This is a genomic window from Bacteroidota bacterium (assembly GCA_038746285.1).
Classification (GTDB): domain Bacteria; phylum Bacteroidota; class Rhodothermia; order Rhodothermales; family JANQRZ01; genus JANQRZ01.
Map to the genome: position 1 here is coordinate 1 of JBCDKT010000005.1, position 57671 is coordinate 57671.

45 protein-coding genes, 1 tRNA gene and 1 pseudogene (1 of these 47 running past the window's edge) are annotated in these 57671 nt (G+C 69.2%); 22 read left to right on the forward strand and 25 right to left on the reverse strand.

Annotated elements, in window-relative coordinates; genetic code table 11:
* The first annotated feature begins 432 nt into the window (after nt 1-432).
* On the forward strand, nt 433-3981 hold the full coding sequence (locus AAGI91_02785) for a hypothetical protein (protein ID MEM1041533.1): 3549 nt from the start codon (nt 433-435) through the stop codon (nt 3979-3981).
* A 12-nt stretch (nt 3982-3993) separates the two neighbouring features.
* On the opposite strand, the gene AAGI91_02790 is transcribed toward AAGI91_02785, so the two are convergent.
* The 3 genes from AAGI91_02790 to AAGI91_02800 all read right to left on the reverse strand — a co-directional run bounded on the left by AAGI91_02790 (nt 3994) and on the right by AAGI91_02800 (nt 5648).
* Entirely contained in the window at nt 3994-4407 is a 414-nt protein-coding gene (locus AAGI91_02790) for a putative toxin-antitoxin system toxin component, PIN family (GenBank protein MEM1041534.1), read from the reverse strand.
* Nucleotide 4408: 1 nt separating this feature from the next.
* Nucleotides 4409-4633, reverse strand: coding sequence for a hypothetical protein (locus AAGI91_02795; protein MEM1041535.1), 225 nt, complete (start codon nt 4631-4633; stop codon nt 4409-4411).
* A 73-nt stretch (nt 4634-4706) separates the two neighbouring features.
* On the reverse strand, nt 4707-5648 hold the full coding sequence (locus AAGI91_02800; GenBank protein MEM1041536.1) for a spondin domain-containing protein: 942 nt from the start codon (nt 5646-5648) through the stop codon (nt 4707-4709).
* A 168-nt stretch (nt 5649-5816) separates the two neighbouring features.
* Here AAGI91_02800 and AAGI91_02805 point away from each other — a divergent pair, with 168 nt between their 5' ends.
* A complete protein-coding gene (locus tag AAGI91_02805) occupies nt 5817-7403 on the forward strand; it encodes an FAD-binding domain-containing protein (GenBank protein ID MEM1041537.1) in 1587 nt (528 codons plus the stop codon).
* A 56-nt stretch (nt 7404-7459) separates the two neighbouring features.
* Here AAGI91_02805 and AAGI91_02810 read toward each other — a convergent pair whose 3' ends face one another.
* The 7 genes from AAGI91_02810 to AAGI91_02840 form a co-directional block, all read right to left on the reverse strand.
* Nucleotides 7460-7594 (reverse strand): hypothetical protein, encoded by a 135-nt coding sequence (locus AAGI91_02810; protein MEM1041538.1) that lies wholly within the window; start codon nt 7592-7594, stop codon nt 7460-7462.
* Between the two features lie 63 nt (nt 7595-7657).
* Nucleotides 7658-8113 (reverse strand): DUF2141 domain-containing protein, encoded by a 456-nt coding sequence (locus AAGI91_02815; protein ID MEM1041539.1) that lies wholly within the window; start codon nt 8111-8113, stop codon nt 7658-7660.
* Nucleotides 8114-8158: 45 nt separating this feature from the next.
* Nucleotides 8159-11350: an efflux RND transporter permease subunit gene (locus tag AAGI91_02820; protein MEM1041540.1), complete on the reverse strand. Its 3192-nt coding sequence runs from the start codon at nt 11348-11350 to the stop codon at nt 8159-8161.
* Nucleotides 11351-11508: 158 nt separating this feature from the next.
* Entirely contained in the window at nt 11509-12588 is a 1080-nt protein-coding gene (locus AAGI91_02825; protein MEM1041541.1) for an efflux RND transporter periplasmic adaptor subunit, read from the reverse strand.
* Between the two features lie 38 nt (nt 12589-12626).
* A complete protein-coding gene (locus AAGI91_02830) occupies nt 12627-14120 on the reverse strand; it encodes a TolC family protein (GenBank protein ID MEM1041542.1) in 1494 nt (497 codons plus the stop codon).
* A 54-nt stretch (nt 14121-14174) separates the two neighbouring features.
* The gene (locus tag AAGI91_02835) at nt 14175-14825 is read right to left on the reverse strand and encodes a TetR/AcrR family transcriptional regulator (GenBank protein ID MEM1041543.1); all 651 of its coding nucleotides are present in this window, start codon (nt 14823-14825) and stop codon (nt 14175-14177) included.
* 191 nt (nt 14826-15016) lie between these two features.
* Entirely contained in the window at nt 15017-18469 is a 3453-nt protein-coding gene (locus AAGI91_02840) for a choice-of-anchor D domain-containing protein (GenBank protein MEM1041544.1), read from the reverse strand.
* Nucleotides 18470-18908: 439 nt separating this feature from the next.
* Here AAGI91_02840 and AAGI91_02845 point away from each other — a divergent pair.
* Nucleotides 18909-18981: transfer RNA gene (locus tag AAGI91_02845), tRNA-Phe, on the forward strand.
* 29 nt (nt 18982-19010) lie between these two features.
* A pseudogene (locus AAGI91_02850) lies at nt 19011-19703 on the forward strand (Fic family protein).
* Nucleotides 19704-19743: 40 nt separating this feature from the next.
* Here the strand turns inward: AAGI91_02850 and AAGI91_02855 are convergent.
* The 3 genes from AAGI91_02855 to AAGI91_02865 all read right to left on the reverse strand — a co-directional run bounded on the left by AAGI91_02855 (nt 19744) and on the right by AAGI91_02865 (nt 22776).
* Nucleotides 19744-20040, reverse strand: coding sequence for a GIY-YIG nuclease family protein (locus AAGI91_02855; protein ID MEM1041545.1), 297 nt, complete (start codon nt 20038-20040; stop codon nt 19744-19746).
* Nucleotides 20041-20214: 174 nt separating this feature from the next.
* Complete coding sequence (gene recG, locus AAGI91_02860; protein ID MEM1041546.1) at nt 20215-22305, reverse strand: ATP-dependent DNA helicase RecG; 2091 nt, start codon at nt 22303-22305, stop codon at nt 20215-20217.
* A gap of 96 nt (nt 22306-22401) precedes the next feature.
* The gene (locus tag AAGI91_02865) at nt 22402-22776 is read right to left on the reverse strand and encodes a nuclear transport factor 2 family protein (protein MEM1041547.1); all 375 of its coding nucleotides are present in this window, start codon (nt 22774-22776) and stop codon (nt 22402-22404) included.
* A 224-nt stretch (nt 22777-23000) separates the two neighbouring features.
* On the opposite strand from AAGI91_02865, the gene AAGI91_02870 reads away from it, so the two are divergent.
* Nucleotides 23001-25079 (forward strand): GspE/PulE family protein, encoded by a 2079-nt coding sequence (locus tag AAGI91_02870; GenBank protein ID MEM1041548.1) that lies wholly within the window; start codon nt 23001-23003, stop codon nt 25077-25079.
* Nucleotides 25080-25097: 18 nt separating this feature from the next.
* Here the strand turns inward: AAGI91_02870 and AAGI91_02875 are convergent, their stop codons facing one another.
* From AAGI91_02875 to AAGI91_02885, 3 genes are read right to left on the reverse strand one after another with little or no spacing between them, the layout of a single operon-like run.
* Nucleotides 25098-25685: a transposase gene (locus tag AAGI91_02875; GenBank protein ID MEM1041549.1), complete on the reverse strand. Its 588-nt coding sequence runs from the start codon at nt 25683-25685 to the stop codon at nt 25098-25100.
* Between the two features lie 34 nt (nt 25686-25719).
* Nucleotides 25720-28242: an FtsX-like permease family protein gene (locus AAGI91_02880; protein ID MEM1041550.1), complete on the reverse strand. Its 2523-nt coding sequence runs from the start codon at nt 28240-28242 to the stop codon at nt 25720-25722.
* A gap of 36 nt (nt 28243-28278) precedes the next feature.
* Entirely contained in the window at nt 28279-29031 is a 753-nt protein-coding gene (locus AAGI91_02885) for an ABC transporter ATP-binding protein (GenBank protein ID MEM1041551.1), read from the reverse strand.
* Nucleotides 29032-29154: 123 nt separating this feature from the next.
* On the opposite strand from AAGI91_02885, the gene AAGI91_02890 reads away from it, so the two are divergent.
* Nucleotides 29155-29859 carry an arylesterase gene (locus AAGI91_02890; protein MEM1041552.1) on the forward strand — a complete coding sequence of 235 codons (705 nt, stop codon included), beginning with the start codon at nt 29155-29157 and terminating at the stop codon, nt 29857-29859.
* On the opposite strand, the gene plsY is transcribed toward AAGI91_02890, so the two are convergent.
* Both plsY and AAGI91_02900 read right to left on the reverse strand, forming a co-directional pair.
* A complete protein-coding gene (plsY, locus tag AAGI91_02895; protein ID MEM1041553.1) occupies nt 29856-30503 on the reverse strand; it encodes a glycerol-3-phosphate 1-O-acyltransferase PlsY in 648 nt (215 codons plus the stop codon). The two genes, AAGI91_02890 and plsY, sit on opposite strands and share 4 nt — an antisense overlap.
* A gap of 24 nt (nt 30504-30527) precedes the next feature.
* Nucleotides 30528-32003 carry a choice-of-anchor B family protein gene (locus AAGI91_02900; protein MEM1041554.1) on the reverse strand — a complete coding sequence of 492 codons (1476 nt, stop codon included), beginning with the start codon at nt 32001-32003 and terminating at the stop codon, nt 30528-30530.
* A 237-nt stretch (nt 32004-32240) separates the two neighbouring features.
* Between AAGI91_02900 and AAGI91_02905 the strand changes: the two genes are divergently transcribed.
* Nucleotides 32241-32951, forward strand: a complete 711-nt coding sequence (locus tag AAGI91_02905) for an SPOR domain-containing protein (GenBank protein ID MEM1041555.1) — start codon at nt 32241-32243, stop codon at nt 32949-32951.
* Here AAGI91_02905 and nadC read toward each other — a convergent pair whose 3' ends face one another.
* The 5 genes from nadC to AAGI91_02930 all read right to left on the reverse strand — a co-directional run bounded on the left by nadC (nt 32952) and on the right by AAGI91_02930 (nt 39345).
* The gene (gene nadC / locus AAGI91_02910) at nt 32952-33839 is read right to left on the reverse strand and encodes a carboxylating nicotinate-nucleotide diphosphorylase (protein ID MEM1041556.1); all 888 of its coding nucleotides are present in this window, start codon (nt 33837-33839) and stop codon (nt 32952-32954) included. It lies immediately after the preceding gene.
* Nucleotides 33836-34249, reverse strand: coding sequence for a thioesterase family protein (locus AAGI91_02915; protein MEM1041557.1), 414 nt, complete (start codon nt 34247-34249; stop codon nt 33836-33838). The genes nadC and AAGI91_02915 overlap by 4 nt, the downstream gene beginning before the upstream one ends.
* 65 nt (nt 34250-34314) lie before the next feature.
* Nucleotides 34315-35298, reverse strand: coding sequence for an acetyl-CoA carboxylase carboxyltransferase subunit alpha (locus AAGI91_02920; protein ID MEM1041558.1), 984 nt, complete (start codon nt 35296-35298; stop codon nt 34315-34317).
* Between the two features lie 79 nt (nt 35299-35377).
* The gene (locus AAGI91_02925) at nt 35378-37429 is read right to left on the reverse strand and encodes a glycosyltransferase (protein ID MEM1041559.1); all 2052 of its coding nucleotides are present in this window, start codon (nt 37427-37429) and stop codon (nt 35378-35380) included.
* A gap of 230 nt (nt 37430-37659) precedes the next feature.
* Entirely contained in the window at nt 37660-39345 is a 1686-nt protein-coding gene (locus tag AAGI91_02930) for an ATP-binding protein (protein MEM1041560.1), read from the reverse strand.
* Between the two features lie 146 nt (nt 39346-39491).
* Between AAGI91_02930 and AAGI91_02935 the strand changes: the two genes are divergently transcribed.
* From AAGI91_02935 to AAGI91_03005, 15 genes are all read left to right on the forward strand, one after another.
* Nucleotides 39492-40886 (forward strand): MATE family efflux transporter, encoded by a 1395-nt coding sequence (locus tag AAGI91_02935; protein MEM1041561.1) that lies wholly within the window; start codon nt 39492-39494, stop codon nt 40884-40886.
* 227 nt (nt 40887-41113) lie between these two features.
* Nucleotides 41114-41785: a cytochrome c3 family protein gene (locus AAGI91_02940; protein ID MEM1041562.1), complete on the forward strand. Its 672-nt coding sequence runs from the start codon at nt 41114-41116 to the stop codon at nt 41783-41785.
* A 61-nt stretch (nt 41786-41846) separates the two neighbouring features.
* Nucleotides 41847-45119, forward strand: coding sequence for a TAT-variant-translocated molybdopterin oxidoreductase (locus AAGI91_02945; protein MEM1041563.1), 3273 nt, complete (start codon nt 41847-41849; stop codon nt 45117-45119).
* A 45-nt stretch (nt 45120-45164) separates the two neighbouring features.
* On the forward strand, nt 45165-46682 hold the full coding sequence (nrfD, locus tag AAGI91_02950; GenBank protein ID MEM1041564.1) for an NrfD/PsrC family molybdoenzyme membrane anchor subunit: 1518 nt from the start codon (nt 45165-45167) through the stop codon (nt 46680-46682).
* Nucleotides 46683-46741: 59 nt separating this feature from the next.
* The gene (locus AAGI91_02955; protein ID MEM1041565.1) at nt 46742-47404 is read left to right on the forward strand and encodes a DUF3341 domain-containing protein; all 663 of its coding nucleotides are present in this window, start codon (nt 46742-46744) and stop codon (nt 47402-47404) included.
* A gap of 40 nt (nt 47405-47444) precedes the next feature.
* Nucleotides 47445-48104: a cytochrome c gene (locus AAGI91_02960; protein MEM1041566.1), complete on the forward strand. Its 660-nt coding sequence runs from the start codon at nt 47445-47447 to the stop codon at nt 48102-48104.
* A 57-nt stretch (nt 48105-48161) separates the two neighbouring features.
* Nucleotides 48162-49445 carry a hypothetical protein gene (locus tag AAGI91_02965; protein ID MEM1041567.1) on the forward strand — a complete coding sequence of 428 codons (1284 nt, stop codon included), beginning with the start codon at nt 48162-48164 and terminating at the stop codon, nt 49443-49445.
* A 94-nt stretch (nt 49446-49539) separates the two neighbouring features.
* Nucleotides 49540-50256: a hypothetical protein gene (locus AAGI91_02970; GenBank protein ID MEM1041568.1), complete on the forward strand. Its 717-nt coding sequence runs from the start codon at nt 49540-49542 to the stop codon at nt 50254-50256.
* Between the two features lie 8 nt (nt 50257-50264).
* On the forward strand, nt 50265-51101 hold the full coding sequence (locus tag AAGI91_02975) for an SCO family protein (GenBank protein ID MEM1041569.1): 837 nt from the start codon (nt 50265-50267) through the stop codon (nt 51099-51101).
* A 66-nt stretch (nt 51102-51167) separates the two neighbouring features.
* Entirely contained in the window at nt 51168-52208 is a 1041-nt protein-coding gene (gene coxB / locus AAGI91_02980) for a cytochrome c oxidase subunit II (protein MEM1041570.1), read from the forward strand.
* A gap of 47 nt (nt 52209-52255) precedes the next feature.
* A complete protein-coding gene (ctaD, locus tag AAGI91_02985) occupies nt 52256-54112 on the forward strand; it encodes a cytochrome c oxidase subunit I (GenBank protein ID MEM1041571.1) in 1857 nt (618 codons plus the stop codon).
* A 47-nt stretch (nt 54113-54159) separates the two neighbouring features.
* Nucleotides 54160-55086 (forward strand): cytochrome c oxidase subunit 3 family protein, encoded by a 927-nt coding sequence (locus AAGI91_02990; protein MEM1041572.1) that lies wholly within the window; start codon nt 54160-54162, stop codon nt 55084-55086.
* An 87-nt stretch (nt 55087-55173) separates the two neighbouring features.
* Nucleotides 55174-55671 carry a cytochrome C oxidase subunit IV family protein gene (locus AAGI91_02995; protein ID MEM1041573.1) on the forward strand — a complete coding sequence of 166 codons (498 nt, stop codon included), beginning with the start codon at nt 55174-55176 and terminating at the stop codon, nt 55669-55671.
* A 6-nt stretch (nt 55672-55677) separates the two neighbouring features.
* Nucleotides 55678-55992 (forward strand): hypothetical protein, encoded by a 315-nt coding sequence (locus AAGI91_03000; protein ID MEM1041574.1) that lies wholly within the window; start codon nt 55678-55680, stop codon nt 55990-55992.
* Nucleotides 55993-56074: 82 nt separating this feature from the next.
* Entirely contained in the window at nt 56075-57031 is a 957-nt protein-coding gene (locus tag AAGI91_03005; protein ID MEM1041575.1) for a methylenetetrahydrofolate reductase, read from the forward strand.
* 112 nt (nt 57032-57143) lie between these two features.
* On the opposite strand, the gene AAGI91_03010 is transcribed toward AAGI91_03005, so the two are convergent.
* Both AAGI91_03010 and AAGI91_03015 read right to left on the reverse strand, forming a co-directional pair.
* Nucleotides 57144-57395, reverse strand: coding sequence for a DUF5615 family PIN-like protein (locus AAGI91_03010; protein ID MEM1041576.1), 252 nt, complete (start codon nt 57393-57395; stop codon nt 57144-57146).
* Nucleotides 57396-57542: 147 nt separating this feature from the next.
* A protein-coding gene (locus AAGI91_03015; protein MEM1041577.1) for a DUF433 domain-containing protein crosses the window boundary here: on the reverse strand, nt 57543-57671 show its 3' portion. Its footprint extends 111 nt past the window's final position; the window shows 129 of its 240 coding nt (coding positions 112-240); its start codon lies off the right edge, out of view; its stop codon occupies nt 57543-57545.

Here is a 57671-nt window from a genome sequence, read left to right on the forward strand (position 1 = left end):
GATTGTTGCCTCACTCTCATGTCATGCCCGCGCAGGCGGGCATCCATCAGGCGGCGGCGCTTCACACAGGGGGGTGCATGGGTCCCCGCCTACGCGGGGACGACCTCGTGTAGGTGAGACACTATCCTGAAGAACTGGTATGAGAGCGCCATCGCAGGAGCCAAGGGGCAGTTAGTTGTGTGAACGCCTACTCCTACCAGCTCTGAAACAGGCTGCTGGCGCTGGGAGCGCAGCGAACGCAAGACGGACAGGGGGTCTACGCTGCCTTGCCCGTCCCGCGCAGCGAGGCTAGATTAGCGGCTTTCGCCAACAATCGAGGAGACAACCCGGTCGTTCGTTACTTCGCGGCAGGGCGGCCCCCCACGCTGCCCCTGCGCGTGCCTGCTTCCCCGCCCGCTTCGGCGCTGCCCGCCGCGGCCCTGCGAACGACCGATGCCTCGCCGACTCTTCCTGCTCCTCGCTCTGCTCGCGGGCGCGCCCGCGCTCGCGCAGGTGCCGGACGGCGATCTCCGGGGGGGGGACCTCGGCGCGTTCCGCGACACGCTCGACCTCCGGCAGCCGCTCGCGCTTCGTCCGTTCGTCCTCCCCGGCTCGCTCACACTCCGGCTCGACGGCATCGCGCTCGACACGACGCAGTACGCCCTCGACACCCGTACGGGCAGGCTCCTCCTCAGGCTAGACCCGCGCCCGAAGGTCTCGTCGACGCTCGTCGCGGTCTACCGGACGCTCCCGCTCGCGGCGTTCGACGGGCCCATCGCCCGGCGGCGGATCGGGGAGACTGACACGCTCGGGCGGCGGCGCGTCGTGGAGGCGGAGCGCGCCGAGGCCGACGAGCCGCTCTTCGGCGCGCCGCCCCGGCTGCGGCGGCGGGGGTCGATCTCGCGCGGCATCGTGGCCGGCAACCGGCGCGACGTGTCGATCGAGTCGGGGCTCAGGATGGAACTCTCGGGCGAGGTCGCCGACGGGGTCGAGGTCCAGGCCGTCCTCACGGACGAGAACACGCCGATCCAGCCCGAGGGCACCACACAGCGGCTCTCCGACTTCGACCGGGTCTACGTGCAGCTTGACACGCGGCGCGGCCAGGCCCGCCTCGGCGACATCGACCTCGCCTTCACCGGGACGGAGTTCGCGCCCTACGTCCGCAAGCTCCAGGGAGCAGCCGTCACCGCGAACGCGCCGGCGCTCTTCAGCGGCACGCTTGCCGGGGCGACGGCGACGGTCGCGGGCGCGACGGCGCGCGGCCTCTTCCAGAGCCAGGACATCCTCGCCCTCGAGGGCGTCCAGGGGCCGTACCGGCTCGTCGGGCGCGAAGGCGAGCAATTTATTATCGTTATCGCGGGCTCCGAGCGGGTCTACCTCGACGGGCAACTCCTGACGCGCGGCGAGGCGAGCGACTACGTGATCGACTACGCGACGGGCGAGGTCACCTTCACGCCGCGCCGACTGGTCACCGCCGAGCGCCGGATCACGGTCGACTTCGAGTACACCACGAGCGAGTTCACGCGGACGGTCGTCGGGACCGAGGCCGAGGCCCGGCTGTGGGCACGCGCCGACGGGACCGAGCGCCTCCGCATCCGGGGCACGCTCCTGCGCGAGTCCGACGGGGCCGCCTTCGCCGACGAACTCGGGCTGACCGAGGCCGACCTCGACCTGATCGGAGCCTCCGGGCTCGGCCCCGCCGTCCGCTCCGGGGCCGAGCCGGTGCCGTTCGACCCCGAGAGCCCGTTCGTCCTCTACGCCCGTCAGGACACGGTCTTCGCCGGACAAACCGTCTCGATCTTCGTCCCCGCCACGGCCGAGGCCGACTCGGTCTTCCGCGTCCGCTTCTCGCGCGTCGAGGTCGGGGCGGGCGACTACCGCCGGGCGGGCCGCGCCGTCAACGGCATCCTCTACGAGTGGGTCGGCCCTGGCGCGGGCGACTACGTCCCGCTCCGCCTCCTCCCCAAGCCGACGCTCCAGCAGGTCCTCGACCTCCAGGTGAGCGCCGAGCCCGTCGCCGGCCTCGAACTCTTCGGCGAGATCGCGCGGTCCACGAACGACGCCAACCGCCTCGACGTTGCCGGCGGCGCGGGCGGCAGCGCCGGCTACGGCGGGCTGCGGCTTCGGCCAACGCCGCTCCGGTTCGGGAGCCTCGACGCGGGCACGCTCTCGGCCGAAGTCGTCGGCCGGCTCCGGGGTGAGACCTTCCAGCCGCTGAGCCGGATCCGGCCGGTCGAGTTCAACCGAACGTGGAACGTGGCGCAGGCCGGCGCGGGGTTCACAGGCATCGACACCCTCGCCGAGTCAACCGCCGAGGGGGTTGTCCGCTGGGCGAGCGGCGAGGCGACGCACCTCCAGGTCGAGGCCGGGCAGATCGAGATCGGGGACCTGTTCGACGGGCAGCGCGGCGGCCTCGACGCCGCGTTCCGGCGCGAGCGGTGGCCCGGCCTCAGCTACCGGCTCGACGTCGTCGATTCGGAGAACGGCTTCGCTGGCGAGGAGGGCCGGTGGCTCCGCCAGCTCGGCCGGCTCGACTACCGGCTCCTCGGCGACCGGCTCGTGCCCTTCGTCGAGGTCGAGCAGGAGCGGCGCGACCAGCGGGCGCTCGGGACGGACAGCCTCGTGGTCGAGGCGCTCGCCTTCGCCGAAGTCCGCCCCGGGCTGGGCTGGACGAGCTCGACGCTCACCGCCGCCGCGTCGGTCGAGTGGCGCGACGAGGAGCAGCCGCTCGCCGGAGCCTTCGCGGACGCCGCCACCGTCACGACCGTCCAGACCGACCTCCGCTACCGCCCGTCGGCGACCTACACGACCGAGGCGCAGGTCGCCTACCGCCTCCGCAACGCGACCGAGGCGTTCGAGGAGACTGGCTTCGGCGACAACGAGAGCCTCGTCCTGCGCTGGACCAACCGCTGGACCCCGCTCGCCCGCGCCGTCGAACTGAACACGGTCTACGAAGCCCAGACCGAACGCTCGCCGGTGCTCCAGGAAATCTACCTCCTCGTCGGGCCCGAGCTTGGTGAGTTCGTCTGGGAGGACGCCAACGGCGACGGCGTGCAGCAGCTCGATGAGTTCCGCGAGGAGATCACCCCACTCGAAGGCCAGTACGCCCGCACCTTCGTCCCCGGCGACGACCTCATCCCGACGATCGGCGTGCAGGGCCGCCTCCGCCTCCGCCTCGACCCGGCCCGCCTGTTCGGTGACGACGCCTCGGGGTGGCAGCGCGCGCTCGCCAGGGTCTCGTCGCTCACCACGCTCGACGTGCAGGAGAAGAGCGAGGAGCCCGACCTGGCGCGCGTCTACCTCCTCAACCCCGGCGTGCTCCAGGACGAAGCCACGACGCTGGGCGGGCGCTTCCGCATCGGGCAGGAGTTCGCTTTTTTCCGGGGCGATCCGCGCTGGAGCGGGCGCCTCTTCGGCCAGCACCTCCGCAGCACGAACCGCCTCGCGACGGGCCTGGAGCGGCGGCGCATCCAGCTCGTCGAGGCCGAGGCGCGGGCCGTCCTCTTCGGGCCGCTCAGCGGCGAGCTGCGCGGCGCGGCCGAGCGCAACGCGTCCGGCAGCCCCTTCGCCTCGCGCCGGTTCGACATCCGGGGCGTCGAGGTCGAGCCGGAGGCGACGTGGCGGTTCGGGCAGGCCGTCTCCCTCTCGGCCGGCGTGCGCTACGCCCGCAACCGCGACGCCGAAGCAAGCGCTTCGGGCGACGACCTCACGGCTCGCATCCTCGTCCTTCCCCTGCGCGCCCGCTTCGCCGTCGCGGGCCGGCTCCAACTCCTGCTCCAGGGCGAGCGCGCCGACGTCCGCCTCGATGGGGACGCGACCGCCGGGCAGGCCGCATTCGAACTCACCGAGCGCCGGGGCGACGGCACCTCGTACCTGTGGAGCGCGAGCGGGCAGTACACCCTCAACCGCTTCCTGCGGGCGGGCCTGAACTACGAGGGCCGCGCGCCGAGCGAGGCCCCCGTCGTCCACAACGTCCGCGTCCAACTCAGCGCCGTGTTCTGAGCGCGGCCGGGGCTACGCCTGCGTTTCCATCCAGTCCAAGAAGTCGCGCGGGATCAGAATAGGAATGCCGCGGAAGGGATGCAGCACGAGCAGGTCGTCATCGCCAGTGACGATGCAATCAGCGTTGCCGCTCAGCGCCAGTTCCAGCAGCCGGTCGTCGTCTGAGTCGCGGCAAACCTGGATCGTCTCTGTGACCTGCACGACGGTAGCCCTTCGCACGAAGAGACCCAAAAAGCGCTCGCGCGTAGCGGCGGAAATGTAGCGGTCGAACTTCTCGCGGCGGAGCACGGCGACGACCTCGTTCAGCGACTCCTCGGAAACCAGCAGAACGCCTCCACCGAGCACGCTGCGAAGTGCCTGAAACGGGACCGACTGCTCAAATAAGGCTGCGCTAATGAGAACGTTCGTGTCGAAGACAACCCGCACGCTACTCACTCAGAATCTCAGCTAGAAGCTCCGGCGTGAGGCCATTCTGCTGCGCCTCGCGACTCATCCTGCGCATGATGTCTTCGAGCGACGCCTCCGGGGTCGTCTTCCCGGTAAGCTGCAAACTGATGAGCAGGTCCATCCTGCGGCGGTCCTGCTCGGAGGCAGACTCGTACAAGCGGGCCGCCTCGGGCGAGACGCGAATGATGATCTCTTGCGTTTCCAAGTTGTACCTCACACGGGACCGACTCTAGCCTTCTACCGGCCGAGAGACGTTCTGATTCCGTGGCGGATTCCGGCTAGCGCCCTTGCACGACGAGGCGGCGCGTGGCCTGGGTGTCGGAGCCGCTGGCGCGGATGACGTAGAGGCCGGAGGTCAGGCTGCGCACGTCGAGCGAGAACGGGTGGACACCGGCTGCGAGCGCGCCCCGGTGCACCGTCTCCACGCGGCGGCCGAGGATGTCGAACACGTCTATCTGGACCGCCTGCGCCTGGTCGAGCGAGAGCCGGAAGGCGGAGCGCGAGGTCGCCGGGTTCGGGGCCGGCGCGTCGAGCGCGAACCGGGCTGCCGCAACGGTCTCCTCGTTCGAGACCGTGTTGAGGAGCGTGAAGGTGAACGTCCCGAGCGCCGCCAGTTCGTCGCCCACCACGAACGGCGGCTCCTCGATGCGGAAGATCGGCTCGGCCGGGTTCGTGTCCTGGTTCGGCGAGGTGTAGTTCGCCCCGCTGTCCGTACCTGCGTCGTAGGCGTAGAGTGCCACGCTCACCTCCTCGAACCAAGTGCCGTCGTCCCGGAGATCAAAGCCGCTGACGCCGACGAACCAGTCCGGGCTGGGCGCGACCATCGTGACGAGCGAGACGAGCGCGTGGTCCTCGGTCACGTCGAACGTCGTCGAGACCGAGCCGGGCGAGAGCGCGATGCCGCCGCCGGAGACTACAGAGAGTGCCGTGCCGTCGCCGACGAGCCCGCTCACTTCGCCTCGAAGCTGCGACGTGCCGCCGGTCTCGGCCATCTGCTCGATCCCCGGCGAGGCGAGGCCACCGACCTCCCAGAGCGAAGCGTCCGCGCTGTGGGCCGCGCCGATCAGCGGCGAGTAGTGCGGGTCCGGCGGGAAGCCGTCGGGGTGCGTGTCGGCGCTCCAGACGCTCTCGAAGGTGACGCGGTAGGTCGCCGTGCTTTGGGCCTGGGCGAAGGCCGGAGCGAGCATCAGCAGGGGCAGGGCGTAGCGAAGAAAGCGCATAGTGCAAGCTGGAAACGAGTTACAGGTAGGCGCTTCACGCGCGGCCCTGGCGTGGGTTCCGCCGCACGTCCGATGTGATGGTCTCGTGACAGGTCTGCGCTGCGCGGTTAGCGAACTCCGCGCCTCCACTCACCGTTAGCACTCTCCACGTCTCCCCTCCGCGTACTCATGGCTACTGTCCTCTGGTGGGTCAAAAGCGACTTTCGCCTCGCCGACAACCCGGCGCTCACCGCCGCCCTCAACTCGGGCTCCACCGTCCTCCCCGTCTACCTCTTCGAGCCGGCCGTCCTCCGAGCCGAAGAGACGAGCGGCTTCCACGTCGCCGCCTGGGTCGAGGCCCTCGGCGACCTCCGCGGCCGGCTCCGGCCGCACAGCGCCGACGTGCTTGCGCTCCACGCCGACGCCGTCGAAGCGTTCGGCAGACTGCGCGAGGCCGTACCGTTCGAGGCCATCTACTCCCACGAGGAGATCGGGAGCGCGGTGACGTTCGCGCGCGACCACGCCGTCGGCGACTGGTGCCGCGCCGAGGGCGTGGCCTGGCACGAGCACAGGCAGACCGGCGTCTTCCGCGGCGGGATCGACCGCAACACGCGGGGCCGGCGGTGGCGGCAGTTCACGGCGGCCGGCCCGCTTCCCGCGCCCGACGGTACCGCCCTCGCCCGCGTCCGCGTGCCCGAGGCGGCGCACGCCCTTCAGCCACCGGAGGGCGCACGTCCGACCGTCGAAGCCTTCGGGCACCGGCTGACCGACGCGCAGCGCGACCTCCGCCAGCCGGTCAGCGAGACGGCCGCCGAGGCGACCCTGTCCTCGTTCCTGACCGAGCGTGGGGTCTGCTACTCCGGCGGCATCTCCTCGCCGAACGACGCCTTCGTGTGCGGGTCGCGCCTCTCGGTCCACCTCGCGTGGGGAACGCTGACCGGACGCCAAGCCTACGCCGCGACCGAGGCCCGGCAAGCCGAGTTGAAGGACCAGCCTAGCGAAGAGGCGAAGCAATGGCGCAAGTCGCTCCGCTCGTTCAAGAGCCGGCTCCACTGGCGCGACCACTTCGCGCAGCGCCTCGAGACGGAGCCGCAGATGGAGCACGCTCCGCTCAACGCCGCCTACGCTGCCCTCCCCACGCCCGGCGACGAGCACCTGGAGGCGTGGCTTGCCGGAGCGACGGGCTGGCCGCTCGTCGACGCCTGTATGCGCTGCGTGGCCGAGACCGGCTTCCTCAACTTCCGCATGCGGGCTTTCGTGACGAGCGCCGCCGTCCACTCGCTCCGCATCGACTGGCGGAAGACGCTCTACCCGATGGCCCGGCGCTGGGCCGACTACGCCCCCGGCATCCACATCTCGCAGACCCAGATGCAGGCGGGCGTCGTCGGGATCAACCAGCTCCGCGTCTACTCCCCCGACAAGCAGCTCGCCGACCACGACGCCGACGCGGTCTTCGTCAAGCGGTGGGTACCGGAACTGCGCGACGCGCCGGCTGAGGCGATCCTGAACCACCACCTGGACCCCGTCGCGGGCTACCCGGCACCGCTCGCCGACTGGCGCGAAAGCTCGAAGGCGATGCGGGCGGACTACTACGCCATCAAGCGGCTGCCCGAGACGCGGGCGCTCGCCGAGCAGGTTTACGAGCGGCACGGCTCGCGGCGTGCGCCCGGGTCACGGACGTGGAAGTCGAACACGCCGAAGAAGGCCCGCAAGACGGGCACCCGGAAACCGGAGAAAGCCCCGAAGCCGGCTCCGCTCTTCGACGGACAGGAGTGAGGCCGTGCTCGGCCTCCGCACGCGGCGGCTGACTGACTACCGCGCCGCCTCGGGCGCTACGTGCTGTGCTGGCTGCCGTGGCGAGCGGCGAGGTCGTCAGCGAGGTCGTCGGCGAGCGTCTGGAGGCGGTCTTCGCGCTGCGCCACCAGGACGAGCGACAGCCCGCGCTGGGCGAGCGGCGGCGCACGCACGTCCGGTACCTGCCGACGCGGCGGTAGCGACGGCCCAGGGACCGTATTTGAGCTGGTAACTGGTCATCCGTCTACCCTGACATCCAGCGTGAGCGTCTGGCCTGCGGCGAGGTCGAACCTCGCTTCCTCAAAACGAGGGGCGCGCATCCTCGGGCGCACGCCGTTCGAGACGCCCCAGTCCTCCTTTGGAACACCCAGGAAATTGGTGTCCACCTTGTCGTTGACATTGCGGTCGTGGAAGACCGACACGGCGTAGCTGCCAGGGGTGAGCGCGTCGAACTGGCACGTCACGCCGTCTGGGCTGGCCGCGTGTTCCTGAGCATGCAGAGCTGAGGCTCGGTCCATCGGAAAGCCGTCGTCCTGGTTGAAGAGCGCGCATCCGATCTCTCCTTCGTCAGAGGCGACGCCGGACACGGAGACGACGATGGTGCCGGTGGATGCGGCATCCTGGGCGGCGGCGGGGGCGCTCACCGCCACGAGGGCAGTGCTGAGCGCAGCCGTGCGGACGAGTCGATTCATGGTTCGGTGTGGGTTGGTGAACGAGAAAGGCAACAGCGAATGGGCTCAGGCAGGCTGCGGCTCTGCCTCGGGCGTGAGCAACCGGTAGAGCGCGGGCACCACCACGAGCGTGAGCAGCGTCGAGACGGCGAGGCCGCCGATGATGACCCAGCCGAGCGGGCTCCAGAGGTCCGAGTTGGTGAGCGTGAGCGGGAGCAGCCCGCCGATGGTCGTGAACGTCGTGAGCAGGATCGGCGTGAAGCGCGTCTGCCCAGCCTCAGAGACGGCCTCCGCGACGGTGCGCCCTCGTGCCCGTAGCTGGTTGGCATAGTCGACGAGGATGATCGAGTTGTTGACCACGATCCCGATCAGACTCGTAAACCCGATGAAGGCCATGAAGCTGAACGCGTAGCCGGTCAGGAGCAGCGCCGGGAACGCGCCGATGATAGCCAGCGGGATCGCCACGATGATGATGAGCGGCTGGCGGAACGAGCGGAACTGAAGCACCAACACGGCGAGGATGCCGAGCAGCGCCACCAGGAGCGCACCGCCGAGGCTCGCGAAGCTCTCCTGCTGCGCCTCCAGCTTGCCGCCGTAGGTGACCCGGTAGCCTGGGGGCAAGGCCAGCGCTTCGACCTGCTCCACGACCTCCTGCGTGACCGCGATCTCGTTGTAGCCGCCCGCCACGTCCACGTCGGACGTCACGCTGACGGCGCGCACGAGGTCAACGTGGTCGATGCGCGTCGGGACCGGCTCGAAGCCGAGCGTGGCGACCTGCCGCAGCGGAACCGCCCCGCCGTGCATCGAGGCCACGGCGATGCGGTCGAAGTCGTCGAGCGACGGGCGGCGCGGCTGGCCGTCGTGGCCCGTGAGGGGGAGGCGGACGACGATGTCGTAGTCCTCGCCCTCGGGATCACGGTAGGTACCTAGTGGCAACCCGTTCATCGCGGCGAGGACGGTCCGGTCGACCTCAGCGATGGGCACGCCGAAGAGCCCCGCCTTGCTGCGGTCGATGCGCACAGCGAGGTCCGTCTTGGGCTGGGCGAGCGGGTTGTTCACGTTCTGTGTTCCCTCCGTCCTGTCGAGGATCGTCGCCACCTCGCGGGCTAGCCGGTCGAGGGTGACGAGGTCGGGGCCGAGCACCTTCACCGCGATGGGGGCCTCGACGGGCGGCCCGTTCTCGAACACCTCGTAGGCGACGTCCACGCCGGGCATCGCGTCGAACGTGGGCCGCAGGGCCTCCACGAGCGGCTCGACCTGGCGGGGGTCGTACGTCTCGACGAGCACCTGGGCCACGTTGGCCCGCTCGCGGCGCGGGATCTCGTTGTAGTAGACGAGCGGGTTGTCGCGCCCGACGTTCGCCGCGACGGTCTTGACCTCCGGGCGGTCGCGCAGCACCGCCTCGATGGCGCGCGTGGCCTGGTCGGTGTACTCGAAGTTGGCCCCCTCGGGCGTCTCGATGCTGACGAGGAACTGCGGCTTGCCCGCCTTGGGGAAGAACGAGACCCCGATGAGCGGGAAGAGCGCCCCCGCCCCGACGAGCGCGAGGAAGGCCATCGCCACGACTATCCGAGGCCGCCGCAGCGCCCAACTCAGCGTCCCGACGTAGGCCCGGTCGGAGACGGTGTCCAGCAGCCGCTGGAGGGGTGGCCGCTTCGCCTCTGCTTTCTTGTCATCCTGGGCGGGCAGTGGCGAGTCGAAGGATCTCGGTTCTGCCTCGGCGCTCTGCTCAGAGCTTGGAAGCTGGCCCGCAGGTCCTTCGGCTCCGTCCGCTTGACGGTCTTCATTCCCACCCCGCAGCAGCCGGCTCGCCATCATTGGCGTGAGGGTGAGCGAGAGCGCCAGCGACGCCGTGAGCGCGAAGACGACGGTCAGCGGCATCGAACGGATGAAGTCGCCGGTCCCCGACTGGATCGCGATCATCGGGACGAAGGCCAGCACGCTCGTCGTCGTGGCCGCGATGATGGGCAGCGCCACCTCGCGCGTCCCGGCCACCGCCGCCTCGAAGCGCCCATAGCCCTGGCGGAGGTATCGCGCTACGTTCTCGACGACCACGATGGCGTTGTCCACCAGCAACCCAAGCGCGATCACGAGGCCCACGATGGAGATCTGCTGGAGGCCGTAGTCGGCGAGGTCGAGCCAGTTGACCGCGATCAGAATCGAGGCGGGGATGGCCAACATCACGATGGCCGAGGCGCGCAGCCCCAGTGCCAAGAGGACGACGATCCCGACCAGGAGCACGCCCTGGAGGAGGCTGCCAAAGAATCCGCCCACGCGCGCGTCGACGCTCTCGGACTGGTCGAAGGCCACGTTCAAGGCCATGTCATCCGGCAGCGTCGGGACTACCGAGGCGAGCGCGGCGTCGAGGCCGGTCCGCACGTCGAAGATGTTGGTCCCCTCGCGCTGCGCGATGGTGACGAAGGCGGTGCGGCTGCCGTTGAAGCGCGCCCGGTGGGTCTCGTCGGCGTAGGCGACGGCCACCTCGGCAAGGTCGCGGAGGTAGAGCACCTGTTCGCCCGACACCCGGATGACGGTCTGCTCGATCTCGCCGAGGCTCTCGTAGTCGCCCGAAGTCTGGATCGTGAACCGCTTCGCGCCCGCATCGACGGTGCCGCCGGGGAGGTTCTGCGCCTCCGTCTGGACCGCCTGCATGACTTCACCGAGGGTGACGCTGCGCGCCCGCATCGCCTCGAGGTCTACGCTGATGCGCACCTCGGGATCGGGGATCGCCCACACGTCGGCTGCCTGGACGCCTGCGACCTGCTCGAAGGCGTCTTCGAGGCGCTCTGCCTCGCGTTTGAGGCTGCGGTAGCTGGCCGTCTCACTGGTGAGCGCAACTTGGAACGTGACCGCGTCGGTCGGAGAGAGCTGCACGAGGTCTACCGCCGCGACGCCTGCCGGGAGCGTCGGGCGCACCTGCGCGACCGCCTGGACGACCTCGTCGTGCGTCTCGTCGGAGTCGGCGTAGGCTTCGAACTCGGCTACGATGACAGCCAGACCGTCCTGGATGGTCGTCTCGAGGTCTTTGAGGTCGTCGAGTTCGTAGATCGCCGTCTCGATAGGGTCGACGACGAGGCTCTCGATGTCTTCGGGGTTCGCACCCGGGAAGACTGCGATCACGCGCGACGTCGCGATGTCGAACTGCGGGTCCTCGGAGCGGGGCATCGTGAGGAAGCTCTGCACGCCGAGCAGCGTGAGCAGGAGCACCACGACGAGCGTGAACTGGTAGTTCTGGATCGCCAGCTTGGGGAGGTTCATGGGATGACTCTGGACAGAAGAGGTAAAGACAAACGTGGAGCGCGGCAGGGACCGCTGACCACAGACCGCGGAGGGTGGGGATTAGCTCGGGCCGGCGGTCTGCGGTCTGTCATCCGCCATCGGCGGCCAGGCCGTGGGTGTGGGTTCGAGCAACGAGTTCACTGCGGCTCCGACGGCTCGACCACGCGCACAGCCGCGCCGTCGGTGAGGTAGGCCGCGCCGGTCGTGACGAGGTGGGCGACGCCGCCCAGCCCCGAGCGCACCGCGAGGTGGTCACCGCTGACAGCGGCGATCTCGACCGTCAGCTGGCGCGCCGTCGCCGCGCCGCCCGCCCCCGGCTCGATCCCGAAGACGGTCCCCGTGTCGCCGTCGCCCGCCACGAGCGCGTCGACCGGGACGAGAGCGTAGCGCTCGCCCGCGCTCGGCCGGAGGTCGACCTGCGCCACGAAGCCCGACCGCAGCCGCCGCTCGGCGTCGGGCACGGCGACCTCGACCTCGAACGTCCCCGTCGCCGGGTCGGCCGCGCTTGCGAGTTCGGTCACCCGGCCCTCGAAGACGACGCCGGGGTAGGCGTCGAAGCGGACCGTCGCCGGGTCGCCGAGGGCGAGGCGGACGATGTCCCGGTCAGCGACGCCGAGGCGGACCACCCAGCCGTCGGCGGCCGTGCCAAGCGTGAGAACGGGCTGGCCGGGCTGGACGAGTTCGTTCGGCTCGGCGTGGCGACGGAGCACGCGGCCGGCGGCCGGGGCCGTGATCGTCGCGTAGCGCCGGTTGAAGGCCGCGATGTCGAGCTGCGCCTGGGCGACCTCGACCCCCGTGCGAGCGTCCTGGACGGCTTCGAGCGTGGCGACGGAGTCGGCGAGGAGGCGCTCGGCGCGGGCGAGGTCGCGCTCGGCCTTGGCGAGCGCGCTCTCGGCCTGGAGCACCTGGGCGTCAATCTCGCGCGGGTCGAGCCGGGCCAGCACCTGGCCGGCGCGGACGGCGCCGCCTTCGTCCACGTTGACCCGGGCCACCAAGCCGCTGATCTTGAACGAGAGCGCGCGCTCGGACTTCGAGGCGAGCCGCCCGCTCGACCGGACCGGGAGCGTCTGCTCGGCCGCCACGACGGCGACGACCTCGACGGGAACAGGCTCGGCGGTACTCGGGGCCTCGTCCGCCGAGGCGTCGGTGCCGCAGCCGGCGAGGAGGGGGAGCGCCGCGAGGACGCAGGCTATCAGAAGGTGTCGAGCTGATGTCATGACAGTAGGGGTCGGAAGAGCAGGTGTCGTTCGGAGAATCAGTCGGGGAGCACGCCGCCGACGGCGAATTCGAGGTCGGCGAGGCGGGCGAGCAGGGCGTAGCGCGTCACGTTCAGGTTGAGCTGGGCGCTCGTGAGCGTTGTCCGGGCGTCCACGAACACGACCTGGTTGGCGCGCCCCTCGGCGGCGAGGCGCTGGGTGAGGCGGAACCCCTCGGCGGCGGCGGTGAGGCGCTCGGTGGCGGTTGCGAGCGAAGTCTGGGCGACGCGGACGGCGTCGAAGGCCTGCTGCACCTGGAGTCGGATCTGCTGGGCAGCCTCGGCCCGCTGCGCCCGCGTTCGGTCGGCGACGGCCTGGGCCTCGCGCACGCGCGCTCGGTCGGCCCCGCCGTCGAAGAGGCTCCACGAGAGGACCACTGAGGCGAGGTAGAACGGCTGCTCGCCCTCGAAGCCGTAGCCCCGGCCCTGGATGCCGCCGTCGAGCGCGGCCGAGACGCCGGGGAGGTAGGCCGCCCGGTTCAGCCGCACCTCGGCCTCGCGGGCGTCGATCGCCGCGTCGAGCTGGGCCAGTTCGAACCGCTGCGCGACCGCCGCGTCCTGCATCGCCGCGAGCACATCGCCGAACGCCGGGTCGCCGAAGACTGGCGCTGTCTGGCTCGACCCAGTGCGCTGGAGCCAGGTCCCAGGCTCGGCGCTCGGGAGGTCCCAGGTCGCGTCTTCGTCGGCTTCCAGCGGTGTGTCGAGCGGTCGGTTGAGGAGCGCGTTGAGGTACGACCGGGCGAGGTCCCGGTCACGCTCGGCCTCGGCCACCTGCTGCGCCACGGCGAACGTCTCGGCTCGGGCGCGGAGGACGGCGTCGGCGAGAACGCGGTCGCTGCGCCGGAGCCGCTCGGCCGTCCGCAGGTTCTCCCCGACGAGCCCCGAGGCGGCCTCGAAGATGGCGACAGCGCGCCCGGCCTGGAGGTACTCGAAGTAGGCCACGCGTACGTCGCGCGCGAGCGCCCGCCGGAACGCCTCGACCTCGGCCTCCCTCGACGCGACGAGGTGGCGGTTGAGCCGGACGGCGGCGCTCAGGCGCGGCTGGTAGAGCGGCTGCACGACCCGAAGCCGCGTGTCCTGCTCCTGGTCGCGCAGAAACTCGATCTCTTCGTTGGCGAGCGTCGGGAACGCGGGGTCCTGGCCCTCGGCGGCGAGGAGGTCGTTCAGCGTACCGTAGACCGGGTTAAGCAGGTCGCCGAGCGGGAGGTTGACCGTGCGGCCCCCGCCCGCGCGGGAGAACCGGGCCTCGACCGAGAGCGCGGGGAAGAACTGTCGCCGCGCCGCCGCAAGCGCGTGGCGGCTCGCGGCGAGGTCGAACGCCCGCTGCTGGAGCGCGAGGTTGGCCCCGAGGGCTTCCTCGACGTAGGCGTCGAGGCGCTGCTGGGCGTCGGAAGCCGAGCCGGGCTGGGCTGCGAGTGGGGCTGCTGCCAGGAGCGCGGTCAGGCTGAGCGCGGCGAGCCGGAGCGTGAGGAGGGGCAGGGAGCGTCGGTGCATGTTGGCTTTGTGTCGCTGAGTGACAGAGTGTCAACAAATGAGGCAAAAAAAGGGCTAGCTCGGGCGCAGCATGAGGTCCGCCATCTCGAAGGCGTGGCCCATCAGCGCCTCGCTGTCGAAGCCGAACTGCTGCTCCAGCATCGCGTTTTTCATCGAGCCGACCTGGATCATGCCGTGGATGAACCCCCACAGCGTGACGGCCGTCTTGGCGGGGTCGAGGTCGGGGCGGATAGAGCCGTCGGCCTGCCCGTGGGCAATCGCGCCGATCATCGTCTCCATCGTACTGTGGCTCGCGCCGAGCATCGCCGCCTCGTGGTGCTCGGCCTCGTCGGGGTCGAGTTCCCGGGTCTCGAACCGGGCGAGGGCCTCGAAGAGCACCGGCCGCTCGTAGGCGAAGGTGATGTACGCGTGCCCGACCGCGCGAATCTGGCTGATCCCCTCCTCGTGCGCGGCGACGGCTGCCTGGAACCGGCTGGTGAGCTCCGTCATCGCCTGGTGAGCGAGCGCGTTGAAGAGGTCGATTTTGTCCTGAAAGTAGACGTAGACGAGGCCTCGGCTGAGGCGGGCGGCCTCGGCGATGTCACCCATCGTGAGCGCGTCGAGGCCCTTGCGGCCGATACTGTGCTCGGCGGCGTCGAGGATCGACTGGCGGCGCTGCTCCTTTTCTTCGGCGCGGCGCTGGGCGGTGAGCGAGGGCTGGGTCATCGGAGGTTGTCTGTCTGCAATGAAGTATAGTCATTCTTTGACATAATGTCAACAAGGGGGCAGATATTTCTGGCGCGCCACGGGCACCGCCACCTCCGCGCGCCCGACGCAAGAGGCCCTGCCGACGTGTGCCGACAGGGCCCCGCTGCTCAGGTGCACTGTCTGGCGGCGAGGTCATCGCCCGGCAGCACCTAGCGGATCAGCACGAGTTTCCGGGTCGCCTCGTCGCGCGCAGTGGCCACGCGGAGGAGGTAGACTCCGCTGGGGAGACTACCGGCGCGGAAGGGCACCGTGTGGAGGCCGCTTGCGAGTACCCCGTCCACCAGCACAGCGACGCGCTCGCCGAGGAGGGTGTAGACGGCGACGTGGGTGTGCACCGAGGCGGGCAAGCGGAAGCGCACCGTCGCTCGGTCCCGCAGCGGGTTCGGCGCTGCCTGGAGCAGCACCACCCGGTCGCTCACGTCCTCGGGCTCCACGTCGGTGGCAGCGGCGACGGTGAACGTGATGGCGAGCGCCGTCCCGGCACCGCCCGACGCGTTCGCGCCCTCGAACGGCGTTGCCGTCAACTCGTACGCCCCCGGTGCTGGCGTCCACGGGTTGTAGTCGCCCTCGGCGTCGCCGGCAAGGGCGTAGGGCGCGCTGTTCTCCGTTTGGTAGTTTGCGTCGTCGTTCAGCCGGAACCGGACGCTCCCGACCACCGCAGGAACCGTGTTCGCGCGCACGTTGATGTGGGCCGGCATCTCTCCAACCACGAGCCGGTCTCCGTCCGCAAGCGGCCCCACGTCCTCGTCCGTGTCGGCGTCGACGAGGGTGAAGCTGGCGACGGCGACCGACGCGCTGCCGCCCGCTCCGGTGAGCGCTACGGTCGTCGTCGGCGTGTCCGGGTCGTCGCTGGCGATGCGGAGCGTGGCGCTCTTTCCGCCTTCGGAACTTGGGCTGAACGCGACCTCGGCCGCGGCCTCCCCGCCGGGGCCGAGCACGACCGGCGACGGGTCGGTCGCCAGCTCGAAGTCGGCTGCGTCGGGGCCGCCGAGCGCGAGCGACTGGACCGTCAGCGGAGCCGTGCCGGTGTTGCGGAGGCCGAGCGTGCGCGTGACCGTCTCGCCCACCTCGACGGCGCCGAAGTTGAGCGTGCCTGGTGCGATGCTGAGGTTCGGCGCGTCGGGGGCGTCGGTGCGGGTGAGGAGCGCGACCCAGTCCTCGGACGGGCTGCCCGGCGGCGTACCGAGCGACTGGTCCGCCCCTTCGCTCACGGTCGGGACGCTACCGCTCTGGAGCGCGCCCCCGTTCCGGGGGTCGAACCACGCGACGGTGTATGTCCCGGCGGGGATGTCGAAGGCGTCGGTCCCGTCGGGGAGGTAGACGGCCGCGACGAACCAGCCGTCGTCGGGCGCGTCCTGGGCGAAGAGGTAGGTGTCGCCGTCGGCCCCAACGGACGAGGCACGGACCGTCGCCATCTCGGTGAACGGGAGGTGGTCATGCATGAACGAGACCGCGTAGCGGGTGTAGTCCCAGAGCCGGTCGCGGCTGCGGAAGTCTTCGAGGTCGAGGTCGTTGTGGGGCCGGCTGTAGCCGAAGTACCACTCGACGCCCGCGCCGCCGGCGAAGAGGTTGGCCCAGAGCGCCTCGCCGCGGCAGGCGCGGTGGTTGTTGCCCGCCCCGTCGGGCGAGCACCCGACCGTCGCGTTGCCCGGCTCGTCGAGCGTGACGACCCACGGCCGCCCGGCGTCGGCGGAGCGGCGGACCCACTCCTCGCTCGGCCCGTAGCCGTTGTTCATCCCGCCGAGCTGGAGGCTCGGGCCGTCCAGGTTCGGGAACCCGAGGAGCGGGCCGAACACGGCCTCGTGGTCGCCGGGGTAGGTGTGGACCACGATCGGGTGGGCGTAGGGGTCGAGCGCGCGGACGTAGTCGGCGAAGGCGCGGCGCTGAGCGTCGGTGTTGGTGTTCTCCTCGCCGAGGTTCCACACGAGGGCCGGGTGGTAGCCGAAGCGGGCGACGAGTTCGCGGTAGTAGAGCTTGCGCTCGGTCCCGAGGTCGCCGCCGTTGAGGAGCTGGTCGTTCTCGGTCTCCTGGGTAAGCACATGGAGCTTCACGCCCCGGGCCGTCATGTGGCGGAGGACGACGTCCCACTGCGCGAGCTTCGAGACGTCGAAGCGGCGGCGCTCGCCGTAGGCCGTCCACGGGTAGACCTCGCGGCCGTCGCCCTGCACGTTCATCGTGATGAAGTACTGCGAGTTGACGCCCTCCGAGGCGAGGTAGTTGACCGCGCCGACGATCCGCTTGCCCTTGCCGCCCTGCCACGTCGGGTCGCCGCTCTGCCAGTCGCCGAGGTGGGGGTCGTAGCGGTGGAGGCCGTCGGTGAGGTCGTTGCCGCTGCCGCCGTTGTCCTGGGTGTTGTCGAACTCGTAGTAGCCGAGGAAATTCTCGGGGCTGTCGGCACCGCCCTTGATGAAGTACGAGCCGTCGTCGAAGCGGAGGTAGTGCTCGCCGACGTAGCGGAGCACGCCGCGTCCTCGGAAGTCGGGCGCGCTCTTGTCGGTCTCACCGACGGCGAACGACCCGGCGAGGCCATCGAACGCGGTCGGCGTCCCGGCCCCCGGGCTCAGGCTGACAGCGACGTCGGTGCCCTCGCGGAACGAGGCGGCGAACGTGTGGGTCCCCGTCTCGGCCGGGGTGTAGATCGCGCGCCATTGGTCGCCGGCGGCCGCGCTCGTCTCGGCCGCGTCGCCGTCGGCGGCGAAGAAGCCCGGGACGACGTGGACGGCCCCGCTTGGCGCCGTCACCGCGACGTTCAGGCGGTAGCGGAGGAAGGGGTTCGCACTGTCGCTCTCGCTGACGTCCGGCCCGGTGAAGGTGAGCGAGACCGGGTGCCACCGCTTCAACTCACCTTCGACGACCACGTCTCCCCCGCCGGAGTCCCCGTCGCGCGGCGACTCCGGGTTGTCGAGGTCGAGGGCGTCGCCGCTGCCGACGGAGCTGTGGTAGAGGACGAGCCGGTCGAGGAGGTGACCGTCGGAGCGGCCGGAGACACGGACGGTGTAGGTCCCCGGCGCGTCGAAGCGGGCGAAGAGGTCGTGGGCGTCGTTGTCGCTCGTGCGCGTGCTCCAGGTCCAGTCCGTGGTGCCGCTGGAGTAGGCCTTGAACCACCCGCCCGAGCCGGACCCGTTGGGCACGTCGCCCGTGCAGTCGTTCTGGGCCGGGTCGTAGCCCTTCGGGCAGACGATGCTGCCGTTGCCCTTCTCGCCGTAGAAGGCGTCGGCGTCGATCTTGAGCCACGAGTCGTTGTGCTCGGTCGCGTTCGAGCCGAAGCCGACCTTGCTCCGCCACTGGAAGCGGTAGGTGCCGGCCTGGCTGATCCGGACGGGGAAAGCCATCGTGCCCTGGCCGGGGTTGCCGTAGTTGTTGCCGTCGTCCCACTGGAGGTAGCGGCCGCCGGTAGCGCCGGGGAACGCCGGGTGGTCGCTGTCGGCCTCGTCCGGCATCAGCCGCCAGCCGTCGGGGTGGCCGCCGCCCGGGACGAGTTCCGTCTCGGCCTCGATGACGACAAGGCCGCCGGTTTCGAGGAAGGGCGCCTGCGCGGTGCTGGAGGGCGCGAGCAGAAGCAGGGCGGACCCTGCGAGGAGGACGAGGACGCTTCGGCTCAAACGTCGATCAGGACAAGTCATCGTTACCGTGGTAGGCTTGTGGTGGAAGTCGTAGCCCGCTCAGATACAGCGTCTTGGGCGTGAGCGAGGCATGCGGACAAGCCATCGCCTCTCCCAGCGGCCCGCTTAATCAGCTAGGCCGTGCGGGTCGAAACGGCAACCGAGCAGCCGACTCAAGCCGCCGGGAGCCAGGGCGCGCGGTTTTCGAGCCCGCTCAGCATTCCCTGACCCATCAGACTTCGCCCCCCACCGGATGCGGTCTTTTGGAAAGAGCCAAGCTGCGAAGCCTCGAACACCGAGCGGCGTGCGCTACCGTTCGAAGCCGGGTTGCTGCGTCCCGGCAGGCTGTGCCGGCCCGGCGGTGTCTTCACCAAGTTTCCCCCTCAGGCGCGCGGCGCGGGCTGCGTATATTCTCGCCCTGCGTTCGCGCAGCCCTCCAGGCCGGGTAGCTCAGGTGGTAGAGCAACGGACTGAAAATCCGTGTGTCGGCGGTTCGAGTCCGTCCCCGGCCACCTCCCCAGATGCTAAGTCGCCCGGCGAGTTCCGCCGCTCGCAGGTGTGGCTCGGCGGGCGGTGCCCGAGCCAGGCGACGTTCGTACCACCTCCGCCCGGTGAGGTGATGGGACGTCTCAATCCGTTCGGGCACTTCTTCCACGACCCGGACTACCCCGTACTGCTGAAAGCGGGCCTCGCGCATGTTCAGTTCGAGACGATCTACCCCTTCCTCGACGGCAACGGGCGCGTCGGGCCGCTGCTTATCACCTTGCTGCTACGCGAGCAAGACGTGCTGACAGAGCCGGTACTCTACCTCAGCCTCTACTTCAAGACGAGCCGGCAGGCGTACTACGATCACCTCCAGCGCGTCCGCACTGAAGGCGACTGGGAAGGCTGGCTCTGGTACTTTCTCAGGGGCATCCGGGACACGGCCCGCGAAGCCCTCCAGACGGCGCAGGAGGCGCTCGCTCTCTTCGACGCAGACCGAGGCAAAATCGAGGTTCTTGGGCGCGGTGCGGCGTCAGCACGCGCCGTCTTCGAGATGCTTCAGCGGCATCCCCTCACGACGATTCCCGCTGCGACCGAGCGGCTCGATTTGAGCTACCCGACGGTGCGGGACGCGCTCGGGCGCCTCGAAGGGGTCGGCATCGTGAAGGAGGTGACGGGCGAGGACCGGGGCCGACTCTACGTGTATGATCATTACCTGCGTCTCCTGGGCAAAGACACCGAGCCGCTCTAGCCCACGCGGGCGAAGCCGAGGCTTTCGGAAGCGGTGCGGATCACGCAGTCATGGCGTCTGCAAGATCGACGAGGTTGGGGTTCTGCTGGCGGACGAGGTTCCATTTCCAGTCGCGGTGCCAATTCTTGAGCTGCTTCTCGCGCGCAACCGCGTCGTTCGCGTCTCGGAACGTCCCGACCCAGAGCAAATCCCGGACGCGGTAGCGTTTCGTGAAGCCCTCAACGCGCCCCGCCTTGTGCTCTGCTACCCGCCGCGTCAAGTCGTTCGTCATCCCGACGTAGAGGACCGTCCGCCGTCGGTTCGACAAGATGTAGACATAATAGCGATGCACTTTCATCAGTCCGTTTCTCTCTCCTTCATGTCATCCCGAACTTGTTTCGGGATCTGAGGCTCATGCCATCCCTCACGAGACCCTGAAACGAGTTCAGGATGACAAGAGAGTGTTCAGGATGACAGGAGGGGGTAGAGTACTGTAATAGACGCCTTGGTCCACTCGGCGTAATCCGGCTACTCACCCTACGCGGGCGAAGCCGAGGCTTTTGGGGGCGGTGCGGGCGAAGGCGCGGCGGGTCTCGACGTGCTCGGCCTGCCGGAGGTCGGGGTCGCGCTCGACGAGGGCGAAGGCGGCTTCGCGGGCAAGACTTAGTAGTTCGGCGTCGCGGACGACGTCGGCGAGTTTGAAGGCCGGGAGGCCGGACTGGCGGGTGCCGAAGAAGTCGCCCGCGCCGCGGAGCTTGAGGTCGGTCTCGGAGATCACGAAGCCGTCGTCGGTGGCGAGCATGGCTTCGAGGCGCTCCTCAGCCTCGGCGGAGCGCTTGTAGTCGGCCATGAGGAGGCAGTAGCTCTGCTCCGCGCCCCGCCCGACGCGGCCCCGAAGTTGGTGGAGCTGCGAGAGCCCGAAGCGCTCGGCGTGCTCGATCACCATCACGGTCGCGTTCGAGACGTCGACGCCAACCTCGATCACGGTCGTGGCGACGAGGATGTCGGTCTCGCCCGACTTGAAGCGGTCCATCGCCTCCTCCTTCTCGTAGGCGAACATCCGCCCGTGGACGAGGTCGACCCGGTAGGGCCGGAACCGCTCCTGAAGATTCTCGAAGCCGGTCTCTGCGTCTTTGAGGTCGAGCTTTTCCGACTCCTCGACGAGGGGGTAGACGACGTAGGCCTGCCGCCCGGACCGGAGCTGGTCCTTGATGAACGCGTAGGCTTCCTCGCGGCGCTTCTCGGTGTAGAGCTTGGTCTGGATCGGCTTGCGCCCGGCCGGCCGCTCGTCGATGACGGTCACGTCGAGGTCGCCGTAGACGGTCATCGCGAGCGAGCGGGGGATGGGCGTCGCGGTCATGAGGAGCATGTGCGGGCGGGAGCCTTTGCGGAACATCCGCGCGCGCTGCATCACCCCGAACCGGTGCTGCTCGTCGACGACAGCGAGGCCGAGGTTCTGGAACTCGACCGTCTCCTCGATGAGCGCGTGGGTCCCGACCGCGACCGCCGCGCGGCCTTTTTTCAGGTCGCCCAGGATCTCCTCGCGGAGCTTCTTCCGCTGCCCGCCGATGAGCAGCCGGACCTCGACCCCGAGCGGTTCGAGGTAGTCTTTGAGGTTGGCGTAGTGCTGCTCGGTGAGGATCTCGGTCGGGGCCATGAAGGCGCTCTGGAAGCCCGAGTCGAGCGCCTGCATCATCGCCGCGACGGCGACGACCGTCTTCCCGCTCCCGACGTCGCCCTGGACGAGGCGGTTCATCTGGGTCCCGCTCATCGTGTCGGCCGCGATGGCCTCGACGGCCCGCTGCTGCGCGCCCGTCAGCGTGAACGGCAGCACCTCGGTCACGAACTGCCGCGCGAACTCGCCGGGTGCACGGAAGGCTGGACCGGCGACCTCGGCGCGCTGTTCGCGCGTGAGGGCGAGGAGGAGCTGGAGGAAGAACAACTCCTCGAACTTCAACCGCCGCATCGCCCGGCCGAGCTCGCCCCGGTCCTTCGGAAAGTGGATCGCCCGGAGCGCGACGTTGCCGGGGATGAGATCGTACTCCTCGCACACCCAGTCCGGCAAGACTTCGGGAATCTCGAGGCCGTGCTCCTTGATAAGGCCGTAGACGAGCCGCCGGAACGCCCGGCTGTTGAGGCCGACTTTTTCGAGCGCCGCGCCGCCGGGGTAGAGCGGGATGATGCGGCCCGTGTCGAGCGCCGCGCCCTCGTCGTCGAGCCGGTCGAAGTCAGGGTGGGCAAGGGAGAAGGTGCGGCCGTACTGCTCGGGCTTGCCGTGGAAGGCGAAGCGCCCGCCGGTCTCGAAGAGGCGCTGGATGTAGGTAGCGCCCCGGAACCAGACGCACTTGAGGGTGCCGCCGGAGGCGTCCTGGACGCGGAGTTCGAGCCGCCGCTTGCCGCCGCGCCCGGGGATCATCCCCTTCGCCTGGACGACCCCGACGACGGTCACCGGCTCGCCGGCCACGAGCTGGCGGATCGGGGTGACGGTCGAGCGGTCGAGGTAGCGCCGGGGGTAGGTGCGGAGGAGGTCGCGGAAGGTCTGGACGCCGGCCTTGCGCAACGGCTCGGCCCGCCGCTTCCCGACGCCCTGTAGTTCTTCGATGTCGGTGTCGAGGACGCTCACGTGCGGGGAGAGGGGAGAAAAGAGACGGCGGCAGGCGTGCGTGCCTGCCGCCGTATGGTACGCCTCGCGCGCGTGGTCTTCAACCCGCCGCCTGCGCTACGCCGACGGCTCGGAGGTGGCGTAGTAGAACCGGGCGTCGGTCACCTTGCCGTCCTTCCACACATAGCGCTCGACCTCTTCCAGGTTGGTCCGCTTGCCGTCGGCGAACGTCGCGTCGAACCAGGACTCGATCATGGACACGCCCGCGTCCTCGTTGGCGGTGACGACGTGGATGCCGCCGCCGTGCACCTCGCGGATCGACCCGAAGAACTCGGCCATGCGGCCGAGCTGGGTCTCGCGGCCCTGGGCGGTCTCACCGGTCGCCTCGGTGATCGTCACGTCGTCGGCGTAGTAGGTGTCGATGGCCTCTTTCCACTGGCCGGAGTCGGCGAGCTGGGCGAGGTCGTGGGTCATCTCAAGGATAGAAGGCATGGTAAACGAGAGGTAGGAGAATGGGAACGGTTGGTGCCGGGCAGGAAGCAGGAGACCCTCGCGGCAACCGCAATAAACACTGGAGCGGTGACACATGCGTGTCATACAAGCTGAGCTGCAACTCGAATCCGTTCGGGGGCTTCGCCCGGCCCGCTCTTAACTCGATTCTGCGCACGGCCGACACTCAGGCGACGCTCCTCCACTCCAAGCCGCTACTCTACCCAATGACGAACGAGCCCGCCCGGGACGAGACCTCCTCAACGGAGCCGCAGCCCAACGGTTCGGCAGCACCGGACGGGAGGGGTAGCTCCAGCCCGCCGCTACCGGACGCGATCAGCGAACTGCCGGATGCCATCAGCGAACTGCCCGCTTCCATCGGCGACCAGTTCGACGTGGCTCCGTCGGACACCGAGCTAGCGGCGGAGGCGTTCTCGCCGCTCAACGTCGAGGACCGGGTGGTGATCTCGCTGCTGTTCAACGAGGCGATCCGCGTGGAGCACGTCGAGCGGGCGTGGCACCGGCGGCACGAGCTAGCGCAGGAGGGGACGCCGGTCAAGCTCTGGCGCGCCCTGGCCATGGACCCGAGCCTCGACGCGTCGATGGTCTACGCCGAGGCGGCCAACGTCTTCGCGTTCAAGACCACGCAGTTCGCTAAAGACGCTGTCCTGGCCTGCATCCGCAAGGTGGAGGACCTGTTCTCGTCGGAGCAGTGGAGCCAGATGCAGGCGCTGAAGGTGTTGCCGGCGGCGGCCAGCGAAGAGCAGCAGGACGCGCCGACGCGCCGGGCAGCCGACAGAAAAAGGCCGGGCCGGGGGGCCACAGAGGCGCGGCCCGTCGGGCGCTGGATCTTCATCACCCACGACCCGACGAACCCGGAGATCCACCGCTTCCTCAACAAGCTCCACCTCCAGTCCTACGACCTCCAGTACGCCCCGGAAGACCTCCTCGCCGAACTCACCGAGGAGTCCGGCGTCAGCGAGAACGTGGTCCGCAACGAGTACCTGGAGAAGGTGCAGGAGAGTTCGGAGTACGCCTTCGACTTCGGGCTCGAGGCCGACGACGCGCCGCTCGTGGAGGACGAGGAGCTCGAAGCCGAGATCAACCGGAGCGCGCTCATCAACCTGTTCGAGGCTGCGCTTTTCGAGGGCGTGCGGCGCGGGGCCTCCGACGTCCACATCTGCCCCAACGAGGACGGCTACATCAGCATCAACTTTCGCGTTGACGGCGACCTCGCCCAGTGGTACGTCGAGGACAAGGCCCCGCCCGAGGCGTTCCTGGCTGTCGCCAAAGACCGGAGCCGCAACGTGGACCGGTTCGAGCGCGAGAAGGGCCAGGACGGCTTCATCCAGCGCACCGTCGACGGCACCCTCATCCGCTACCGCGTCTCGGTCCTCCCGATCGCGCACTCCGACCAGGAGACGCGCCACGAGAGCATCGTCATCCGCATCCTCGACGACAGCAAGGTCGTCGACAACCTCGACAAGCTCGGGCTCGGCGAGCGGGGGCTCCAGCTCTTCAAGGAGGCCATCCGGCAGCCGCACGGGATGGTCATCCTGACCGGCCCCACCGGCTCGGGCAAGTCGACGACGCTCTACGCTGCCCTCCACGAGGTCCGCTCCCCGAAGCGCAACGTCCTCACCGTCGAGGACCCCGTCGAGTACGTCCTTCCCGGCATCCGGCAGATCAAGGTCAGCCACAAGCTCTCGGTCAAGGAGGCCCTCCGCTTCATCCTCCGCCACGACCCCGACGTGGTGATGGTCGGCGAGATGCGCGACCAGGACACGGCCGAGCTCGGCATCAAGCTCGCCAACACGGGCCACCTGACGTTCTCGACGCTCCACACGAACGATGCCCCGAGTGCCGTCAGCCGCCTCTACAAGATGGGCGTCGAGCCCTTCCTAATCGCCCACTCCGTCACGCTCGTCGCGGCGCAGCGCCTCCTCCGGGTGCTCTGCCCGGCCTGCAAGCAGCCCGACCCCGACCCGGACCTGGAGACGCTCCGGCGCATGGGCTTCCAGCCCGGCGAGGGCGAGACCTTCCTCCGCGCCGCCCCCGCCTCGGGCTGCAAGAACTGCAACGGCAACGGCTACCGGGGCCGCCGCGCCGTAGCCGAGGTGATGGCGATGACGAAGCCCATCCGCGAGCGCATCATCCAGGCCGAAGGCAACCTCGACGAAGACGCCCTCCGCGACGCGGCCGTGGCCGACGGGATGACCACGCTCAAGGACGCCGCGTGGGCCGTCGTCCGCGAGGGCGAGACGAGCATCGAGGAGATGGTCCGCGTCGTCGGCGTGCTACACTGACTACGAGCCCTGCCGCTTTCAGACTGTGTCATCTGGTCCGTACCGGTCAAAGGTCCACCGGAGCGGATTGTCGGCGATATACCGGCGAGCGACGCCCAGTTCGCGCTCGTCCCGCAGGACGCGCTCGTGGTAATTGCGCTGCCAGACCACCACCCCCGGCGTCCCGCGCGCCGCGTTGACCCGTTTCGTGACGGCGGATTTGAACCCGGCGACAAGCGCCCCCAACGATTTTGGCGGAGGTCCCGGTCGTGCGTTTGGTCCCGACCGTAGGGGCGACCGGCCGGTCGCCCCTACGCCACCGGTGGGCGTTGCGTCATCGCCGATGATGCCGAAGATCCCGTGAACGTGGTTCGGCATGACAACAAAGGCGTCCAATACGACCTCGGCCCGGATATCCCCTGTCCGTTCCCATTCCTCCCACACCATCGCCCCGAGGCCCGACAGGCACATTCCCCCGTCCACGACCTCGCCGAACAGGGGCACCTGGCCGTGCGTGCAGATCGTCACAAAGTACACCCCGTCGGCGTAGCCGTGAAACGGCAGGCGGACCGAGCGGCGGCGCTGCCGAGTCGGGTCGTAGCGGCGGGCGGGTTCGGCGAGGAGCATACCTGGTAGACACAGGTCGCCACCCGACATAACCTCACCCTGCCGAGCGCAGCACCTCCAGCGGCGGGCGTTGGAGGATCCCCCGGCTCCCGACGAGGCCAATGGCGACCGTCAGCGCGGGCACGGCGAGGAGCGCGACGAGCACGCCGCCCCACGCCGGCACGAACGGCACCTCGAACACGAGCGCCGAGAGCGCCCACCCGCCGACGAGCGCGAGGCCGACGCCTACGGCCGCCGCGAGCAGCCCGAGCAGCAGGTACTCGGCGAAGAGGATCCGGCCGACCTGCCCGCGCGCTGCACCGAGCGTTCGCAGGAGCACGCTCTCCTCGATCCGCTGGAAGCGCGAGATGAGGACGGCCCCGGCGAGGACCACGAGGCCCGTCAGGATCGAGAAGAGAGCCATGAACTGGAGCACGAACGCCACCTGGCCGAGCACGCCTTGCACCAAGCCTAGGACGAGGCGGACGTCGACGATCGACACGTTCGGGTAGGCGCGGACGACCTCGCGCTGGAGCCGCGCCGAGGTCTCGGCGTCGCCGCCAGGCGTCAGGATGATGTCGAACTGCGGGGCCCCGTCGAGCGGGCCTTCGGGGAAGACGACGAAGAAGTTGGGCTGGACCCGCGCCCAGTCCACCTCGCGCAGGCTCGCGATCTCGGTCTCCATGCGGACGCCCTGCACGTTCCACGTCAGCCGGTCGCCGAGCCCGACGCCGAGGTCGCCTGCGATGCCGGCCTCCAGCGAGACCGGGACGACGGCGGTGTCGGCCGGGACGCGGGCGGCGACGCGGCCCTCGACGAGCGTCTCGGAGCCGATGAGCCCGGCGCGGTAGGTCGAGCGGTACTCGCGGCGGAGCACCCAGCCCGGCACCGTGCTGGCCGAGTCCTGCCGGATGGCGTCGGTGCTGCGCCCGTTGACGGCGGTGAGGCTCGTCGTCACGACGGGGATGCGGTCGAGGACCTCGCCGCCCTCCGACTCGATCAGGGACGCGATGCCGCCGCGCTGGTCGGGCTGGACGTCGAACAGGATCAGGCCGGGGGGCGACCCGCTGCTCGTGACGGCGATCTGGTCGAGGAGCGAGGTCTGGACGAGCCAGAGCGTGGCGATGAGGAACGTCCCGAGCCCAAGCGTGAGCATGAGCACGAGCGTCTGGTTGCCCGGGCGGTAGAGGTTCGCCAGGCCCTGCCGCGCGGTGTAGGGCCAGCCCGACGGGGCGACCCGGCGCACGGCGGCCATCACCCCGCGTGCCGCGAGCGCGAGGAGGCCGAGGACGGCCGCGATCCCGAGCGGGAAGCCGACCGCCGCCCGGGCGTCGCCCGTCTGCGCCCACGCGAACGCTGCCACGCCGAGCACCATAGCCCCGACGAGCGCGAGGCGCAGCGGGTCGAAGCCGCCCTCGCCCTCGGCCCCCGAACGGATCGCCCGGAGCGGTGGGATGCGCCGGACGCGGACGAGCGGGAGGAGCGCGAACACGAGCGCCACCGCCAGGCCGATCCCGATCCCTTCGGCGACGGCCCGCCACGAGACCGCGAAGGCGACCTCGACCGGGAGGAACGGTCCGAGGACGGCGGGCAGCACAGTCTGCACCGCCACGCCGAGGGCCGCGCCGAGGACGGCCCCGGCGAGGCCGAGCGCGGCGGCCTGGAGGACGTAGGCGCGGAGCGTCTGCCCCGCCGTCGCGCCGAGGCAGCGGAGCGTGGCGACCGTCTCGGCCTTCTGGCGGACGTAGACCGTGATCGCGCTCGCCACCCCGATCCCGCCGAGGAGGAGGGCCACGAACCCGACGAGCGAGAGGAACCGCCCGAGGTCGCCGAGCGCGTTGTTCCAGTCCTCCTGCGCCTCCATCGGCGTGTCCGCCCCCAGCCCGAGGGCACGCAGTGCCGGCCTAATCTCGGCGAGGACGGCCTCCTCGTCGGCCGCGTCGAAGCGGAAGTGGCGGCGGTAGTCGACCCGGCTGCCGAAGCCGAGAAGCGTCGTGTCGAGCGCGGCGAGGGGTACGTACACCCGAGGCCCGACGAACGAGCCGACGCCGGTCTGCCCCGCGATCTCGTCGATCCCGCCGGCGATCCGGTACGTCCGCTGCCCGACGCGGACGGAGTCACCGGGGGCCACGTCGTACTGCAGCAGAAGCGAGGCGTCGACGAGCGCTTCGCCCTCCGCCTGGTACGCGTCCGCCGCGCCCTCCGGGGTCGTCACGATCTCACCGTAGAACGGGTAGCCGCCTGCGACGGCGCGGACCTCGGTCAGCCGCGCCCCGCCGGTCGCGGGGAAGTAGGCCATCGAAGCGAAGGCGACCTCCTCGGCCTGGTCGCCGGGGTAGGCCCGCGCCACCGAGTCCACGAGCGCATCGCCCGGAGGCCCGAAGCCGCGCCGCGTGGACACCGTGAGGTCGGATCCGGTGAGCGACCGGGCCTGCTCGGCGACGGCCGTCTGGAGTCCGTCCGAGAACGAGCGAATCGCCACGAGCGCTGCCACGCCGAGGGCCGCCGAGGCGACGAAGAGAAGCAGGCGGCGGCGCGAGGTCCGGCTGTCGCGCCAGGCGAAGGTGAGGGAGAACATAGACGGAATGGGAAGAATGGGAAGACCGGGAGGATGTTAGCCGGAGGCGGAGCGAGGTGCCTCCTCCTTCATTCCTCCCACTCTCTCCACTCCTCCCACGCCACTATATCTTTCCGTCACCTCATCCCCCACGAGCCGACCCCCTCTCAGCCGCAAGACCCGCTCGGTGCGCGCGGCGAGGTCGAGGTCGTGGGTGACGACGACGAGCGCGGTGCCGGCCTCGGCGTTGAGGTCGAAGAGGAGGGCCTCGACGGTCTCGCTGGTCTCGGTGTCGAGGTTGCCGGTCGGCTCGTCGGCGAAGAGGATGCGGGGGCGATTGATGAAGGCCCGGGCGAGGGCGACGCGCTGCTGCTCGCCGCCGGAGAGCTGCGTCGGGTAGTGGTGCGTCCGGTCGCCGAGACCGACGCGCGCCAGCAGCCGCTCCGCCTCGGCGTCGCCGCGCACGCCGCGCAGCTCGAGCGGGACCGTCACGTTCTCCAGCGCGGTCAGCGTCGGGATCAGCCGGAACTGCTGGAAGATGAACCCGACGGACTCCCCGCGCACGCGCGAGCGCTCGTCTTCGTCGAGGGCATCGAGCCGCTCGCCGCACAGCTCGACCGTGCCCGAGGTCGGCCGGTCGAGGCCGGCCGCGAGGCCGAGGAGCGTCGTCTTACCGCTCCCGCTGGGGCCCACGACCGCGCACGTCGCCCCGTCGGCGAGGTCGAACGATACATCGTCGAGGACGGTCAGGCGACGGCTCCCGCTGTCGAAGGTCTTGGTGAGGTTGCGAACGGAAAGAGCGAACGACACAGAGGTGCGGGTTGGTGAGCGGCCGAACTGGTACGACCGGTCCCGTCGCCTGTTGCACCAGACGCCGAGGAACAGCCGGTGGTAGCTACGGTTTGCTTGCCCCCGTCACATCGGCTGCCTTCCATGCGCTTCGCTCTATCTGCCTGCCTGCTCTTCGCCCTCGCCGCCTGCTCGTCGCCGGACCCGGCAGAGGCTCCGCCCGTCGCCGAGCCAGCCGCCGTGACGACGACCGCCGAAGCCGACAGCGGCGCGGTGACGGTCGTCTACCTCGGCGACTCGCTCACGGCGGGCTATGGGTTGCCGCAGGGCGCGGACCAGGCCTACCCGGCGCTCATCGACGCCAAGGCGGACTCGCTCGGGATCGCGGTCCGCACCGTCAACGCCGGCATCAGCGGCGACACATCGGCCGGCGGCCTGCGGCGGATCGACTGGCTCGCGGGGCGGCAGCAGATCGACGTGCTCGTCCTCGCGCTCGGGGCCAACGACGGCCTGCGCGGGCTCCCCACCGACGCCCTGCAGGCCAACCTGGAAGCGATGATCGAGCGCGCCCGCACGTCGAACCCCGACGTACGCGTCGTCCTCGCCGGCATGATGGTGCCGACCAACATGGGCACCGGCTACGCAGAGCGCTTCGCCGAGGTCTTCCCGGCTGTCGCCCGCGAGCAGGGCGTGGAGCTCGTCCCGTTCCTCCTCGACCGGGTAGGCGGTGTCCCGGCCCTCAACCAGCCCGACGGCGTCCACCCGACCACGGCCGGCCAGCGCATCATGGCCGAGACCGTCTGGCGGGTCCTCGGCCCGGTCCTGAACGACGCGCGCGTCGAGGCCTAGCCTTTCTTTGCCCCGACGCGGCTCTCGGTCCCGTGCAGCAGCCGCCCGATGTTGGCGCGGTGCGTGAAGAAGATCAGGAACGGCACCACGATGCAGAACCACATCGTCGGGGCCGACACGTCTACCCCGAATACAGCCTCGCGCACGACCTGCGTCAGCGGGAGCGAGGCCGCCGCCGCCATCGATGCGAGCGAGACGTAGCGCGTCGTCGCCACAATGATCGTGAACAGGCCCAGGCCAACGAGGACCGGGACTGGCGCGAGGGCGACAACTACACCCGCGCCCGTCGCGACACCCTTCCCTCCCTTGAACCCAGCGTAGACCGTGTAGATGTGGCCGAGCACGGCCGCCGCGCCGGCAATGACCATCAGCCAGCCGGTCTCGTTAGGGTGGAAGAACGCAGGCTCCGCGCCTACCCGCAGGTACTTCCCGAGCGCGACTGCCAGAACGCCTTTCAGCAGGTCGATCGCCATCACGGCCATGCCCGGGCCTTTGCCGAGCGTGCGGAAGACGTTCGTCGCCCCCGCGTTGCCGCTGCCGTGCTGCCGGATGTCGATCCCGCGCAGCCAGCGCGCGGCGAGGATGCTCGTCGGGATCGACCCGATGAGGTAGCTGAGGGTGAGGATAACGAGAAGGGTAAGCATGGCCTGGGCGGGAAGTGGATAGACCTAGCGCAGAAGCGTGAAGGGGCGCGTCTGCACGGAGCCTGCCACGTCGAGGCGCGCGACGTAGGCACCGTTCGGGAGGGCGTCCCCGTCGAAGAGTATCGCGTGATCGCCCGCCGCCATAAGCCCGTCGGCGAGGACGGCGACCTCGCGGCCGAGGACATCGTAGACCGCGAGGCGGACGTGGGCGGCCTCGCCGAGAGCGAACGGCACCGTCATCGCCCCCGTCGTCGGGTTGGGATAGCTCGCGCCGAGTGCGAAGACGTCGGCTGGCTGGGCATCGTCCTCGGCATCGACGGGGGGTTCGCCGAGGCGAAGCACGTAGAGGCCGGTGTCTTTGTCCGAGACGATCAGCTTGCCCGAGGGGAGGTAAGGGTAGATCGTCCAGGCACCCCGGAAGCCGGTCTCGGTGCCGAGGTAGGTGTCGTAGGCACCGACCGCCTCGGGGTCGCCGGGGTCGCTCACGTCGTAGACGCGGACGCCGTCGGCGTAGGCGGCGATGTAGAGGAGGTCGTCCCGGACGTAGCAGTTGTGGACGGGCTGGCTCGGGTTCGGGTTGATGATGATCGTCGAGACCTGCTCCACGTCGAACGGGTCGCGCACGTCGAAGCCGCGCGTGTGCCGTTCGCTCCCGATCTCGTCGCCGACGAAGAGGTGGCTCCCGTCCTCGGTCGCGCAGATGTTGTGCGCGCCCTGGTTGACGGCGGCGTACTGGAAGTTCGCCGTGACCGTCGGGTTGGCCTTGTCCGAGATGTCGAGGATGTCGATGCCCTGGTCGTAGATCGCCGCGGCGTAGAGCACCTCCCCGACGATGTCTATGTCGTGGTAGTACGTCTGCCCGTCGGTGCCGGCGATGCCGCCGGCGAAGGCCGGGGCCGCGGGGTCGGCGAGGCTGTAGATGCGGAGGCCGCCCGGCGAGCGCCCGCCGATGACGTAGAGGTAGTCGCCCTTGACGAGGATGTTGTGCGACCCTCCGCTGGAGACGCCCGGCTGCACGTCGAGCGTCCCCACCTGCACCGGGTCGGTCGGGTCGGCGAGGTCGATGATCTGCAGCGGCGCACGCTCGTTGACGAGGTAGGCGTAGGAGCCGTAGGTCTTCACGTCCTTCGCGTCCAGGCTACCGCCCGACGACGCGAGGCCCGGCACGAAGCCCGTCTGCACTGGGGCGTCGTCCGTCACGTCGATCACGAACAGCCCGTTGTCGCGGCCGGTGAGCAGGGCGTACTCCCGGTTCGTCGCCGGGTCCACCCAGCCCCAGATGTCGCCGTACCGGTCGGTGGCCGGGCCGAGGGTGCCGAGCAGCGTCATGTTGAAGTCTTCGGTCGTCCGTCCGGCGGCGCTGGGGCCGGGAGCCTCGGCGTGGCCCATCGCTGCGCGCCACGCGGCGGCCTGCGGCGCTTCGGTGAGGGCGGGGTCGGGCTGGGCGAGTACGGCGGTGCTGCCCAGGAGCACGAAAAGGAGAAAGATGGTGCGCGGCATAGGGGGAGAAACGGTGTCAGCGGAGGGAATGCAGAGTCAAGAAGATAGGCGTTTAACTGGTAGATCGCCTATGCGGGTTCCTAACCCGCCGCACGAGCCTGCGCGACCGGCCGGACAGCGCAATGTCTCGATCCGGTTCCTGAGACAGCGCACTCTTCACTGGACAGGTGAACTCATCCTGCCGGCGTGCGTGCTACGCCTTGTGTTTTGCACGCCCCGCCCTCCGCCCCGCCGCCCATGCTCCGCCTCCTCGCCTTCGGCCTGCTCTTGACGGCGCTGCCCGTCGCCGCGCAAGACGATGTCTCGATCAATGCCTCGGAGCAAGCGCGGGCCGTCCGCTACGATCCCGGTGCCACCGGCCACGCGACGGCCAGCGGCGAGCCCTACAACCCGGAGCGCACCACGCTCGCTCACCCGACCCTCCCGTTCGGCACCCTCGTCGACCTGACGAACCCGGCCAACGGCGAGACGGTCACCGTCCGGGTCAACGACCGCGTCCCCGCCCCGGACCGGCCGAGCGTGCGGGTCTCCGCTCGCGCCGCCGACCGCCTAGGTCTGGGCGCGCGCGGCGGCGACGTGGTGCTGCGGCTCGGCGAGGACGAACTCGCCCTGCTGCGCGTCCGCGCCCTGCGCGAGAAGGAGCGGGCTCAGGCGGAGGGCGCCTCGCCCCCGGTTGCCCAGGCCGCGTCTCGCGGATTTACCGTGCAACTGGCCTCGTTCTCCGACGAGGGGCGCGCCGCCGCGCGGGCCGACGACCTGCGCGGTGCGTGGGTGCTGCCGGTGACCGTGGACGGCGCGCGCGTCTACCGGGTCTGCTACGGCGTCTTCCCCACCGCCGAGAGCGCCGCGGCCGGCCAGGCCCGCCTCGCCGCACGCGGCATCGACGGCTTCGTCAAGTCGCTCGACGCGCCGCCGTCTCGGACAACGAGCGAGAGCGGCCGGCTGTAGCTACTGTGCCAGCTCGACCTTCAGCGAGATGTCGAGGGCGCGGACGGAGTGGGTGAGCGCGCCCGACGAGACGAAGTCCACGCCCGCCGCGGCAATCGCGGGCACGGTGGCGAGCGTCACGTTGCCCGAGGCCTCGGTCTCGAACCGGCCCGCGAGGCGCGCGACGGCCTCGCGCAGCATCGCCGCATCTACAGTCCCGTCGTCGGCAAGGCGGACCATGTTGTCGAGCAGTACCCGGTCCACGCCGCCCGCGGCGAGCACCTCGTCTACCTCGTCCAGCGTCCGCGTCTCGATCTCGATGGCGAGGCCGGGGGCGTGCGCGGTGCGGTAGGCGCGGGCGGCTTCGATGGCCGGGCGGATCCCCCCGGCAGCGGCGATGTGGTTGTCCTTGATGAGGAACATGTCGAAGAGGCCCGTGCGGTGGTTCGTCCCGCCGCCGAGGCGGACGGCCCACTTGTCGAGCGCCCGCAAGCCGGGGGCCGTCTTGCGCGTGTCGAGAACGCGGGTGCCCGGCCCAGCGGCCTCCACCATCTGCCGCGTCGCGGTCGCGATGCCGCTCATGCGCTGCATCAGGTTCAGCGCCAGCCGCTCCCCGACGAGGATGTCCCGCGCCTCGCCTCGGAGCGTCCCGAACCGCGTGCCCGCCTCCACAACCTCGCCATCGTGCTGTGTCCACGCGAGGGCAAAATTGGCACCGGACACCTTGTCGAACACCCGCTCGGCGACGGCAAGCCCGGCGAGGACCCCGTCCTCTTTGGCGAGGAACGTGGCCTCGGCCAACTGACCGGCGGGAATCGTGGCGAGCGTCGTCACGTCGCCGGGGCCGACGTCTTCTGCGAGAGCCCGCTCGATGAGCGCGTCGAGTTCGGCGAGGTCGGGAGCGCTCATGCCGGCGCGGTGGCGCGCGCGAAGGCGTCGAGGACGACCTGCGGTGCGCGGACCGTCCGGCCCTGCGCCGTGTCGAGGAAGCAGAGCGTGACCGCCCCGGAGACAAGCACCCGCTCCTCGCCCGCCCGCCGGACCTCGTAGGTGGTCTCCGCACGCGTGTCCGGCTCGGCGATGGAGACGGTGATCTCCAGCAGGTCGTCGTAGCGCGCCGGGCGGTGGTAGCGGACCGAGAGTTCCACGACGGGCATGATGATGCCGGTCTCTTCGAGGGTCTTGTAGGCCAGGCCGTGCGCGCGCAGCGCCTCGGTCCGCGCCGCCTCGAAGTAGTCCACGTAGTGCGCGTGGTAGACGACGCCCATCGGGTCGCACTCGCGGTACCGCACCCGGTGCTGGTAGACGTAGTCGATCATCGGGAGATGTGAAGGTGACGGGCGAAGGATGCGCGAGGCGCTGGGGTTGCCCGATGCCCCGACGGCTACGACACCGCGATAGCGCCGGTACCCATGCCGTCGAACTTGGCGAGGCGTTCGGCGAGGAGGGTGTCCGTGTCGAGACCGTCGAGGTGGTCGAGCGCTTCGGTGATGGCTGCGCCGGTGGCGTCGAAGGCGGCTTGTGGGTTGCGGTGCGCGCCGCCGGCCGGCTCGGGCACGATCGTGTCGACAATGCCCTGCTCGACGAGGTCTGGGGCGGTCAGCTTGAGGGCGCGGGCGGCCTCCTCCTTGTAGTCCCAACTCCGCCACAGAATCTGCGAGCAGCTCTCGGGCGAGATCACCGAGTACCACGCGTTCTCGAGCATCAGAATCCGGTCGCCGACGCCGATGCCGAGCGCGCCGCCGCTGGCACCTTCGCCGATCACCACGATGACGATCGGCACCGGGAGGCGGGCCATCACCATCAGGTTGCGGGCGATGGCTTCGGCCTGGCCGCGCTCCTCGGCTTCGAGGCCGGGGAACGCGCCCGGCGTGTCGAGAAGGGTGATGATCGGCTTGCCGAACTTGGCCGCCATGCGCATCAGGCGGAGGGCCTTGCGGTAGCCCTCGGGGTTAGGCATCCCGAAGTTGCGGAACTTGCGGCTCTTGGTGTCGCGCCCCTTCTGCTGGCCGATCACCATCACCGTCCGGTCGCGCGAGCCCCAGCGGCTCCCCTCGAACCGGCCGAGGCCGCCGACGAGGGCGCGGTCGTCGCCGAAGAGGCGGTCGCCGTGGAGCTCGCGGAAGCCGCGCACGAAGCCGCTGATGTAGTCGAGCGTGTAGGGCCGCTCGGGGTGGCGGGCGAGCTGGACGCGCTGCCACCGCGTGAGGCCCTGGTAGATCGAGACGCGGAGGGTCTCGGCCCGGGCTTCGAGCGCCTCGATCTGCGGCGAGAGGTCGACGCTCCCGTCCTCGGCGTTGAAGGACCGGAGCTCGCGGAGCTTTTCCTCTAGCTCGTAGAGCGGCTTCTCGAAGTCGAGGAGGTGCATGGGGCGTCGGGCGTGAGGCGTGACGCGCGAGGGCACCCTGAGCAAAGCAGGGGCTGTGGCTTCCCTCGCACGTCACGCCTCACATTTTGCGGAAGAGGGCGCGCAGGAGGATTTCGAAGTCGAGTGCGGCGGACTGGTTGCGGGCGTAGAACCAGTACGCCCGGTGCGCCTCGACGATGTCCTCCGGCGGGGCCACGAGCGTGTCGAGGATCGAGACGACGCCGGGGCGGAGGCCCCACGCCTTCGGGGGATGGGCCTGGGCGGCATCGTAGCCGATCAGCGCGCGCCGCCCGGCGAGCACCGACGGCATCCGGGCCGTCGCCGCGGCGAGGCGCCGCAGCCGCCCGTGCGGACGGAACCGGACGCCGAGCCGAATGAGCGGGTGGAGGAGGGCACCGAGAAGGGCCACCGGCATCTCGACCGCGCGGCGCGCCAGCGGCGAGCGCAGCGGGGCCACGAAGCGCTCGGCCTCGCGCAGCGGCGTCGAGAAGTCGTCGATCGAGGCCTTGCCGATGATGCGGTCCTGGCCCTGGGTGAGAATCTTGAACTGCACCGGCAGGTCGCGCAGCCGCCGCATGTGCTGGAGGATGGCCGTGTTGGTCAGGCTGTCGGCGGCGAAGATCACGTCGTCGATCTCGCGCAGCCGGACGAGGTCGCGGAGGTGGCGCACGGCCCCGAGGCGCTCGACGCCCGCTGCCTGCTCGGCCGCGCCGACGAAGCCGACGAGCCGGACCGGCGGGTCGATGCGCCGCGCCAGCAGGCCGCGCAGCCGGCCCGCCTCGCCCGCGCTGCCGACGAGGAGCGCGCGCCGGTTGCCGTGCTGCCGCCGGTTGGCGACGAGCCGCCAGGCCGTGAGCAGGACCGCGACGAGGAAGAACCCGAGCAGGATCGTCGCCCGCGAGAAGGCTACGCTCTTGACGAAGAACGAGAACGTCGTCACCGCGAGGAAGGCCACGCCGATGCCCGAGAGCACAGGCCGGAGCGGGTAGCGCCGGCCGCGCCGGTAGCCGCCGCCGGCCGCGATCCCGAGCACGGCGGCGAGCGCGTAGGCCGGGACGAGCGCCGTGTAGTAGAGCCCGTCGAACGCGATGCCCTGCTGCGCCGACCACCCCAGCGCCACCACCATGCCGACGAGGAGCGCGAGGCCGAAGTCGAGGACGGGCACCGCGAGCGCGGCGAGGGCCTTCGCGGCCATGCTCATCCCGGCCCGCGCCAGGATCCCGCCGCGGATCACGCTGGCCAGCGCGCGGGAGTGGCTGCCGGCGAAGTGCTTCTCGGTGAACTTGAGCATCGCCCCGTAGAAGAGGCGGACGTAGCGGAGTTCGCCCTTGCGCGTACACTCCCCCTTGTAGTGGATGATCTGGGTGTCGGGCGTGTAGTAGATCTTCCAGCCGGCCTGCTGGATGCGGAAGCACCAGTCGAGGTCCTCACCGTACATGAAGAACTCCTCGTCGAACAGCCCGGCACCGCTGCCGGGGGCACCATCGCCGGACAGGGCGGCGTGCTCGTAGAGCGCCGCGCGGCGCACCATCATGCAGGAGCCGGAGAGCGCGTCGACCTCGCACACCTCGTCGATCGGGAGGTAGGTCATGTTGTAGCGCCCGAACGTGCGGCTCTTCGGGAAGAGGCGCGAGAGCCCGAGCATCCGGTAGAGCGCCACCGAGGGGGTCGGGAAGGCGCGACGGCTCTCGGGCGCAGACGTGCCGTCGGGGTTGAGGATCCGGCAGCCGGCCGCGCCGGCCTCGGGGTGCGCGTCCATGAACGCGACGAGCGAGCGGAGGGTGTCCTCCTGCACGAGCGTGTCCGGGTTGAGGATGAGCAGGTAGCGCCCCTTCGCCTCGCGGATAGCCTGGTTGTTGGCCCGCGCGAACCCGACGTTCTCCTCGTTGGCCACGACCCGGACGCCTGGGAAGCGCTCGCGGACCATCGCCACGGACCCGTCTACCGAGTTGTTGTCCACGACAAACGTCTCTACCGACAGGCTCGCCGAGGCGCGCTCGACCGATCCGAGCGCCTGCTCCAGAAACTCGCGTACGTTGTAGTTCACGATCACGACCGACACGTCCACCACGTCGGTGGCGCGCGCGGCGTGCAGCGCGGGGCGAGGCGGGGAGGCGGGGGGTCCGTGCATAGCGCCGCCAAGATACGACGCGGTCAAAAACTTTCGCACGAGGCGTACGAGGCACACGAGGCGTGCGGGGTCGCAGCCCCGACGAGGGGAGTGACGTGCTGCGCTCACGCAGACACTGGTGTTGCGACAAGCTCACCCTGACAGGGTGAGCTTCCTGAACTCGGTTCAGGATCTCGGAGCCACGCTTCAGATCCCGGGTCCGGGATGACAACACAGGAGGGCTGACAGCCTCAGCTTGCCGGAGGACTGGGGGCACCTGGGGAAGGGGCGAGGCGGGCTGCCGGGCGCGGGCGTTCCGGCGCGTCCTCCACGCTGGCCCACGTCCGGTCGAAGCTGACCGTAAAGGTGGTCCCCGCGCCGGGCACGCTCTGGACCTCCACCCGTCCGCCCAGCAGGTCGATGAGCTGCTTCGTGATCGGGAGGCCGAGGCCGGTCCCCTCATGGGTGCGGCTGAGGCCCGTGGACGCCTGCTCGAAGGCGTCGAACAGGGCCGGTACGTCGGCTGCGTCCATCCCGATGCCGGTGTCGATGACGCGGAGGACGACGCGCTGCTCGTCGGCCCCGACCGTGAGGCGGACGGCCCCCTCGTCGGTGAACTTCACCGCGTTCGACAGCAGGTGACTCAGCAGCCGGTGCAGGGCCTCGCGGTCGAGCTGGGCGCGGGCCGGGGACGCAATCTCTGCGCGGAAGTCAAGTCCCTTCGACTCGGTGCGGTGGCGGAACAGGTCGGCGACCTCGCCGGCCACCTCGGCCACGTCCACAACCTCGATGTGCATCTTGGCCTCGCCGCTCCGAAGCTGGGCCAGGTCGAGGAGGGCGCTGAGGGTATCGCTCAGGCGGTGCGCGTTCTGCTGGACGGCCTGCGCGAGGTCGCGCTGCTCGTCCGTGACTTCCTCCGCGAGAATCTCGGTGAAGCCGAGGATGCCTGCCAGCGGGGTCCGCAGCTCGTGACCCATCGTGTCGAGGATGGTCGACTTCATGCGGAGCATCGTCTCGGCCTGGGCCTGGGCCCGCGCCTTCTCGGCATCGACCCGCTTCTGCTCCGTGAGGTCGTGGGCCGTCGTGCAGAAGACGGCCTGCCCGTCGCGCTCGATGAGGCGCACCCCGACCTTCAGGTCTACCAGGGTGCCGTCCTTGCGGCGGTGCTGCTGCTCGCCGACGGCAAGCTGCCGGTCGTTCAGGGCCGTGTCGAGTTCGTGCTTGGTGAACCGCTCCGGCGCGACGACTACGTCCGGGATCGTGAGGGCGCGCAGCTCGGCGAGCGTGTAGCCCGTCAGCGTGAGGTAGGCGCTGTTGGCCTCCAAGAAGCGGCCGGTCTCGGCGTCGGTCAGAGAGAGCCCGTCGGTGGTGCTCTCGAAGACTGTGCGGTACAGAGTCTCGCTGGCCTGAGCCCGCTGCCGCACCCCGTGCCGGAGCCAGAGGCCGATGCAGATGGTCACCGCCGTGCAGACCACGCAGACCATGAAGAACCAGGGGTTCGTGGCCGGAGCGCCTGCGGCCAGCACAGCGGCGGCGGCCACGCCGACCGTGTAGAGCGCGAGCCCGAACGCCATCGGCAGCGTGCTCGTCTCCGGCGTGGCGATGCTGATCATCACAACGACGAACAGGTAGCCGAGCACGTACTCCGGCGCGAGGTCGTTGAGCGCCGTGACCACCCCGAACCACGAGACCATCACGCAGACGATGGCCGCGGCGAGCACCTCGAGGTGCGCCCGCACCCACGCGCTGACGTAGCTGCCGGCTGCAAGGGCGAGCGGCAGAACCCCCACCAGCCAGCGCATCCAGAGCGGGTCCACGGCCGCCGGGTCGTTCCAGTGGTAGAGGTACCCGAAGACCGGGGCCAGCGCCGCAGCCAGGAGGCTCACCACGCGGTACGTGCGAAGCCCTGGGGTAGCCTCGGAGGAAGGGAGCGGCATCAGGCGGGAAGAGAAAACGAGTCGACGGCGACGGGGGTATGGGGGCGAGTTGAACTATCGGCGGGGGGGAGACTGCCTTTACCGCAACCCGGACCGCTCGGCGTCGTTGTGTGCACCTCCGCGTCACCGTTTCTCCTCCGCTTCTCGTGCCCTCGCGTTCCCTCTTTCGCCGCGAAGCGCGCGCCACGCTCGCTCTCGCCACCCCGCTCGCGCTCACGCAGCTCGTCCAGATGGCGATGGGCTTCGTGGACGTGGTGATGATCGGGCGTCTCGGGCCGGAGGCGATGGCGGCCGGCGTGATCGCCACCTCGGTCTACTTTTCGCTCCTGCTCGTCTGCATGGGCGTCGTGATGGCCGTCAACCCGATGGTCTCGCAGGCCGTCGGGGCGGGCGACGAGGCGACGGTCGGCCGCTCGCTCCGGCAGGGCCTCTGGCTGGCGACGCTCCTTGGCGTACCCCTGATGCTGCCGCTGTGGTACATCGAGCCGGCCCTCGGCAGGACCGGGCAGGACCCAGCAACGGCAGCGCTCGCGGGCGCGTACGTCCGCGCCGTTCTCTGGGGCACGGTCCCGCACCTGTGGTACACCGCGCTGCGCGGCTTCGCCGAGGGGCTGGGACGCCCCCGCCCGATCCTCGTCGTCACCGTCGTCGCGGCCTTCGCCAACGCCGGGCTCAACGGGGTGCTGATGTACGGCTGGCTCGGGTTCCCCGCGCTCGGCGTGGTCGGGGCCGGGTGGAGTTCGGCGATCGTGACGGGCGTGCTCTTCCTCGGCCTGCTGCTCTACGTCCGCCTCGACCGCGACTTCTGGCAGCGGGCCGGCCTCGCCCGCCTCCGCAAGCCCGACGTGGGGGCGCTCCGCGACCTCTTCCGGCTCGGCTGGCCCATCGGGATCAGCTTCGGCCTGGAAGCCGGGCTCTTCGCCGTGACGACGCTCCTCGTGGGCAACCTGGGGACGGTGGCGCTGGCGGCGCACCAGATCGCCATCAACGCCGCGAGCGTGACGTTCATGGTGCCGCTCGGCGTCGCCTTCGCCGCGACCGTCCGCGTGGGCCACGCCGCTGGCGCGGGCGACCCGGCGGGGGCCGAGCGGGCGGGCTGGACCGCAGTAGCGATGGGGGCGGCGTTCATGACATTGGCCGCGCTCCTGTTCTGGCTGCGCCCCGACTGGGTGGTGTGGGTCTACCTCGGCCGCGTCAGCGGCGACGAGCTGGAGGTCGCCCGCTTCGCGGCGGCGCTGCTCGGCATCGCGGCCGTCTTCCAGATTCTCGACGGCGTGCAGGCGACGGCGGCCGGTGCGCTGCGCGGGCTGAAGGACACGCGCGCCCCGATGATCGTCGGGGCGGTGGCGTACTGGGGGATCGGCTTCGGGGCGGCGCTGTGGCTGGGGTTCGGGCTAGACCTCGGGGCGGAAGGCATCTGGTGGGGGCTGACGCTCGGCCTCGGCGCGGCGGCCGTCGGACTGACGCTCTGGTTCCGGTGGCGCGTCCGGCAACGTGGCCCGCTCAGGCCGTCGGATCACGCTGAGCCTGCGGCAGCTTAACGTCCCCCTGCCGGGCACCGATTCCTACGGTACGGAGGACGGCGCGCGCCCTGCCGCCCGGGCCGATGCAGCTGTTGGATAGGCTCTTTACACCGTTCAGGCGGTCTTTTCTATGTATCTTCAATGCCAACCCTGGGGGGTCCGTCTACCTTCGTTGCGGCAGGGTTGCACCCGGTTTCGCGCCTCGGTGCCCCCGCCTTGAACGCTCACCAGAAGCACTGCGCCTGATGGCTCAACTCTTTCCTCGCAAGGCCAACGCGCTTCCGGTCGTCTCGCTCTTCGGGGCGCTCGGCGGCGGCGTCTTCGTGATCGCCTTTGTGTGGTACTACTTCTCGCCCGAGTTCTACGAGGTCGGGTATGAGCCGGCGCAGCCCGTCCCCTACAGCCACTCGCTCCACGCCGGCCAGCTCGGCATGGACTGCCGGTACTGCCACAACCACGCCGAGAACGCGGCGCACGCCAACATCCCGCCGACGCAGACCTGCATGAACTGCCACGCGCAGATCAAGACGCAGTCGCTGGCGCTGTTGCCGGTCCGCGAGTCCTGGGCCACGGGCGAGCCCATCGAGTGGGTGCAGGTGACCCACCTCGCCGACTACGCCCGCTTCCCGCACAACGCCCACGTCGCCGTCGGCGTCGGCTGCGAGAGCTGCCACGGGCGCGTGGACCAGATGCCCGTCGTCTGGGTCGCCGAGCCGATGTCGATGGGGTGGTGCCTGGAGTGCCACCGCAACCCGGAGGAGTACCTCCGCGACCCCGAACTCGTGACGGTCATGGGCTACGCCGAGGAGGTCCGCGCCTCCGAGGAGACCTACGAGGCGTACATCGAGGCCAACCTCGCCCGCATCGCCGCCGAGGGCATCAACCCGCCCGAGAACTGCTCCGCCTGCCACTACTGAGTCCAGGGTCGAGGGTCGGGAGGCTGACGCTCGGCCTCCGACGCCCGACTGACCAACCTGCATGATCGATCTCGACGTTCTCTCCTCGGCTGAAGTCGCCGCCGACCGCGCGGCGGAGGGGCAGCCCCGGTTCTGGCGCAGCGCGTCGGACTTCCAGGGCACGCAGGCCCACCGAGCACTCCAGAAGGACGAGTTCCACCCCGCCGCCACCGACGCCTCGGACATCGAGGGCGACCCCGGCCCGAGCCGCCGCTCGTTCATGAAGATCATGGGGGCCTCGCTCGCGATGGCCGGGCTGACCGGCTGCCGCCGCCCCGTCGAGCACGTCCTCCCGTACTCGCGCAAGCCCGAGGACATCGTCCCCGGCATCCCCAACTACTACGCCACCGCGATGCCGTCCTCGGGCGGCTTCGTGCAGCCGCTCGTCGTCGAGAGCAACGAGGGCCGGCCGACCGGCATCGGCGGCAACCCCGAGCATCCGTACTCGCTCGGCGGGACCGACGTCTTCGCCCAGGCCTCGATCCTCAACCTCTACGACCCCGACCGCTCGCGCCGGGCGCGCCTCCGCGAAGGCGGCGACGTGGCGTGGTCCGACTTTGTCCGCCTCGCCCGCCGCCTCGGCAGCCAGCGCGTCGCCGTCCTCGCGGAGCCGACCTCGTCGCCGACGGTGCGCCGCCTCCGCGACCAGCTCGCCGGCACCGCCGAGTGGATCACCTACCGCAACACCGGCGACGACCCCGCCGCGCTCGGCCTCCAGGGCGTCGCCGGCCGCCCGCTCCGCCCGCTCTACCGCTTCTCCGAGGCCCAGACGATCGTCTCGTTCGACGCGGACTTCCTCTCGGGCGACAACTCGGTCTACAACTCGCGCGAGTACGCCTTCAGCCGCCGCGTGATGGAGCCGACCGACGACATGAGCCGGCTCTACGTCGCCGAGAGCGCCTACACCCAGACCGGCGGCATGGCCGACCACCGCCGCCGCATGAAGGCGGGGATGGTCCCGTTCTTCGCCGCCGCCGTCGCCGCCCGCCTCGGCCTGGGCGGGGTCGCCGCCGCCGACGAGGACCGCTACGCCGACGACCCGTTCCTCGACGCGGTCGTCGAGGACGCGCAGGCCGGGACGACCATATTCGTCGCAGGCGCGACGCAGCCCGCCGCCGTGCACGCCCTCTGCGCCCGCCTCAACGACCGCTTCGCCGCCGGGGCCGTGCAGTACCTCGACACCGGCGAGGAGACCGCCGCCCGGCAAGGTCCGGCCCTCCGGCGCCTCGTCCGCGACATGCGCCGCGGAGCCATCGACGTGCTGGTCATGATCGGCGTCAACCCGGTCTACGACGCGCCGCCCGAACTCGGCTTCGCCGACGCGCTCGCGCGCGTGCCGACCTCGATCCACCTCGGCACGCACCTCGACGAGACCGCCGCCGCCGCGAGCTGGCACATCCCGCGCGCGCACTACCTCGAGCAGTGGGGCGACGGCCGCGCCTACGACGGGACCTACTCCGTCATCCAGCCGCTGATCGCGCCGCTCTACGAAGACGCCCGCTCCGAGGTCGAGCTGCTCCACACGCTCGCCACCGGCGAGGAGGTCTCGGCCTACGACCTCGTCCGCGCCACGATCCGCCAGCAGGGCCTGTTCGACGGCGCGCAGGGCACCTTCGAGGACGCGTGGCGGACCCTCCTCCACGACGGCTTCCTCCCGGAGACGCAGTACGCCGCCCAGTCCGGGGCCGCGGCGGGCGCGGCGGGCACGCTGGAGCGCCTGACCGTGCCGGCGGACGACGCCATCGAGGTCGTGATCCGGCCCGACCCGAAGATGCTCGACGGGACCTTCTCGAACAACGCCTGGATGCAGGAGGTGCCGGACCCGGTCACGAAGGTCACCTGGGACGCCGTCGCGCAGATGAGCGCGGCCACGGCGCAGGCCCTCGGCATCCCCGTCGTCGAAGGCTCGTTCGAGGGCGGCCCCGTCGAGGCCGGGCGCGTCATGGCGAGCGTCATCTCGATCCGCGTCGGCGACCGGGAGATCGAAGTCCCGGCCTGGGTCCAGCCCGGCCACCCGGACAACTCGATCACCGTCACGACCGGCTACGGGCGCACCCTCGGCACCGACCGCGTCATCTCCGACCGCAGCCTCCTGGCCCGCCTCTTCGACAAGGACGTCGACATCTACCGGCCCGGCCCGCTCGCCAACGGCATCGGGGCGAAGGCCAACGCGGCGCGCCTGCGCGGCACCGACGGCAGCGCCGTCATCCCGGCGGCTGAGGTCGAGATCGCCAGCGAGGAGCGCTACATGATCGCCACGACGCAGGACCACGGCTCGATGGAGGGCCGCCCGCTCGTGCGCATGGGCACGCTCGACGAGTACCGCGCCGACCCCACGTTCGCCAAGGACGCCGTCAAGCCCGTCGAGGGCGTGCCGTGGGAGGACTTCCCCGCCGCCTGGAACCTCGGCGAGGACGACCCCAAGGCCAACACCCCGACCTCGGACCCGCGCATCGGCGAGGCGATGTACTCCGAGAACCAGTGGGCGATGGTGATCGACCTCAACGCGTGCTCGGGCTGCAACGCCTGCGTCGTTGCCTGCCAGAGCGAGAACAACATCATCGTCGTCGGCAAGGACCAGGTGGCGCGCGGGCGCGAGATGCACTGGGTGCGCATGGACCGCTACTACGTCAGCGAGCGCGCCGACGACCCGTTCGACACCCAGGGCCTCGGCGAACTCGACTCGCCGATGATGGTGATGCAGCCGATGATGTGCCAGCACTGCGAGTACGCCCCGTGCGAGTCCGTCTGCCCGGTCGCCGCCACGGTCCACTCGCCGGACGGCCTCAACGTGATGGTCTACAACCGCTGCATCGGGACGCGCTACTGCTCGAACAACTGCCCCTACAAGGTGCGCCGGTTCAACTTCTACAACTGGACCAAGACGCTCCCGGTCGAGATCCAGATGGCGATGAACCCGAACGTCACGATGCGCTTCCGGGGCGTGATGGAGAAGTGCACCTGGTGCGTGCAGCGCATCCGCGCCGCGCAGACGGTGGCCCACATCGAGGACCGCCCGCTCCGCGACGGCGAGGTCCGCTCGGCCTGCGAGTCGGTCTGCGCCCCGGGCGCGATCGTCTTCGGCGACCTCAACGACCCGGACTCCCGCGTCAACCAGATCCGGCGGAACGCCCGCCGCTACGAACTGCTCGAAGAGCTGAACGTCAAGCCGCGCCTGAGCTACCTCGCCCGGCTCCGCAACCCGAACCCGACGCTCGAGGCGCGGCTCCATCCCGATCCGGAGACGGTCCAGCCCGAACCCTCGCGCGAGCCCGCTCCCGAACCCAGCGCCTGACCGCGAGGGCGGCCGGCCGGTCGCCCCTCCCTTGCCCTCACCGCCGTGGCAACGACTACCTCACACGCCGACCCGAACGAGCATTTCCTCGAAGACGAGCGCCTCGTCCGCGGGAACCTCTCGTTCCACGACATCACCGAGCTGGTCGCGTACCACTCGGAGAAGAAGACGCCGCTCGGGTGGTACCTCGCCTTCGGCGCGGCGCTGACGGGCCTCGGCATCCTCGGGATCTCCGTCGCCTACCTGCTCTGGAACGGGACCGGCGTCTGGGGCAACAACGTCCCCGTCGGCTGGGGCTGGCCGATCGTCAACTTCGTGTTCTGGGTCGGCATCGGGCACGCCGGGACGCTGATCTCGGCGATCCTCTTCCTGTTCCGGCAGGGCTGGCGGACCTCGATCAACCGCGCGGCCGAGGCGATGACGCTCTTCGCCGTGGCCTCGGCGCTGCTCTTCCCGACGCTCCACGTTGGGCGCGTGTGGGCGGTCTACTGGATGCTGCCGCTCCCGAACCAGATGGCGATGTGGCCGCAGTTCAAGAGCCCGCTCCTGTGGGACGTCTTCGCCGTCTCGATCTACGGCACCGTCTCGCTCGTCTTCTGGTACGTCGGCCTGATCCCGGACCTCGCCACGATGCGCGACCGGGCGGTCAAGCAGGGCCGGCTGCTGCGGGCGCGGATCTTCGCCTTCTTCTCGCTCGGCTGGACGGGCTCCAACCGCCACTGGCGGCACTACGAGAAGGCGTACCTCCTCCTCGCCGGCCTCGCCACGCCGCTCGTGCTCTCGGTGCACTCGGTGGTCTCGTTCGACTTTGCGATCTCGATTGTCCCGGGGTGGCACACGACGATCTTCCCGCCCTACTTCGTCGCGGGGGCCGTCTTCTCGGGCTTCGCGATGGTGGTCACGCTGATGGTGGTCGCCCGGAAGGTCTACGGGCTGCAGAACCTCATCACGCTCGACCACCTCGAGAAGATGAACGTGATCATCCTGGTGACCGGCACGATCGTCGGCTTCGCCTACATCACGGAGTTCTTCATCGCGTGGTACTCCGGCGTGGTCTACGAGCAGTACATGTTCTTCAACGTCCGCGCCACCGGCCCCTACGCCTGGGCCTACTGGACGATGATGAGCTGCAACCTGCTCTTCCCCCAGCTCTTCTGGGTCAAGCGCTTCCGCCGCTCCATCCCGATCATGTTCGCGATCTCGATCACGACCAACATCGGGATGTGGTTCGAGCGCTTCGTGATCACCGTCACCTCCCTCCACCGCGACTACCTGCCGTCGAGCTGGGACTACTTCAGCCCGACGATCTGGGACGTGCTGCTCTACATCGGCTCCTTCGGGCTGTTCTTCACGCTCTTCCTGCTCTTCCTCCGCTTCATCCCGATGGTGGCGATCTCGGAGGTCAAGAACGTCACCCCGCAGGCCGATCCCCACTTCTACCACAGCCACGGCGACGGGCACGGCCAGGGCGACGGCGACGGCCGCGTCGAAGAGGTCCCGGCCGCCGTCCCGAACGTCGCCTACCGCACCGCCTCCTCCGAAAAAGACGACGACAAGGCCTGACCGGGTAGGGGCGTACCGCCCTACGCCCCTGCGGTTGCCGCCGCGCATCCTAAGAGACCATGGCGCTGATTCCCGCTCCGATCCAGAACCTGCTCACCTCCCGGGCCGACAAAAACGTCGGCCTGCTGGCGGAGTTTTCGAACCCTGGCGAGCTCGTCGAGGCCGTTGAGGCCGTCCGGCGCGAGGGCTACACGCGCATCGACACGTTCAGCCCGTTCCCGATCCACGGCATGGACGACGCGATGGGGCTGAAGCCGTCGCTGCTCGGCTACCTCGCCATCGGCGGCGGGATCACGGGCTGCTCGCTCGCTCTCCTGATGCAGTGGTGGATGAGCGAGGTCGACTACCCGCTCAACATCAGCGGCAAGCCGTTCTTCTCGATCGAGGCGAGCGTGCCGGTCGCGTTCGAGCTGACGATCCTGCTCTCGGCGCTCGGCGCGGTCGGCGGGATGTTCGCGCTCAACGGCCTGCCGAAGCCGTACAACCCGCTGTTCTACTCCCGGCGCTTCGCGCGCGCCTCCGACGACGGCTTCTTTCTGCACGTCGCCGAGGCCGACCAGAGCTACGACCAGACCGCCACCGCTGCGATGCTGCGCGCGAACGGAGCCCTCGCCATCGATTACATCAGCCACGACGGAGCCTACGACGTGGACGACGACGGCTCGCTCGTGCAGACCGCCGCCGCGCCCGTGCCCCCGCCCCGCCCCGCGCCCGCTCACTGACTGTACGGGCGCAGCATGCTGCGCCCCTACGCCCGCTGACATGATGCGATCTCCGACCCTGCTTGCCGCCGTGCTCGTCCTGGCCGTCGCCCTCGCGGGCTGCCGGGGCATGCACTCGGACAAGCCGCCGATCCACCCGAACCTCAACATGGACTTCCAGGAGTACTTCGAGCCCCAGGAAGCCAACCCGTTCTTCGCCGACAACTCGGCGATGCGGCAGCCGGTCCCGGGCACCGTCAAGCGCACCGGCCTGCGGACGACCGAGAACGCACCCTACTACGCCGGGCGCACCGCCGACGGCGCGCTCGTCGAGACGATCCCGATGGAGGTGTCGGAGGAGGTGCTGCTGCGCGGGCAGGAGCGCTACAACATCTACTGCTCCGTCTGCCACGGCGAGGCGGGCGACGGGCAGGGCATCATCATGACCGGCAACGGCGGCCAGGGCTACGGCTACACGCCCGCCCCGAGCTACCACACCGACGCCAGCCGCGCCTACCCCGACGGCTACTTCTACGACGCCATCGCCAACGGCATCCGCTCGATGCCGAGCTACGCGCACCAGGTCTCGGTCCCGGACCGTTGGGCCATTGTCGCCTACATCCGCGCCCTCCAGCGCTCGCAGAACGCCGCCGCCGAGGACGTCCCGGAGCCGATCCGCGCCCAGCTCGAGACCTACAACCCGAACGTCAACCTGGACTGACGTCAGACTTGGTACGGGCACAGCATGCTGCGCCCCTACGGTTGCCCTCTTACCGACATGGCAAACCCGCTCACCCGCCTCCTCGACCCGGTGGACGCCGACCGCGACCGCGTCGTGCGGCGCTACCAGTTCACGGCCGACAACCGGGCGTGGATGATACCGCTCGCCGTCGGCGTCGTCGGCCTGACGGTCGGGGCGATCGGGTTCTTCGGCGACCACTACTCGTTCTGGTACTCGTACCTCACCGCCTGGGTCTTCTGCCTCTCGATCTCGATCGGTGCCCTCTTCTTCGTGATGATCCAGCACGTTCCGCGCTCCAAGTGGGTGACGGCCGTGCGGCGCTTCCCGGAGATGCTGATGACCAACTTCTGGCTCCTTGCACTCCTCGGCATCCCGATGTTCCTCTTCGGGATGTACGACCTCTACCACTGGACGCACAAGGAACTGTACGAGATACTGCCGGACGGGACGCCGGGCCCGGACTACGACGCCATCGTCGCGGGCAAGCGGGCCTACCTCAACACGCCGTTTTTCTACGTGCGGATGGTGGCCTACTTCGCCGTCTGGATCACGATCTCGACCAAGCTCTACCGCATCTCGGTCCATCAGGACACGGTGCCGCGCCGCGACGTGGGCAAGGACCTCCGCCGCGTGAGCGCCTGGGGTATCCCCCTCGCCGCCGTCGCCACGGCCTTCGCCGGGTTCGACCTCATCATGAGCCTCGACCCGCACTGGTTCTCGACGATGTTCGGCATCTACTTCTTCGCCGGCGGTTTCCTCGCCTCGATTGCGACGGTGACGTTCCTCGCGCTTGCCTACCGCAGCGCCGGCATGCTCCGCCACGAGGTCAACGAGGAGCACTACCACGACCTCGGCAAGTACCTCTTCGCCTTCACTGTGTTCTGGACGTACATCGCCTTCAGCCAGTACATGCTGATCTGGTACGGCAACCTCCCCGAAGAGACTGTCTGGTTCCAGCACCGGATCACCCACGGCTGGGAGCACGTCACGACAGCGCTGATCTGGGGCCACTTCATCCTGCCGTTCTTCATCCTCATCCCGCGCTTCGCCAAGCGCGTCGCGCCGATCCTTGCCATCATGTGCGTCTGGACGCTCGTGATGCACTACATCGACCTCTGGTGGCAGATCCGGCCGAGCCTCTACGTGGCGACGCACAAGGAGATCTACCAGGACGCGGCGTTCGTGTGGACGGATTTTGCCCTGTGGTTTGGGATGGTGGGGCTGTTCTTCGGGGCGACGCTCTGGCGGGCCTCGCGGCACAGCATCACGCCCTACAACGACCCGTACTACGCGAAGTCGCTCCGCTTCCAAAACATCTAGAACGGCGCGGAAACGCACCCCTGGGGGCTTTCATTCCGGTTTCACTCTTTCCTGAAAACTAGACCGCCTCTGTAGCGTCCAACCCTCCGTTATTATGGCTGACCGCAGAGACGATATTCCAGAAAGTGAGCGCCCCGCTGTGGTGCCGGACCCGCACCGCAACGAGCCGGACCCCACGCGCGATGAACACACGCGCGACGCCCCGGATGCCGGCATCGTGCGCCCGGACCAGCAGGAAGAACTAGGCCCACTTGAGGGGCTCGTCCACGCGGGCGCTGTGCAGGCCGCCGAGGTGCTCGGCAGTGAGGAAGCAGAGGCCGAGGCCGAGCGTCTTGGGATCGAGGCCGAGGGCTTCGAGTCGGCGCAGATCTTTTCGATCATGCTGGCCACAGCCGTCACGCTCGGACTCGCAGTCGTCGGCGTGGTCGGCCTCGTCTGGTTCGTGGCCGACGGCGAGACGCGCGACCGCGACGCGGTGGTGCTCTACCCCGAACTCCAAAACACACGCACTCTTGCGGCGGCGAAGCTCGGCGAGTACGGCCGGCAGGAAGAGGTCTACCAGATGCCCATCGAGAGCGCGATGGAGAGCGTTGCGGACGAGTACTTCGCAGAGCAGCAGAACGAGGCGCGGCGTCCCCCGGAGAACTTCAGCACTCTCTACCTCGACGCCAACGCAGAGGACTGGCTGAGCGGCACGGCGCGGATCAACGAGGTGATAGACAACAACGGAGCCGTGCCTGTACGCGAGACGGATGCGGAGGAAACGGTACCGGGAGACGGACTGGAGACCGACGAACCGGAGGATAACTGAACATGACGATGCTGCGCACCCTTATCTCCTGCTTCGCTGCGACGGTTCTCACCGTCGCTTCCGGGCCGGTCGTAGCGCAGCCTGCCGGTGACCTCCCGGACGAGTTCCAGGGAGCCGGCATCGAGGAGCGTCTTGGGGAGATGGTCTCGCTGGACCTGCCGTTCGTCGCGTCCGACGGCACGCCGGTCACGCTGGGCGACTACGTGGACGGCGAGCGACCGGTCGTGGTCGCGTTCGTCTACCACAATTGCCCGATGCTGTGCAGCCTCATCCTCGACGGAATGACGGAGGCTCTCCGAGAGAGCAGCGTCGACTTGGGCGAGGACTACGAAGCGCTCGCCATCTCCTTCGACGAGGCCGACACGCCGGAACGTGCTGCTGCCGTGCGCGAGCGCTATGCCGCTCTCGCAGGCGAAGGCGCAGCCGACGGGCTCCACTTCCTCGTCGGCGAGCCGCCGAGCATCGAGCAGGTCACGAGCCAACTCGGCTTCGGGTTCAAGTGGAACGAGCGCCAGAAGGAGTTCGCCCACAGCGCGGGCCTCTTCTTTCTCAGCCCGGAGGGTCGCCTGACGCGCGTCCTCTACGGCATCGAGTTTCCGCCCTCCGACTTTCGCTCCGCCGTGCTCGAAGCCGGCGAGGGGCGCGTCGGGTCGCCGGTCGAGCAACTGCTACTCTACTGCTTCGTCTACGACCCCGATGCGGGGTCCTACGTGCTCCACGCCCAGAACGCGATGAAGGTCGGCGGCGTGCTGACGATTATCGTTCTGGGTAGCTTCCTCTTCTTCTTCTGGAGGCGCGAAAGCAGGAAGCGCCCCGTTTTTGAAGAGACGGCGACCGGCCCTTGACACCGCCGCCGTTTAGCTTAACCTTGCTGTCCGGGCTCCGTGCCCGCACGATCTGAAGCGAACGATATGGAAAGAGAAGGCACATTCTGGCTGCCCCCCCAGTCCTCGACGACGGCGCACGAGGTCGACGCGCTGTTCTACTTCATCCTCGTTATGAGCGTCATCATCCAGGTGGGGGTGACCTACTACCTGGTGAAGTTCGCCTGGAAGTACCGCCGGCGCTCCCACGCGGACCGGCCCGTCGATGTGCACCCGAGCAAGTGGCTCGAAATTTCGTGGGTGGTCGTCCCGACGCTGCTCGTCTTCGTCGTCTTCTTCTGGGGCTTCAAGGCGTTCGTGAGCGCGGGCATCGCGCCCGACAACGCGTACCAGATCCACGTCGTCGGCAAGAAGTGGCTGTGGGAGTTCGAGTACCCCGATGGCACGACGAGTGTCGGCGACCTCTACGTCCCCGTCGGCGAGCCGATTGAGCTCATCATGACCTCGACCGACGTGCTGCATTCGTTCTACGTCCCCGAGTTCCGCGTCAAGCACGACGCCATCCCGAACCGCTACACGACCATCTGGTTCGAGGTGAAGGAGGAGGGCGAGTACCAGGTGCTCTGCACCGAGTACTGCGGCACGGCGCACTCCGAGATGTACGCCAAAGTCCACGCCGTGGACCGGGGCACCTTCAACGACTGGCTGCGCACCGGCGGCGGCAACGACAACCTCCCGCTCAACCAACTCGGCGAGCTGCTCTACACGAAGCAGGCGTGCAACAACTGCCACTCCGTCGATGGCTCCTCGGGGATCGGGCCGAGCTGGCAAGGCTTGTGGCAGGCCGCGCGTCCCGGCTCCGACGAAGGCGTCGCAGACGCAAACTACATCCGCACGTCCATCGTTAACCCGAACGCGTACATTGTTGAAGGGTACCAGGGTGCGATGCCGGCCTACCCGAACCTGACCGACCGCGAGTTGAACGGCCTGGTCGCCTACATCCGCGACATCAACGGTGCCTGGACAGCCGCCGACAGCGCAGCCGCTAACGACAGCACCGTCGTTCCGGCCGACACCCTCGACGTGCCGACACCCGACGGCGACGCTGAACTGGCACCTGCCGATTAGACCGTAGGGGCGGGTTTGAAACCCGCCCCTACCAACCACATCTCATCATGAGCACGACCACTGCCGCAGCCCCGGTTCGGACGCAGAGTGCCCCGGCTCCGAAGCATCCGCCGGGGCACGAGCCGGTCCACAACTACCTCCTGGAGCCCGGTCCCAGCCCGGACGTGCGCGGCCTCGCCCGCGTCTGGCCGACCGTCAAGGCGTGGGTTACGACCGTGGACCACAAGCGGATCGGGGTGATGTACCTCTTCGCGGTCTCGTTCTTCTTCGCCGTCGCCGGGATCGCGGCGCTGCTCGTGCGCGCCGAGTTGATGAACCCCGGGTCGGATTTCCTGACGGCGGACGAGTACAACCGGATGTTCACGCTCCACGGCGTGATGATGGTCTTCCTGTTCATCGTCCCGAGCATCCCCGGCTCGCTCGGCAACTTCGTCCTGCCGATCATGCTCGGTGTGAAGGACGTGGCGTTCCCGAAGCTCAACCTGGCGAGCTTCTACGTCTTCATCGCCGGCGCGAGCATCGCGGTCTACGCGATCCTCTCCGGCGGGATCGACACGGGCTGGACGTTCTACACGCCCTACTCCGACGAGACCAACACAGCAGTTCTCCCCATGACGATGGCGGTCTTCGTCGCGGGCTTCGCCAGTATCCTGACCGGGATAAACTTCATCGTCACGATCCACAAGATGCGTGCGCCCGGGCTGACCTGGAACCGGCTCCCGCTCTTCATCTGGGCGCTCTACGCGGTCTCGATCGTCCAGGTCCTCGCCACGCCGGTCGTCGGCATCACGATGATCCTCCTGGCGATGGAGCGGCTGCTCAACATCGGCATCTTCGACCCGGCGCTCGGCGGGGACCCGGTGCTCTTCCAGCACTTCTTCTGGTTCTACAGCCACCCGGCGGTCTACATCATGATCCTCCCCGCCTTCGGGGTGATCTCGGAGCTGATGGGGACGTTCAGCCGGCAGAAGGTCTTCGGCTACCGCGCGATTGCGCTCTCGTCGGTGGCGATTGCGATGCTCGGCTTCCTCGTGTGGGGCCACCACATGTTCGTCTCCGGCCAGAGCCCGCTCTCGTCGATCGTCTTCAGCCTCATCACCTTCCTGATCGGCGTGCCCTCCGGCATCAAGGTGCTCAACTGGGTCTGGACGATGTACCGGGGCTCGGTGTGGCTGACGACCCCAATGCTCTACGCGCTCTCGTTCCTCTTCCTGTTCACGATTGGCGGTCTGACCGGCATCATGGTCGGCACGCTCGCCGTGGACGTGCACCTGCACGACACCTACTTCGTCGTCGCCCACTTCCACTACGTGATGATGGGCGGTACGGTGATGGCCATGATCGGCGGGCTGTTCTACTGGTGGCCGAAGATGTTCGGGCGCATGATGAGCGAGACGTGGGGCCGGATTTCGGCGGGCGTCGTGTTCTTCGGGTTCAACATGACGTTCTTCACGCAGTTCATTCTGGGCAGCCAGGGGATGCCGCGCCGCTACTTCACCTACCTCCCCGAGTACCACGACCTCCACCAAGTCTCGACGATTGGCTCGTGGTTCCTCGGGCTGGGCCTGCTCCTCGTGCTCGGCAACATGATCTGGTCGCTCTTCAAGGGCAAGCCCGCGCCGGGCAACCCCTGGGGCGCGGCGACGCTGGAGTGGACCCACGCCACGAGCCCGCCGGACCACCACAACTTCCACCGCACGCCGCTCGTGACGCACGGGCCCTACGACTACGGCGTCCTGTTCTCAGGCGACGGCTACAGCGGGGACGGCGCAGGTGGCGACGGCTCGGGTGGCGACGGCTCGCGCGGCCCGGCCCCGATCCCGAACCCCGAACTCGGCGCTCCGCAGGAAATGGAGAAGTCCATAGACCTCGGCCTGGCGCAGCCAAAGCCGTCACGCGACTAACCCGGTACGGGGGACCGGCTGGTCGCCCCGACGCCAACATCTGACCTATGGCCGTCCGCCCGACCACGATCACCGTTGATGACCCACACGCGGGGCACGCGGGCGGTCACCACGGAGACGGTGCGGGGCGTCCACCGCACCTCAAGCACTACTTCGTCTCGTCCGAGCAGCAGTTCGACGCGGCGAAGCTCGGGATGTGGCTCTTCCTCGTGACGGAGATCCTGCTCTTCGGTGGGATGTTCGTCGCCTACGGCATCTACCGCTCGATGTACCCCGAGCTGTTCTCCGAGGCGAGTACCCAGCTCGACACCGTGATGGGGGCGCTCAACACGATCGTCCTCCTCGGCTCGTCGCTGACGGTCGCGTGGTCGATCCGGGCGATCCAGATGAACAACAAGAAGCTCTGCTTCTGGCTGCTCGTGACGACGATCGTGCTGGCCGGGATGTTCATGGTGGTCAAGTATTTCGAGTACACCCACAAGTTCGAACTCGGCATCCTCCCCGGCCAGAACATGGTCTACGCCGAGGGGACGACGTTCACGCTCCCCGGTCTCGGGGACGGCAACATTGCGTCCGGCGTCGGGAACGCGGACGGTGCGGACCCAGGCGGCGCTGAGGCGAACAACGCGGGGGCCCACGCCGCCGAGGGGACGAGCCTGCACGACCTCGCCGAGGCGGGGGTCTCGACGCGCGCCGACCTCCACGCCGAGGGGGCCGAGCACGGCTACGTGCCGGGCGAGCACGGCCTCACCAACCAGCGCGCCGGGCTGTTCTTCTCGATCTACTACGTGATGACCGGCATCCACGGCCTCCACGTCTTGATCGGCATGGTCGCCATCGGGATACTCGCGGTCAAGACGTGGCGCGGCAAGTACTCCGACGCGTGGTACACCCCGGTCGAGAACGTCGGGCTGTACTGGCACGTCGTGGACGTAATCTGGATTTTCCTCTTCCCGCTGATGTATCTGATTTAGCCGCCGGCTTCTGGCTGCCGGCTTTCGGCTCTCCGGGTGAGGGAGTCACAAGCCGACAGCCGGCAGCCGATAGCCGACAGCTTCCCCATGGCCGAGAACGTCCACAACACCTCCGCCCACGACCCCGCCGACCACGGGCATCACGGCCACCACATCCTCTCGGCGAAGCTCCTGCTGACGGTCTTCTTTTCCCTCGTCGGGCTGACCATCTTCACCGTCGGCCTCGGGTTGCTGGAGCAGAACGAGATCGTCCACCTGGGCGCGTTCAGCGTGCCCGTCGCGCTCGCCATCGCCGGCGTGAAGGCCACGCTCGTGGCGATGTTCTTCATGGCGCTCAAGTACGACAACAAGGTCAACCTGCTCGCCTTCTCGCTGAGCATCGTCTTCCTCGTCGTCTTCTTCGTCTTTACGTTCCTCGACACGGGTTTCCGGGGCTCGTTCGACGATTTCTCCGCCACGCCGATTGACCAGACGCAGCTAGAAGAACTTCGACTCCAGGAACGAAACGACGCTATATTGCCGGACTTCGAGGCTCAGCCGCTGCTCCTCCAGGGAGACACGGCGCTTATCGACCCCACGCCCTGATCCGCCATGTACCTCGCCGCCCTGATCGCCGGATTTGTTGTTCTTGCTATTCCAGTCATTGTCCTGATGGCGATATGGTCCGCGGTAACGCTCTGCCGCGTGCTCTTCCCCGAGCGGCCGCTGCCCCTGATGCGGGACGAAGCCAAAGAGCGGCGCGAAGCGATCGCGCGCGGCGAGTCAGTCAAGGTCGGGTTCCGCGAGATCCACGAGGACATGCGCGAGCACACCCGCGAACTCGCCTGCCCCTACCACCACGCGTGCGGCTGCTCCGACGGCTTCCCTGAGTTCTGGCTCGAAGACCTCGACCGGCGGCGCAACTGAGGGACGCTTCGGGCTCCTGGTTGCTGGCGCGTGGTTTGAAGACGGGTAGCCGAAAGCCAACAGTCGAAAGCTGACAGCCAGTATGAAAGTCACCGAGCACTTCGAGCGGGCGTCCGAGCCGCTCATCTCGTACGAGATCATCCCGCCCAGGCGCGGCGGATCCCTCCAGGGCGTCTTCGACATCGTCGAGCAGGTGCTGCCCTTCGAGCCGCCGTTCATCGACGTGACCGGGCACTCAGCCGAGGTCTACTACGAGGAGATGGCCGACGGCACGATCCGCCGCCACGTCAAGCGCAAGCGGCCCGGCACGCTCGGCCTGTGCGCCGCGATCCAGTACCGCTTCGGGATCGACACGGTGCCGCACCTGCTCTGCCAGGGCTTCGCGCGTGAGGAGACCGAAGACGCGCTGATCGAGCTCAACTACCTCGGCGTGCAGAACGTGATGGCGCTCCGCGGCGACGACAAGGGCGTGCCAAAGAAGAAGGTCGCGCACCGCTCGGTCAACGAGACCGCCCAAGACCTCGTCGCCCAAGTCGGGGCGATGAACCGAGGCCAGTTCCTGGACGACCTCATCGACGGGACGCCGGCCGACTTCTGCATCGGTGTGGCGGGCTACCCCGAGAAGCACTTCGAGTCGCCCAACCCGACGTGGGACGTGCTCAACCTCAAGCGCAAGGTCGACGCCGGGGCCGACTACGTCGTTACCCAGATGTTCTTCGACAACCGGCACTACTTCGACTTCGTCGAGCGCTGCCGCGCGGTCGGGATCACCGTGCCGATCGTGCCGGGGCTGAAGCTGCTGACGAGCAAGCGCCACCTGCACTCGCTCCCACGGACCTTCCACATCGAGATCCCCGAAGCGCTCGCCGCCGAGGTCGAGGCTGCAGACGACGCCCGCGTGGCGGAGGTCGGCATCGAGTGGGCCGTCCAGCAGAGCGAGGAACTGATGAGCGAGGGCGTCCCGTCGGTGCACTTCTACGTGATGCAGACGGCCAAGCACGTCATCCGCGTCGCCGAGGCCCTGCGGAAGATGGCGTGAGCCTCACGCTGGCAGTGGGCGTTGGCGGACTCGGTCCCTTCTCACAGTAGTGTATCGACCGGCAAGAACGAGGTCGGGGTTGGTGAGCAGATGCAGCAGCAGGTCGGCTACGTCAGTTGCAGACCGCTTGTGCGTAGCGAAAGTAAACAACGCCGCGCGGAGGCGGCTGCCGATTTACGAAGAGCAGCACGCCGAAGTCGCTGTCGAAAGTGAGAAGGATACGGTCTTCTGTTCGTGCTTGTGCCAGCACTTCGACGTCGCGAGCACTCGAAGTGGCCTCGGCAACGGACGCTACATCGTGTCCGGCATCACGAAGCAGTCGGATACTGGGAAAAGGGATGTGCTCGTCTGCGAGAAGGCGCATAGCTCTAGAGTTTTACCGCCGAAGGGAAAGCACAGGAAGCGCAGCCGGCGCTTCTGGCTTGGAGTAGTCCTTTGGCAGAGCATCTAGAGCTCTGAGCGTTGGGGTGGAGCTTGGCCCGCGAGGAGCAGGCGGGAGGACAGGAGAAAATTACGGTGCGCTTCGACGAAGAGCGAACACCTTTTCCGCTTCAGAAGTCTCGGCAGCGAAGGCGAAGACTGCTCTCAGGTCATCTGACTTGAGGTGAGGATAGCTGCTCAATATATCATCTTGCGTCCA

What these genes read in the sequence shown, in the direction of transcription:
- AAGI91_02785 (MEM1041533.1), top strand. Translation starts at nt 433, where the DNA reads ATGCCTCGCCGACTCTTCCTGCTCCTCGCTCTGCTCGCGGGCGCGCCC.
- AAGI91_02800 (MEM1041536.1), bottom strand. Translation starts at nt 5,648, where the DNA reads ATGCGCTTTCTTCGCTACGCCCTGCCCCTGCTGATGCTCGCTCCGGCC.
- AAGI91_02805 (MEM1041537.1), top strand. Translation starts at nt 5,817, where the DNA reads ATGGCTACTGTCCTCTGGTGGGTCAAAAGCGACTTTCGCCTCGCCGAC.
- AAGI91_02815 (MEM1041539.1), bottom strand. Translation starts at nt 8,113, where the DNA reads ATGAATCGACTCGTCCGCACGGCTGCGCTCAGCACTGCCCTCGTGGCG.
- AAGI91_02820 (MEM1041540.1), bottom strand. Translation starts at nt 11,350, where the DNA reads ATGAACCTCCCCAAGCTGGCGATCCAGAACTACCAGTTCACGCTCGTC.
- AAGI91_02825 (MEM1041541.1), bottom strand. Translation starts at nt 12,588, where the DNA reads ATGACATCAGCTCGACACCTTCTGATAGCCTGCGTCCTCGCGGCGCTC.
- AAGI91_02830 (MEM1041542.1), bottom strand. Translation starts at nt 14,120, where the DNA reads ATGCACCGACGCTCCCTGCCCCTCCTCACGCTCCGGCTCGCCGCGCTC.
- AAGI91_02835 (MEM1041543.1), bottom strand. Translation starts at nt 14,825, where the DNA reads ATGACCCAGCCCTCGCTCACCGCCCAGCGCCGCGCCGAAGAAAAGGAG.
- AAGI91_02855 (MEM1041545.1), bottom strand. Translation starts at nt 20,040, where the DNA reads ATGAAAGTGCATCGCTATTATGTCTACATCTTGTCGAACCGACGGCGG.
- AAGI91_02865 (MEM1041547.1), bottom strand. Translation starts at nt 22,776, where the DNA reads ATGCCTTCTATCCTTGAGATGACCCACGACCTCGCCCAGCTCGCCGAC.
- AAGI91_02870 (MEM1041548.1), top strand. Translation starts at nt 23,001, where the DNA reads ATGACGAACGAGCCCGCCCGGGACGAGACCTCCTCAACGGAGCCGCAG.
- AAGI91_02875 (MEM1041549.1), bottom strand. Translation starts at nt 25,685, where the DNA reads ATGCTCCTCGCCGAACCCGCCCGCCGCTACGACCCGACTCGGCAGCGC.
- AAGI91_02880 (MEM1041550.1), bottom strand. Translation starts at nt 28,242, where the DNA reads ATGTTCTCCCTCACCTTCGCCTGGCGCGACAGCCGGACCTCGCGCCGC.
- AAGI91_02890 (MEM1041552.1), top strand. Translation starts at nt 29,155, where the DNA reads ATGCGCTTCGCTCTATCTGCCTGCCTGCTCTTCGCCCTCGCCGCCTGC.
- plsY (MEM1041553.1), bottom strand. Translation starts at nt 30,503, where the DNA reads ATGCTTACCCTTCTCGTTATCCTCACCCTCAGCTACCTCATCGGGTCG.
- AAGI91_02900 (MEM1041554.1), bottom strand. Translation starts at nt 32,003, where the DNA reads ATGCCGCGCACCATCTTTCTCCTTTTCGTGCTCCTGGGCAGCACCGCC.
- AAGI91_02905 (MEM1041555.1), top strand. Translation starts at nt 32,241, where the DNA reads ATGCTCCGCCTCCTCGCCTTCGGCCTGCTCTTGACGGCGCTGCCCGTC.
- nadC (MEM1041556.1), bottom strand. Translation starts at nt 33,839, where the DNA reads ATGAGCGCTCCCGACCTCGCCGAACTCGACGCGCTCATCGAGCGGGCT.
- AAGI91_02915 (MEM1041557.1), bottom strand. Translation starts at nt 34,249, where the DNA reads ATGATCGACTACGTCTACCAGCACCGGGTGCGGTACCGCGAGTGCGAC.
- AAGI91_02920 (MEM1041558.1), bottom strand. Translation starts at nt 35,298, where the DNA reads ATGCACCTCCTCGACTTCGAGAAGCCGCTCTACGAGCTAGAGGAAAAG.
- AAGI91_02925 (MEM1041559.1), bottom strand. Translation starts at nt 37,429, where the DNA reads ATGCACGGACCCCCCGCCTCCCCGCCTCGCCCCGCGCTGCACGCCGCG.
- AAGI91_02930 (MEM1041560.1), bottom strand. Translation starts at nt 39,345, where the DNA reads ATGCCGCTCCCTTCCTCCGAGGCTACCCCAGGGCTTCGCACGTACCGC.
- AAGI91_02940 (MEM1041562.1), top strand. Translation starts at nt 41,114, where the DNA reads ATGGCTCAACTCTTTCCTCGCAAGGCCAACGCGCTTCCGGTCGTCTCG.
- AAGI91_02945 (MEM1041563.1), top strand. Translation starts at nt 41,847, where the DNA reads ATGATCGATCTCGACGTTCTCTCCTCGGCTGAAGTCGCCGCCGACCGC.
- AAGI91_02955 (MEM1041565.1), top strand. Translation starts at nt 46,742, where the DNA reads ATGGCGCTGATTCCCGCTCCGATCCAGAACCTGCTCACCTCCCGGGCC.
- AAGI91_02960 (MEM1041566.1), top strand. Translation starts at nt 47,445, where the DNA reads ATGATGCGATCTCCGACCCTGCTTGCCGCCGTGCTCGTCCTGGCCGTC.
- AAGI91_02965 (MEM1041567.1), top strand. Translation starts at nt 48,162, where the DNA reads ATGGCAAACCCGCTCACCCGCCTCCTCGACCCGGTGGACGCCGACCGC.
- AAGI91_02970 (MEM1041568.1), top strand. Translation starts at nt 49,540, where the DNA reads ATGGCTGACCGCAGAGACGATATTCCAGAAAGTGAGCGCCCCGCTGTG.
- AAGI91_02975 (MEM1041569.1), top strand. Translation starts at nt 50,265, where the DNA reads ATGCTGCGCACCCTTATCTCCTGCTTCGCTGCGACGGTTCTCACCGTC.
- coxB (MEM1041570.1), top strand. Translation starts at nt 51,168, where the DNA reads ATGGAAAGAGAAGGCACATTCTGGCTGCCCCCCCAGTCCTCGACGACG.
- ctaD (MEM1041571.1), top strand. Translation starts at nt 52,256, where the DNA reads ATGAGCACGACCACTGCCGCAGCCCCGGTTCGGACGCAGAGTGCCCCG.
- AAGI91_02990 (MEM1041572.1), top strand. Translation starts at nt 54,160, where the DNA reads ATGGCCGTCCGCCCGACCACGATCACCGTTGATGACCCACACGCGGGG.
- AAGI91_02995 (MEM1041573.1), top strand. Translation starts at nt 55,174, where the DNA reads ATGGCCGAGAACGTCCACAACACCTCCGCCCACGACCCCGCCGACCAC.
- AAGI91_03000 (MEM1041574.1), top strand. Translation starts at nt 55,678, where the DNA reads ATGTACCTCGCCGCCCTGATCGCCGGATTTGTTGTTCTTGCTATTCCA.
- AAGI91_03005 (MEM1041575.1), top strand. Translation starts at nt 56,075, where the DNA reads ATGAAAGTCACCGAGCACTTCGAGCGGGCGTCCGAGCCGCTCATCTCG.
- AAGI91_03010 (MEM1041576.1), bottom strand. Translation starts at nt 57,395, where the DNA reads ATGCGCCTTCTCGCAGACGAGCACATCCCTTTTCCCAGTATCCGACTG.